Here is a 56813-nt window from a genome sequence, read left to right on the forward strand (position 1 = left end):
GCAGCCAAAACGGACATCCCAAAAAAAGAGAGCGCTGACGCGCTCTCTTTTTATTCCCGCACCCGGATGCAACATCCGGCGCAGTTTCCTGTGGCCAATTCCGCTAGCATTGACGTTAACGTCAACGTCGCATTCCCATGGCCGCCGGCTGTGGATGCTGGCGGACTCTCCAGCCATGTCGACCACCTACACCATCAGCGATCTTGCCAAGGAGTTCGATCTCACGACCCGGGCCATCCGCTTCTATGAAGACATGGGCTTGCTTGAGCCCGAGCGCGCCGGGCCTGGCGGGCGCAATCGCGTCTACAGTGCGCGTGATCGCACACGTCTTCGCCTGACCTTGCGGGCCAAGCGGCTGGGACTTTCTCTGAACGAAGCCAAGGAGATCATCGATCTCTACGACAGCCCCCGCGACACGGGCGTGCAACTGCGCAAATTCCTGGAAGTGCTGGCTGTGCATCGCCGCCAGCTCGAGGACCGCCTGGCCGACCTGCAGGCCAACCTGGCCGAGGTGCGAGAGCAGGAATCCGAGGCCCGCACTCTGTTGAAACACCTGGATGGGAAAAATGCTTCATAATTGACGTTTACGTAAACGTAATTTGTGAGGCTTGCCTTGACCGTGCCCCGCCTGGAACCTGCCAACAGCGACTTTGCCCGCCGTGTGCGAGACAGTTTTGCACGCCAGGGCGCGATGCACACCCTGGGCGCCGAGCTGTCCCTGCTGGAGCCCGGCGCCGTCGATGTCTGCTTGGCCTGGGCCCCCGGGCTGACGCAGCAGCATGGCTTTTTGCATGCCGGCATGGTTTCCACGGCGCTGGACTCCGCCTGCGGCTATGCAGGGCTGACCCTGATGCCGGCCGATGCTGCCGTGCTCACCATCGAATTCAAGATCAATCTGCTGGCCCCCGCCAAGGGCCAGCGCTTTCGCATGGAAGGCCGAGTGATCAAGCCGGGCCGCACGATCATCGTGACCGAGGGGCGCGCCTATGCCATCGACGAAGGCCGCGAAAAACTGATTGCCACCATGGGCTGCACGCTGATGTGCGTGCAGGGCCGCGATCTGGCCGACTGAGCCGGGCGGCGTTCTTTCACCAAATTTCCACAGGAGACACGAGATGAGCCTTTCCAACCTGCCGGGCCTGAACTTCCAACTGGGCGAGGACATCGACGCGCTGCGCGATGCCGTGCGCGAGTTCGCACAGGCCGAGATTGCGCCGCGCGCCGGCGAGATCGACCGCGACGACCAGTTCCCCATGGACCTGTGGCGCAAGTTTGGCGATCTGGGCGTGCTGGGCATCACCGTGTCCGAGCAGTACGGCGGCGCCAACATGGGGTACCTGGCCCACATGGTGGCGATGGAGGAAATCTCGCGTGCCAGTGCCTCGGTGGGCCTGTCCTATGGCGCGCACAGCAATCTTTGCGTGAACCAGATCAACCGCAACGGCAACGAGGCGCAAAAGGCCAAGTACCTGCCCAAGCTGATCAGCGGCGAGCATGTGGGCGCGCTGGCCATGAGCGAGCCCGGCGCCGGCTCGGACGTGATCAGCATGAAGCTCAAGGCCGAGGACAAGGGCGGCTACTTCCTGCTCAACGGCACCAAGATGTGGATCACCAATGGTCCCGATGCCGACACCCTGGTGGTCTACGCCAAGACCGAGCCCGAGCTGAACGCCCGCGGCGTGACCGCCTTCCTGATCGAGAAGGGCATGAAGGGCTTTTCCATTGCCCAGAAGCTGGACAAGCTGGGCATGCGTGGCAGCCATACGGGCGAGCTGGTGTTCGAGAACGTCGAGGTGCCGGCCGAGAACGTGCTGGGCGGGCTGAACAACGGCGCCAAGGTGCTGATGAGCGGCCTGGACTACGAGCGCGCCGTGCTGACCGGCGGGCCGCTGGGCATCATGCAGTCGGTGATGGACAACGTCGTGCCATACATCCATGACCGCAAGCAGTTCGGCCAGAGCATTGGCGAGTTCCAGCTCATCCAGGGCAAGGTGGCGGACATGTACACCGTGCTGCAAGCGGGTCGCTCATTTGCCTATACGGTCGCCAAAAACCTCGATCTGCTGGGAACGGAGCATGTTCGACAGGTCCGCAAGGACTGCGCCAGCGTCATCCTGTGGTGTGCCGAGAAGGCGACATGGATGGCCGGCGAAGGCGTTCAAATCTATGGAGGTAATGGGTATATCAACGAATACCCACTGGGTCGCCTCTGGCGGGATGCGAAACTCTACGAGATCGGCGCCGGCACCAGCGAGATCCGTCGCATGCTGATCGGCCGCGAGCTGTTCGCAGAGACCTGCTGATCCCGCACCCGCCTGCCGCGCCGTTCTTGAGTTTGACCCAACAAAAGGATTGCTTATGAGCACAACCTCCATCGAAGAACTGTTTGTCCATAACCGCGAATGGGCCCAGCAGATGGAGCGTGACCGGCCCGGTTTCTTCACCGGGCTGTTGTCGCAGCAAAAACCCCGCTACATGTGGATCGGCTGTTCCGACAGCCGCGTCCCTGCGAACCAGATCACGGGCCTGGAGCCCGGCGAGGTGTTCGTGCATCGCAACGTGGCCAACGTGGTCGTGCCCAGCGACCTGAACTGCCTGTCCACCATCCAGTACGCGGTGGACCAGCTCAAGGTCGAGCACCTGATGGTCGTGGGCCACTATGGCTGCGGCGGTGTGCTGGCGGCACTGGAGGATGTGCGCGTGGGCCTGGCCGACAACTGGATCCGCCATGTGAAGGATGTGCGCGACAAGCACCAGGCGCTGCTGGCCAGCCTGTCCCCGCAATGGCGCCACGATGCGCTGTGCGAACTCAATGCCATCGAGCAGGTGATCAATGTGGCGCAGAGCACGGTGATGCAGGATGCCTGGGCGCGCGGCCAGAAGGTCACGCTGCACGGCTGGTGCTATGGCCTCAAGGACGGCCTGATCACCAATCTGCAGATGACCGTGCCCGGTGTCGGCGGCATCGCCAACATCCATGCCGAGGCTGTCGAGCTGGTCGCCAGCCGCCAGCGCGACTGAGCGGCCATGGCAGGCGGGACCCCGGGAGACTTCATGCCGATGCCTGCCCAGGACACCCTGCTTGCCCATGACATCGCGCGGGCGATGATGGATGGCTTCAACCGCCATTACCGCCTGTTCCGCGCCGAATCCGCCCGTGCCAAGCACCGCTTCGAAACCGCCGACTGGCTGGGCCAGCAGCGTGCCCAGCGCGAGCGCATCGAGTTCTACGACCTGCGCGTGCGCGAATGCGTGCGCCGGCTGGAAAAGGAATTTGCGGCCGGCGCCCAGCCCATGCCGGTCTGGCAGCAGATCAAGCGCCATTACATCGGGCTCATGGTCAACCACCTGCAGCCCGAGCTGGCCGAGACCTTCTTCAACTCGGTCACCACCAAGATCCTGCACCGCACGCATTTCCACAACGACTTCATCTTCGTGCGGCCCGCCGTCAGCACGGAATACATAGAGAACCAGGAGCCGGCTGAGCGCCCGGCCTACCTGGCCTTCTACCCCACGCGCGAGACGCTGCCGCAGACGCTGCGCGAAGTCGTGGAGCAATTCGCGCTGCAGCGCCCCTTCGAGGACCTGGAGCGCGACATCGCCCGCCTGGCCGAGCGCCTGGAGCCGCAGCTGCAGGCCATGCGCCTGTACGCCAACTTCCAGATCCAGGTGCTGTCCAGCCTGTTTTTCCGCAACAAGGGCGCCTACATCGTCGGCAAGATCATCAACGGCTTTGCCGAGCTGTCCTGGGCCGTGCCCATCCTGCACGGCGACAACGGCCGGCTGGTGCTGCATGCGGCCCTTTTCGGCGAGAAGGACTTCCACGGCCTGTTCAGCTTTGCGCGCGCCTACTTCATGGTCGATACCGACGTGCCCAGCGCCTACGTGCAGTTCCTGCGCAGCCTCATGCCGCGCAAGCCGCGCGCCGAGCTGTACAACGCCCTGGGCCTGGCCAAGCAGGGCAAGACGCTGTTCTACCGCGACTTCCTGCACCACCTGCGCCATTCGCGCGACCAGTTCCGCATCGCGCCCGGTATCAAGGGCATGGTCATGCTGGTGTTCGATCTGCCCAGCTTTCCCTATGTGTTCAAGCTCATCAAGGACCGCTTCGCCGCGCCCAAGGAGATCACGCGCGAACAGGTCAAGGCCAAGTACCGCCTGGTCAAGCAGCACGACCGCGTGGGGCGCATGGCCGACACGCTGGAGTACAGCCTGGTGGCCTTCCCGCGCGAGCGCTTTTCGGATGCGCTGATCGCCGAGATCCTGGAGCATGCGCCCAGCCAGGTCGAGATCAGCGACCGCGACGGCGATGGCCGGCAGGAGGTCATCATCTCCCACCTCTACATAGAGCGGCGCATGGTGCCGCTGAACATGCTGCTGCAGGAGTGCTTCGATGACGGGCTGGACCTGCCGGCACCGCGGCAGCGCCTGGAGAGCGCCGTGATCGAGTACGGCAATGCCATCAAGGATCTGGTCGCGGCCAACATCTTCCCGGGCGACATGCTGTGGAAGAACTTCGGCATCACGCGCGGCGGCAAGGTGGTGTTCTACGACTACGACGAGATCGAATACCTGACCGACTGCCACTTCCGCCAGGTGCCCGCGCCGCGCAACGAGGAGGACGAGCTCAGCGGCGAGGTCTGGTACCCCGTGGGCCCGCGCGATGTGTTCCCGGAAACCTTCGCGCCCTTTCTGCTGGGCAACCCGGCCGTGCGCGAAGTCTTCATGCGCCACCATGCCGACCTGCTCGACCCCGCCTTCTGGCAGGCGCACCAGCAGCGCATCCGCGAAGGCCATGTCCACGATGTCTTCCCCTACGAGCGCAGCCGCTGGCTGGCCTGACCCGTTTTCCCTTTCTTTCACCATCACGACAACCCAGGAGACAAGCATGCAAGACCCCATCGTCATCGTCGGCGCAGCCCGCACCCCCATGGGCGCCTTCCAGGGCGACTTCGCCGACCTCGCGGCCCATGATCTGGGCGGCGCCGCCATCAAGGCGGCCGTGCAGCGCGCGAGCGTGGCGCCCGAGAAAGTGGACGAAGTGCTGTTCGGCAACTGCCTGATGGCTGGCCAGGGCCAGGCGCCCGCCCGCCAGGCCGGCTTCAAGGGCGGCCTGCCGCGCAGCACGGGCGCCGTGACCCTGTCCAAGATGTGCGGCGCTGGCATGGAGGCCACCATCCTGGCGCACGACCAGCTGGTCGCAGGCAGCCGCGATGTCGTGGTCTCCGGCGGCATGGAAAGCATGACCAATGCGCCCTACCTGCTCAAGAAGGGGCGTGGCGGCTACCGCATGGGTCACGACAAGGTCTATGACCACATGATGCTCGACGGCCTGGAGGACGCCTACGAGCCTGGCCGCTCCATGGGCACTTTTGGCGAGGACTGCGCCGCCAAATACCACTTCACGCGCGAGCAGCAGGATGCCTACGCCATCGAAAGCGTCAAGCGCGCCCAGGCGGCCACTGAAAGCGGCGCCTTCGCCGCCGAGATCACGCCCGTCACCGTCTCCACGCGCAAGGGCGACGTCACGGTCAGCATCGACGAAGGCCCGGCCAAGGCCAAGCTGGACAAGATTTCCAGCCTCAAGCCCGCCTTCAAGAAGGACGGCACGATCACGGCCGCATCGAGCTCCAGCATCAACGACGGCGCCGCCGCCCTGGTGCTGATGCGCGAGTCCACGGCCAAGGAACTGGGCTGCAAGCCGCTGGCGCGCATCGTCGCCCATGCCACGCATGCCCAGGAGCCCGAATGGTTCACCACGGCCCCCGTGGGCGCCACGCAGAAGGCCCTCAAGAAGGCTGGCTGGACGGCGGCGGACGTGGACCTGTGGGAAGTCAACGAAGCCTTTGCTGTCGTGCCCATGGCCCTGATGGCCGAGCTGGGCGTGCCGCGCGACAAGGTCAACGTCAACGGCGGCGCCTGTGCGCTGGGCCACCCCATTGGCGCCAGCGGTGCGCGCATCCTGGTCACGCTGCTGCACGCCCTGCAGGCGCGCGGCGGCAAGCGCGGCCTGGCCACGCTGTGCATAGGCGGCGGCGAGGGAACAGCCATGGCGATAGAAATGGTCACCCCCTGAGGCGCTGCGCGCCCTCCCCCTGAAAGGGGGACGACACCCTCGGTGCGGGGCGGCCCTTCCTCGGTGTCTCTGATTTGCATTGCGCCAGTTTTATGGGCAGCGCCACAGACGTCCAGAGAGCTAGACTTGGATCGGCCGATCCGCTATTACTTTGACCTCTCGACCATGATTACCAGCGAAGAACAGTTGCGCAGCCTGTATGCCATGCCGGCCGAAAGGGCCTTGCTCAAGCAGCAGGTGGACCTGGACCGGCACTGCCTGCGCTTCATCGCGCTGTCGCCGCTGTGCATCGTGGCCACGGGGGGCGGGGCGGGCGCGATGATGGATGCCTCGCCGCGCGGCGGCAAGCCGGGCTTCATCAAGGCGCCCGACAACCAGACGCTGCTGATTCCCGATTCGGGCGGCAACAACCGCCTGGACAGCTTCAGCAACCTGATCGCCGATCCGCGCATCGGCCTGCTGTTCATGGTGCCTGGTTTCGACGAGACCCTGCGCGTCAACGGCGTGGCCAAGCTGCGCGACGAGGCCCATTACACGGCGCTGTTCGCCAGCGAAGGCTTCCGGCCCAAGATCGTTCTGGAGATCCAGGTGCACGAGGCCTATCTTCACTGTGCCAAGGCCCTGATGCGCGCCCGGCTCTGGAAGCCAGAGTCCCAGGTGTCGCGCAACGTCATGCCCTCGGTGAACCAGATGGTCCACCAGCAGATCGGCCTGCCTGCGCCCACCGAGACGCAGGAGGCCATGGTCGAGCGCTACGAAAAACAGATCGCGGACGAGCAGGGCCGCTGACCGCATTCCATTTGAAAGGTCGAAAGACATGGCAGTCACTCTGGTGTTGGGCGCCTCGCGCGGGCTTGGTTTTGCCTTGGTGGAGGCCTATGCGGCCCAGGGCCGCAGCGTGGTCGCCACGGTGCGCAACGAGGCCGACCGCGAGCGCGTCGAGGCCACGGGCGCCAAGGTGCTGCTGGTGGATGTGGCCGACCCGGCCAGCGTCAGCGGCCTGGCCTGGCAGCTCGACGGCGAGAAGATCGAGCTGGCGCTGTACGTGGCCGGAGTGTGGGATGCCCACAGCTCGGCCACGCCGCCCACGCGCGAGCAGTTCGACCGCGTCATGCACACCAATGTGCTGGGCGCCATGCAGGTGCTGCCCCAGGTGGCGCCGCTGGTCGAGGCGGCGGGCGGCGTGTTCGGCCTGTTCTCCAGCCAGATGTCGCTGCTGGCCGACGCCGAATCCGACGCCTGGCTCTATCGCGTCAGCAAGGCTGCGCTCAACATGGTCGTGGCCAGCGCCCAGCCGCAATGGCCGGGCGCCACCGTGGTCGCGCTGGACCCGGGCTGGGTGCAGACCGACATGGGTGGCGCGGCTGCCACCTTCACCGTGGAGCAAAGCGTGCAGGGCCTGGTGCGCACGCTGGCTGGCGTCACGCCGGCCGACCGGGGCCGCATGCTGCGGCATGACGGGCAGCGCATCGCCTGGTAGATCCGACGGTAGATCCGGCCAGCGCAACGGACAACGAACAACGAAACAAGAATCAGGAGACAAGACATGCTGCTCAACGCAGACCAGGAAATGATCCGTGACGCGGTGCGCGACTTCGTGCGCACCGAAATCACGCCCCATGCCGCACGCTGGGACAAGGAACACCACTTTCCCAAGAACGTGCACCAGGGCCTGGCGGCGCTGGGCGCCTACGGCATCTGCGTGCCCGAGGAGTACGGCGGCGCCGGCCTTGACTACCTGAGCCTGGCCCTGGTGCTGGAGGAAATCGCAGCCGGCGACGGCGGCACCAGCACGGTGATCAGCGTCACCAACTGCCCCGTCAACGCCATCCTCATGCGCTACGGCAGCGAGGCGCAAAAGCAGCAATGGCTGGCGCCGCTGGCGCGCGGCGAGATGCTGGGCGCCTTCTGCCTGACCGAGCCGCATGTGGGCTCGGACGCCTCGGCGCTGCGCACCACGGCCACGCGCGACGGCAGCGACTACGTGATCAACGGCGTCAAGCAATTCATCACCAGCGGCAAGAACGGCGACGTGGCCATCGTCATCGCCGTCACCGACAAGGCGGCGGGCAAGCGCGGCATGAGCGCCTTCATCGTTCCGACCTCCGCACCCGGCTACCAGGTGCTGCGGCTGGAGGACAAGCTGGGCCAGCACAGTTCGGACACGGCCCAGATCCAGTTCGAGGGCTGCCGCATCCCCGCCGCGAACCTCATCGGCGCCGAGGGCGAGGGCTACAAGATTGCGCTGTCGGCGCTGGAAGGAGGGCGCATCGGCATTGCCGCGCAAAGCGTGGGCATGGCGCGTGCGGCCTTCGATTGCGCGCTGCAGTACTCCAAGGAGCGCGAGAGCTTCGGCCAGCCCATCTTCAACCACCAGGCCGTGGGCTTTCGCCTGGCCGACTGCGCCACGCAGATCGAGGCCGCGCGCCAGCTGATCTGGCATGCGGCCAGCCTGCGCGATGCCGGCCTGCCCTGCCTCAAGGAAGCAGCCATGGCCAAGCTGTTCGCCAGCGAAATGGCCGAGCGCGTGTGCAGCGCCGCCATCCAGACCCTGGGAGGCTATGGCGTGGTCAGCGACTTCCCCGTGGAACGCATCTACCGCGACGTGCGCGTCTGCCAGATCTACGAAGGCACAAGCGACGTGCAGAAAATTCTCATCCAGCGCGCCCTGGCCTGAGGCCAATCCCCCACGCTGCGGGTCGGGCCGGATGGCCCTGACACCCGCAGGGCTTAGCATGGAGCATCGCCGGCACGGCGCCCGAGAGAGGCGGGCAGCCGTTTCCGGCAGGTTTGTGACCACCTTCGCAGGAGATCCCGACATGCCCATCGCTTCCGTCAACGGCCAGAACCTGTACTACGAGGACACGGGCGGGAGAGGCCCGGTCCTGGTGTTTTCGCACGGGCTGCTCATGGACCACACCATGTTCGCCCCCCAGGTCCAGGCACTGCAGGGGCGCTTTCGCTGCATCAGCTGGGACGAGCGCGGCCATGGCCAGACGGCAGACCCCGCGCAGTGCGCACCCTTCGACTACTACGACTCGGCCGACGACCTGGCCGCCCTGCTCGAGCACCTGGGCGTGGAGCGCGCGGTGCTGGTGGGCATGTCGCAGGGCGGCTATCTGTCGCTGCGCTGCGCGCTCATCCACCCCGAGATCGTGCGCGCGCTGGTGCTGATCGACACCCAGGCCATGCTGGAAGACCCCGAGCAGATGCCCCACCACGAAGCGTTGCTGCGCGCCTGGATGGAGCATGGCCTCAGCGACGACATGGCGACCACGGTGGAGCGCACCATCCTGGGCCAGGGCTGGAGCGGCGCGGCCGCCTGGCGTGCCAAATGGAAGAAGGCCACGCCCATCAACCTGGGGCAGAGCTTTCTGGCGCTGGCCCAGCGCGATGACATCAGCCCACGCCTGCCCGACATCCATGTGCCGGCCCTGGTCATCCATGGCACGGACGACACCGCCATCGCGCCCGACCGTGCACGCGCCATGGCCAAGGCCTTGCCCAGGGCGCAGTGGGTGGAGGTGCCGGGTGCCGGCCATGCGGCCAACCTCACGCATCCGCAGCCCGTGAACCTGGCCATCGAGCGCTTCCTGGAGCAGCTCGACTGACAGGGCCTGCCGGGCAGGGGGTCAGACCGGCGGATCGCCCTCGTTCTCGCTGTCGCGGCGGCGCAGGACGACGGTGATGCTGCCGTCGGTCTCCAGCGTGGCGCGTTCCACCTCTCTGAGGTGCAGGCAGCCGCCCGCACGCAGCGCGGCCTCGATATCGTCGCGCGTGATGCGTTCCTCGCGCATCAGGTCCTTGTTCAGGTGTCCGTCCCTGATCAGGGCCTTGGCCTTGCCGTCGATGAGCCGCTCCAGCGCGGGAAAGCGAAAGGTCAGCCAGGACAGCAGCAGATGGCACAGGATCAGCGTGGAGGCCGAGACCATACCGCCGATCAGCGAGTTGTCCCCGGCATTCATGGAGTTCTGCACCGCATTCGACAGGATGAGCAGCAGCACCAGGTCGAACGGCGCGTACTGCCCCGTCTGGCGCCGCCCGGTCAGCCGAAGGAACACCAGCAAAAACAGGTAGACGGCCACGCCGCGCACCACGAACTCCCACCACGGGACCGACATTGAAAACATGGGCTCTCCTTACAGGCCCGAGGGCCCGCGGTCAGTATCATGGCCCGCCTGTCCTCCATCAAGAACCCGGTCGCAGCAAGGCGGCCGTGACTGACATGCATTCCTGCTCCCGCGCCGTCCTCCCCCAAGTTCCGCAAGTTCCGCAGGGCCAGCCGCTATGAGCGCTGCCGCCACCTCCCCGGCCTGTCCCTGCGGTCTTCAGGATGCCAAGGGCCGTCCCCTGGCCTTCGATGCCTGCTGCGGCCGCTACCTGGACCATTTCGACGACTGCCCCGCGCCCGATGCCCAGGCCTTGATGCGCTCGCGCTACAGCGCCTTCGTGCGCGAGGACGCCGCCTATCTGCTGGCCACCTGGCACGCCAGCCAGCGGCCCGCCACGCTGGACTTCGAGCCTTCGGCACGCTGGCTGGGGCTGGCGGTCAAGGACTTCCGAAGCACCGGCGAGGACAGCGCCGAGGTGGAATTCGTCGCGCGCTACCGCGTGGGCGGCCGCGCCGTGCGCCTGCATGAGCGCAGCCGTTTCGTGCGCGAAGCCGGGCGCTGGCTCTACGTGGATGGCGACCAGTTCTGAACACGGCGGCGGCCCTGCGGAGCCGCTGTGGAAACTGCAGCAGCGCCAGCGGCTGCTGCTGTCCATCGCATCGCGGGGCTCGTCCGAGGCGGCGGCCCTCATCATCCCCGGCATCGTGGTCTGGTTGCAGCGGCACGAAACGGGCGCCTTCCAGGTGCCGCTGCTGCTGTGGTGGCTGGGCATGGCGTTCATGGCCTGCGTCTTTGTCGGGTTGCGACGCCAGTTGCGCCGGGACCTGGGTGCCGCCGTGCCCTCGGCCGAGTTGCCAGCGCGGCTGCAGCGCTGGGAGCGCGTGATGGGCCGCATGGCCCTGCTCAACGCCGGTTCCTGGGCGCTGGCGATACCGCTGACCCATGGCAGCGGCCATGAATTCCGGCTTTTCATCTACCTGGTGCTGTGCGGCGTCGTGGCCTCGGCCGCCACCTTCCTGGCGCCGGCGGCTGCCGTGTTCAAGCGCTTCTTCGGCGTGCTGTACGGCGCCATGCTGCTGGCCGTGGTCTGGTACTTCCCGAACAGGGGCCTGTACCTGCTGCCGCTGCTCATGCTGTATGGCGCCACCATCGCGCGCCATGCCTGGGGGGCGCGCCAGCTCATGCTGCAGCAATGGGCGCAGGAGCGTGACCGCCAACTGCTGGCCGAACGCTACCTGGCCGCCAAGGAGCAGGCCGAACAGGCGCTGGAAGCCAAGAGCCGCTTCCTGTCGGCCGCCAGCCATGACCTGCGCCAGCCGCTGCATGCCCTGGGCCTGCTGGTGGAAACCGCCCGCCAGCGCAATGCCGACGGCGCGCTGGCAGGCGTGCTTGACGATGCCCAGGCCTGCGCCCAGTCGCTGGGCACCATGTGCAACGACCTGCTGGACCTGTCGCGGCTGGAGAACGGCACCTGGGAGCTGCGCGCCCAGGTGATGGACCTGCGCATTCTGCTGGGCGATGCCACGCGCCTGTTCGCGGCCGAGGCGCGCCAGCGCGGGCTGGTGCTGCGCTGGCGCGTGGCGCGCGGCATGGACAGCCTGGTGCGTGCCGACGAGGCCCTGCTGCGCCAGATGGTGTTCAACCTGCTGCACAACGCCCTGCGCTACACCCAGCGCGGCGGGGTGCTGCTGGCCGCCCGCGTGCACGGCGGGGGCTGGCGCATCGAGGTCTGGGACACGGGCCTGGGCATTGCGGCCGAAGACCGGCCCCATGTCTTCGCACCGCACTTTCGCGCGCGCTCAGGCCAGGCGGCCCGGCGCGCGGCCCAGCCTGCGGCCGACCACCTGCCCGGCGTGAGCAGCCAGGGCCTGGGCCTGGCCGTCGTGGCCGCAGCCGCGCGGCGCATGGGCGTGGAGCACGGCCTGCTGTCCACGCCAGGGCGGGGGTCCTGCTTCTGGCTGCAACTGCCGTCCAGCCTGAATGTGCAGGCGGCCTTGCCGCAGTCCGAGGGATCGCAGGCGCAGGCACAGGCGCAGGCCCGGCCGCCCCTGCTCCAGGGCCGGTGCTGGGTGGTCGATGACGATGCGCAGGTGGCGCGGGCCCTGGCCGGCCTGCTGCGCGATTGGGGGCTGCAGGTGGATGTGGCTGCCACAGGCCGCGAGGTGGCCGACTGGCTGGCGGCGGGACAGCATCCCGATTTCGTGCTGTGCGACCACCATCTGGCTCGGGGCGAGAACGGCTTTGCGCTGCTGCAGAACGTGCTGGCGCAAGCGCCGCAGGCGGCGGGCGCCCTGCTCAGTGGCGAGCCGTCACCGGCGCTGGAGCAGGAGGCGCAGGAACTGGGCTATCTGCTGCTGCGCAAGCCCGTGGACCCGCTGGCGCTGCTGGCCCTGCTTCAGCGCAGGCTGGCCGTGGCCGGCGCCTGAACCGTATCGGTCGGCGGGACGGAGGGCGGCAGCTCCAGCGCAATGCCCTGCATGCGCGTGATGGCGTCGATGCGGCTGTGCACGCCCAGGCGCTGCAGGGCGCCGGCCACATGCTCCTTGACCGTGTGCGGCGACAGGTGCAGCAACTGCGCAATGCTGGGATTGGGCAGGCCGCGCAGCACCAGGTCCAGCACCTGGGCCTGGCGCGGGGTGAGGCCCAGCTCGGCCGCCGTCATGCGGATGGCATGGGCGCCGCCCGGTGACTGCGGCGCCAGCGGGGCGGCGGGGAACCAGGTCTCGCCGCGCAGCAGGGCCGCCACGGCCTGCTGCAGCACCTGCGGCGGCTGGGACTTGAGCACAAAGCCATGGGCCCCGGCCGCGCGTGCCTTCAGGGCAATCGCGCCATGCGTGTCGCCGCTGGTCATGAGCACGCGGCAGGCGGGCGCCAGCGTGCGGATTTCGCGCACCACGTCCGTGCCCGCGCTGGCACCCAGCCAGAAATCCACGATGGCCAGATGCGGCGATCCCCTGCCGGCCATGCACTGCAGGCCTTCGCCCGCATCGGCCACGGCATGGACTTCGGACAGGCCGAATTGTTTCAGGAACTCGGACACGCCCATGGCGGTCAGCGGGTGGTCGTCGATCACCAGGGCATAGCGCCCCGATTGGAGACAGGAGGAATCGGTCAGGAGGGGATGGCTGTGCATGGTCCGCGCGAAGGCATGTCGAAAGGGCTGGAGCGCCAGGGCGCGCCCGGATACACCTTGCGCACATCGTAACGATTACCCCCCGGCCGGGGGGTGACCGGATGTCGGCCAACTCCCCAAAATCGCCGCCGATGCCCTGAGATTCCGCATGGAACGGGCACGTATTCAACGAGAAGGGGAGATAGTCATGAAGATGGTACAGCTCACGCGCCGCAGTGCGGCATTGATGCTTCTGGGAACCCTGGCCGCCTGTGGCGGCGGCGGTGGTGGTGGATTGGGAGAACCGGGCGGCGGAGATCCCGGCAATGGCGGAAATCCTGGCAACCCCGGCACGCCCGGCAACCCCGGCGGCGGCACAACGACCCCGGTGACCGGCCAGTACCGCATGGAGACGGCTGCCGAAAACTTCGACGCGGCCCTGTCCGCCATGAACACGCTGGGGGCGCAAGGCTATGCCTTCACCTACAGCCTGGCCTCGGGCGGCACGACCTTCCCCGTTCCCATCGGTGACTTCTACGTCACCGACACGGCCCACACCGGCACGCGCCTGGACTACCGCATGGTGGCCGACGTGGCGGGCGTCTCGGCCCTGGTGGCCCAGCTCAATGCGCAGGGTGCGCAGGGCTACCTGTACAAGTCGGGCATGGCGTTCCCCAGCAGCACGCAGGACCTGCGCAACCTCTATGTGCGCAGCAGCAGCGCCGCCGCCACCTACAGCTACGAGACGCGCCCCGCCGTGGGTGCGCTGGACACGTCCGGCTTCACGCAGCAACTGGCCGAGATGAGCGGCCGGGGTTTCCGCTACACGGGCCCGCTGATCTCGGGCGACGAGATGTTCAACCTCTACGTCAAGGACTCCAAGGCGCCGGCCTTCGAGTACGCGGTGTTCGCCCTGGCCGCGCCCTTCGGCATGGCCAACGGCACGGCGCTGAAGCAGCGCCTGGACGAGATGGGTGCCAAGGGCCACCTGCTGCGCGGCGCCCTGGTGCTGCGCGGCAATACCGAAGGCGTGCAGCTGTACGAAAAGAGCGGCGACCAGCAGGGCGCCATCGAGTACCGCCTCGAATCCGTGTCCAACAACGCCAGCCTCGCGCAGCGCCTGGAGCAGTTCAACCGCAACGCTGCCGAAGGCTTTTTCGCCTTCGGCGATGTGGTCACCGACGATGGCCAGTTCCATTCCATCTCGGTGCGCAACGTCAAGCGCATGGTCCATCCGCTTGCCGGTGCCTCCTTCCCCTGAGCAGGGCACAGGCATGCGCGGCCAGCGCATAATCCGGCCATTTTCCGCAGCAAGGGCGCCCCAGGGCGCCCTTGCTCAGTTTGTTTCGAGAATCCATCCATGACTGCTTTCGAGGCCGTGCTCTTCGACTGTGACGGCGTGCTCGTCGACAGTGAATCCATCACCAACCGCGTGCTGTGCACCATGCTCAATGAATCGGGCTGGCCCATCAGCACCGAGGAATGCCTGCGCGAATTCATCGGCAAGACCGTGCGCAGCCAGGCCGCGCTGATCGAGGCGCGCACCGGCAAGCCGCTGACCGACGCATGGATGGCTGCCTTCTACGAGCGCCGCAACGCCGCGCTGCGCGCCCAGCTGGTGGCCATTGACGGTGCGCTGTCCGCCGTCAGCGAATCCCATGCGCTGTGCGCTGGCCGCATCGCCTGCGCCTCGGGCGCGGACCGCGCCAAGGTGGAGATGCAGCTGGCCCAGGTCGGCATGGCCCCGTATTTCGAGGGCCGCGTCTTCAGCGGCCATGAGCTGCCGCGCAGCAAGCCCTTTCCCGATGTGTACCTGGCCGCCGCCGCCGCCCTGGGCGTGGAGCCGGCGCGCTGCCTGGTCATCGAGGACACGGTGACCGGCGTCACCGCCGGCGTGGCCGCAGGCGCCACGGTCTGGGGCTATTTCCCGGCCGACCAGGGCCACGCATCGGCCGAGCAACTGCTCGAGGCCGGCGCCAGCTGCGTATTCGGCGACATGGGCGAGCTGCCTGCCATGCTGCGCGCCATCGGGCAGGCCAGCGCCAGCGCCAGCGCTTGAGCCTGAGCCTGAGCCTGAGCCGGCCCTAGCGCAGCCGCGGCGAAGGCGTCTCGTCCACGGCCTGCGCACGCGCGGCCTGCTGCTCGGCCTGCAGCGCCCGCTGGAAGGCGGGCCGCTGCTGCAGGCGCTGCCAGTAGGCCTGGGTGGCAGGCCCCCATTGCGGCTCCATCTCCAGGTGCGCCGACAGCATCAGCGCATAGCCCACGGCCACGTCGGCAGCGGTGAAGCGGTCTGCCGTGAGCCAGTCGCGCTGTTCCACGGCCTGCTCCACGGCGCGCAGCCGCGCGAGGAACCAGCGCTGGTAGTCCTGGGCCACCTGGGGCTGGCGCCGTTCGGCTGGCTCGAAGTGCGCATAGCGCAGCACCAGGGTCTGCGGGAAGGTCAGCGTGGCATCGCTCATGTGCAGCCAGTTGAGGTAGGCCGCGAAGCCCGCCTCCTGCGGCTGCACGGACAGGCCCGCCCCGGGGTGCAGGGCGGCCAGGTATTCGCAGATGGCGGCTGACTCGGTCAGCCTGGCCTCGCCGTGGCGCAGCAGCGGCACCGTGCCCAGCGGGTTGAGCTCCAGGTAGCTGCGCTGCAGCACGCGCGGCGGGAAGGGCAGCATGTGCAACTGGTAGGGCAGTTGCAGTTCTTCGAGCATCCACAGCGCGCGGAAGGAGCGCGCGCTGACGCAGTGGTGGAGATGGTGCATGCGCAAAGCCTAGGCCAGATGCGCGGACGGCGGCTGTCGCGCAGGATGCAAATCGCGCCAGGATGCGCGCGGCCCTCACTCGGGCCGGGCTCGCGCGCTCTTGCGGAATTCGGAAGGCGAAAGCCCCGTCCACAGCCGGAAGGCGCGGATGAAGCTCTTGTCGTTGAGAAACCCGCAGGACTGGGCGATGCGCTTGATGGGCCGGCTGGTGCGCAGCAGCAGGGCCACGGCCCGCTCGCGCCGCACCTCGTCCTTGAGCGCCTGCAGCGAGGCGCCTTCTTCCTTGAGCTGGCGGTGCAGGCTGCGCTGGGACAGGTGCAGCTGGCGCGCCAGCGTGTCGGCGGTCTGCAGGCATTCGGCGTCGGCCGCCAGCAGCTGGCGCACGCGCTGTACCAGCTGGCGCTCGCGCCGGTAGGGGCGCACCTGCAGCGGCAGGGCGCGCTGCAGCATGCGCTGCAGCGCAGGCTCGTCGCGCGTCAGCGGCATATCCAGAAAACGCGCGTCGAACTGTAGGCAGGCCCGGGCCGCGCCAAACTCCACCTCGCCCGGCGGGAACAGCAGCGCATACACGCCCGCATGTGGCGGGGGATCGAAGGGAAAGCAGGCGCGCCGCAGCGGCAGCGGCTCATCGATGAACCAGCTGGCCAGGCCGTGGATATTGCGCAGCACCGACAGCAGGCAGAACTCGCGCATGGCGCCCAGCGTGGACAGCTCCTCGATGGCCAGCGTGGCCAAGCCGTCTTCCTGCGTCAGCGTGAGGCGGATGTCTTCGGCCAGCAGGCCATGGTGGCGGCACCAGCGCGCCAGCGCCAGGCCCAGCTGCTCGCTGCCCATGCTGGCGCGTGCCAGCATGCCGTAGCTGCCCCAGGGCAGGCGCCGGGAGAACCAGCCCAGGGCCTCGTCGTCGAGTTCGCGCATGGCGGCATCGGACAGTGCCTCCATCTGCAGCGCCGTGATGCACTCGTTGCGCTCTTTGACGGAGTCTGGCGCGATTTGTGCCTTCTCCAGGGCGGACAGGGCGCTGATGCCCCGGCGTTCGTAGGCCAGCATAATGGCCTGCACAAAGGCCATGGGCGTGACTGCAGGGTGTGCGGAGGCCATGGTGGCGGCCGCCTGGGGCAGGGGGGTCTTGACCAGCGAGGGGGTGAACATGCTGGCAATTATTGCAACCTTCGTGGCCTGTTCTGCTCGGGGTTGGCCCTTATGCTGCCACGCAATAGCTGCCGTGACGGGGCAGGCCACTGCATTTGCCCGTCCCAGGCGCCGCCGACGACACAGGAGACAACGCATGCCCGCCCAGAACGCCCCGCTCGCTTCCAGCCATGCCCAAGGCCGCACCGATGTGCCGCTGATCGAGCAGACCATCGGCGACTTCTTTGCCGACATGGCGGCCCGCCAGCCCGATCGCGAGGCCCTGGTCAGCCGCCACCAGGGCCTGCGCTACAGCTATGCCGGCCTGCACACCGAGGCGCGCCGCCTGGCCAGCGCGCTGCTGGGCCTGGGGCTGGACAAGGGCGATCGCGTCGGCATCTGGTCGCACAACAACGCCGAATGGGTGCTGATGCAGCTGGCCACGGCCCAGGTCGGCCTGGTGCTGGTCAACATCAACCCGGCCTACCGCACTTCCGAGGTCGAGTACGCGCTCAACAAGGTCGGCTGCAAGGCGCTGGTGACCATGGCGCACTTCAAGACCAGCGACTACCTGGGCATGCTGCGCGAACTCGCACCCGAGCTGGCCACGGCCGAGTCCGGCCGCCTGCATTGCGCGCGCCTGCCCCAGCTGCGCAGCGTGGTCTGGATCGACGTCGCAGGGCAGGGCGAAGAGCAGTCCGGCATGCTGCGCTTTTCCAGCCTGCTGGCGCGCGGTGATGCGCAGGATGCGCGCATTGACGCCATGGCCGCCACGCTGAAGAACACCGACCCCATCAACATCCAGTTCACCAGCGGCACGACGGGCTTTCCCAAGGGCGCCACGCTGACCCACCGCAACATCCTGAACAACGGCTTTTTCATCGGCGAGTGCATGCGGCTGACGCCCGAGGACCGGCTGTGCATTCCCGTGCCGCTGTACCACTGCTTCGGCATGGTGCTGGGCAACCTGGCCTGCTTCACGCATGGCTCGGCCATCGTCTACCCGAATGACGGATTCGATCCGCTGCTGGTGCTGGAGACCGTGCAGGCCGAGCGCTGCACGGGCCTGCACGGCGTGCCCACGATGTTCATCGCCGAGCTGGACCACCCGCGCTTCAAGGAGTTCGACCTGAGCACGCTGCGCACCGGCATCATGGCCGGCTCGCCCTGCCCCATCGAGGTGATGAAGCGCGTGGTCAGCGACATGCACCTGTCCGAGATCACCATCGCCTACGGCATGACCGAGACCAGCCCCGTCAGCTGCCAGAGCGATGCCGACACGCCGCTGGAGCGCCGCGTGTCCACCGTGGGCAAGGTGCAGCCGCACCTGGAGGTGAAGATCGTCGACCCGGCCACGGGCGAGGTGGTGGCGCCCGGCGTCTCGGGCGAGCTGTGCACGCGCGGCTACTCGGTCATGCACGGCTACTGGGGGGACGAGGCCCGCACGCGCGAGGCCATCGACGACGAGGCCTGGATGCACACGGGCGACCTGGCCACCATGGATGAGCAGGGCTACGTGAACATCGTCGGCCGCATCAAGGACATGGTGATCCGCGGCGGCGAGAACATCTACCCGCGCGAGATCGAGGAATTCCTCTACCGCCATCCCCAGGTGCAGGACGTGCAGGTGGTCGGCGTGCCCGACGCGCGCTACGGTGAGGAGCTGTGCGCCTGGATCATCGTCAAGCCCGGCCAGGCGCTGACCGAAGACGGCGTGCGCGACTTCTGCAAGGGCCAGATCGCCCACTACAAGGTGCCGCGCTACATCCGCTTCGTCGAGGCCTTCCCGATGACGGTGACCGGCAAGATCCAGAAATTCAAGATCCGCGACGAGATGATCGCCATGCTGGATCTGCGCCCGGCCAGGACCGCCTGAGGGCTGCTTTCATGCGCTGCCGCCAGCTGTCCACCGCGTGCCGCCTAGGGCGTGCCGCCCTCGGGCGCGGCCACGGCCGAGGCGGCAGCGCGGCGCGCCACGACCAGGCGCTTGCGCAGCGAGATCTCCTGCATGTCCAGCTCGCTGACCAGGCGGCGCAGAGACTCGTCGTTGATGCGGTGGGCCTGGCGCTCGGCGTAGAGCGCGTCGCGCTCCTGGTGGATGCAGCGCAGGCGCAGCTCGATCTCCAGCAGGTAGCGCAGCTTGCGCTGGCGCACGACTTCGGGCGCCTCGCGCTGGATCTCGATGCTGGAGGCCGTGCCGCTGCCGTCGTCCAGCAGCTGGACGCGGTTGCGGTACTCCTGCGTCAGGTGGCCCATGACCTCCTGGTGCATGGCCACCCATTCGGGCGTGTGGCCCTGGATCTCTTCCTCGCTCAGCGTCAGCCCGCCAATGGCGGACTGGCAGGCGGCCACGCGCGCCAGGCGCTCCTCGCGCACCGTGGGCGATTCGCCGGGCTGGGGCATGCGGCGCAGGATCAGCGGCAGCGCGATGCTGCCCAGCACCAGGGTGAACAAGATGGTGCCGGTGGCCAGGAAGACCAGCATCTCGCGGCCCGGAAAGGGCTGGCCGTTGTTCAGCAGCATGGGCACGGACAGCGCGCCGGCCAGCGTCACGGTGCCGCGTATGCCGGCCATGGTGGTGGCCAGGTTCAGCAGGTGCGAGGGGCGCTCTGCCATCTTGCCCTGGAAGTGGGCGCGAGCCAGGCTGCGCTGCACGCCCAGGGTCAGCCAGATCCAGCGCATCAGCAGCAGCGCGCTGGAGATGATCACCACATAGCCCACCAGCACCCACCATTCGCTGCCCGCATCGTGCAGCGTCACGCCGATGATGGAGGGCAGCTGCAGGCCCAGCAGCAGGAAGATGGCGCCGTTGAACGAGGCTTCCACCATGCTCCAGGTGCCCTCGGTCTGCAGCCGCTCGCTGATGTAGCTGCTGCGCTCCAGGTCGGCGAAGTTGGTGGCAATGCCCGCGGCCACGGCCGACAGGATGCCCGACACGCCGATCTTTTCGCCCACGATGTAGGCGGCGAAGGGCAGCAGGATCAGCAGCAGCACCATCTGCGTGGCCGCCACGTCGCCCAGGCGGCGCGTGATGGTGCTGCGCGCATAGGAAAAGCCCCAGCCGATCAGCGTGCCCACGCCCAGGCCGCCCAGGGCCATCCACATGAATTCCTTGGCCACCTCGGTCCAAGAGAACAGGCCGGTCAGCGTGGCGGCAATGGCGAACTTCAGCGCCACCAGGCCCGAGGCATCGTTGAGCAGGGACTCGCCTTCGAGGATGTGCATGGTCTTCTCGGGCATGCCCAGGTTGCGCGTGATGGCCGAGACGGCCACGGCATCGGTGGGCGAGACCACGGCGGCCAGCGCAAAGGCCACGGTCAGCGGCATGCCGGGCACCAGCCAGTGGATCAGCCAGCCCAGCCCCACCACCGTGAACAGCACCAGGCCCAGCGCCAGGCGCAGGATGGGGCGGTACAGCGAGAAGAACTCGCGCTTGGGGATGCGCCAGCCGTCGGCGAACAGCAGCGGCGGGATGAACAGCAGCAGGAACAGCTCGGGATCGAAGGCGATGTGCAGGCCCTTTTGCGGCCAGGCGATCAGCGCTCCCAGGGCGATCTGTATCAGCGGCAGCGGGATGGCGCGCACATAGCGCGCGGCAATGCCGGTCAGTGCCCCCAGCAGCAAAACGAGCAAGACGATTTCAACGGTGTGCATACGGCATTTTCCCCAGCCCGGGCCGCCGTTCTTTGCAGCACATTCGAAAAAACCAAGCGCCCGCATCGGGCAAACACAAGAAGAGGCCACACATGAGCATTCTGGGCACCCAACTCAATCCGCGTTCGGCGGACTTCCTGGCCAATGCCGCCGCCATGCGCGCCGTGGTCGAAGACCTGCAGGCCCAGGTGGCCAAGGTCGCCGAGGGCGGCGGCGAGGCCGCGCGCGCCAAGCACGTGGCGCGCGGCAAGCTGCTGCCGCGCGACCGCGTGGCCATGCTGCTGGACCCGGGCACGCCCTTCCTGGAGATCGCGCCGCTGGCCGCGCTCAACATGTACCGCAACGATGCACCCGGCGCGGGCCTGATCGCCGGCATCGGGCGCGTCAGCGGCGTGGACTGCATGATCGTGTGCAACGACGCCACGGTGAAGGGCGGCACCTACTACCCGATGACGGTGAAGAAGCACCTGCGCGCCCAGGAGATCGCCGCGCAGAACCGGCTGCCCTGCATCTACCTGGTGGACTCGGGTGGCGCCAACCTGCCCAACCAGGACGATGTGTTTCCCGACCGCGAGCACTTCGGCCGCATCTTCTTCAACCAGGCCAACATGAGCGCCGAGGGCATTGCCCAGATCGCCGTGGTCATGGGCTCGTGCACGGCCGGCGGCGCCTATGTGCCGGCCATGAGCGACGAGTCCATCATCGTCAAGAACCAGGGCACCATCTTCCTGGGTGGCCCGCCGCTGGTGAAGGCCGCCACGGGCGAGATGGTCAGCGCCGAGGACCTTGGCGGCGGCGACGTGCACACGCGCCTGTCGGGCGTGGCCGACCACCTGGCCCACAACGACACCCACGCGCTGGCACTGGCGCGCCAGTCCGTGGCCAACCTCAACCATGCCAAGCAGCCTTCGGCTGGCGACCTGCCCCCCGAGGCGCCGCTGTTCGACGGCGGCGAGCTGTACGGCGTGATCCCCGTGGACACGCGCAAGCCCTTCGATGTGCGCGAGATCATCGCCCGCGTGGCGGACGGCAGCCGCTTCGACGAGTTCAAGGCCCGCTTCGGCGCCACTCTGGTCTGCGGCTTTGCGCGCATCGAGGGCATGCAGGTGGGCATCATCGCCAACAACGGCATCCTGTTCAGCGAATCGGCGGTCAAGGGCGCGCACTTCATCGAGCTGTGCTGCCAGCGCAAGATCCCGCTGGTCTTCCTGCAGAACATCACGGGCTTCATGGTGGGCCGCAAGTACGAGAACGAAGGCATTGCCCGCCACGGCGCCAAGCTGGTCACGGCCGTGGCCACGGCGGCCGTGCCGAAGTTCACCATCATCATCGGCGGCTCCTTCGGCGCGGGCAACTACGGCATGTGCGGCCGCGCCTATTCGCCGCGCTTCCTGTGGATGTGGCCCAACGCGCGCATCTCGGTCATGGGCGGCGAGCAGGCGGCCAGCGTGCTGGCCACCGTCAAGCGCGACGGCATCGAGGCCAAGGGCGGCCAGTGGACGGCCGAGGAGGAAGAGGCCTTCAAGGCCCCCATCCGCCAGCAGTACGAGGATCAGGGCCACCCCTATTACGCGACGGCGCGCCTGTGGGACGATGGCGTCATCGACCCCGCCGACACGCGCCGCGTGCTGGCGCTGGGCCTGGCGGCCACGCGCAACGCTCCCATAGAGGACACGCGCTTCGGCGTGTTCCGCATGTGACGGCGGCCCCTCTTTCCTTGCAGCGAGGTACTTCATGAAAACCACCGCACTGACCCTCGAATTCCAGGGCCCCCTGGCCACCATCACGCTGACCCAGCCCGAAGTGCGCAATGCCTTCAGCGACGAGGTCATTGCCGACATCACCCAGGCCTTCCACTCCGTGGGCAAGCGCAGCGACGTGCGCGCCGTGGTGCTGGCCGCCGAGGGGCCGGCCTTTTGCGCAGGCGCCAACCTCAACTGGATGCGACGCATGGCCGACTACTCGCGCGACGAGAACCGCGAGGACGCCGGCCTGCTGGCCGAAATGCTGCGCGTGATCTACGAATGCCCGCAGCCCACCATCGCGCGCGTGCAGGGCGATGTCTATGCGGGCGGCATGGGCCTGGTCGCCGCCTGCGACATGGCCGTGGCCGCCGAGGGCGCGGGCTTTTGCCTGTCCGAGGTGAAGATCGGCCTGATCCCCGCCACCATCAGCCCCTACGTGATCCGCGCCATGGGCGCGCGCGCTGCCCACCGCTACTTCCTGACCGGTGAGCGCTTCGACGCGGCCGAGGCGCTGCGCATCGGCTTCGTGCACCGCGTGGTGGCGGCCGACGAGCTGGACAACGCCGTGGACGGCCTGCTCAAGCACCTGGTCAGCGCCGGTCCCGCCGCCGCCCGCGCCTGCAAGCGCCTGGTGATCGACGTGGCCGAGCGCGAGATCAACGAGCAACTGATCGCCGCCACCGTCGAAGGCATCGCCGACATCCGCGCCAGCGCCGAGGGCAAGGAGGGCGTGCAGGCCTTCCTGCAAAAGCGCAAGCCCGCCTGGCTGGCCTGACACGCGCGGGCTGTCCATTCATCGCGCGACCACCGAGCAACGCCGAGCCAACGCCGAGTCAACACCATGAGCACCCTGACCGACTCCCTCGTCCAGTGGCTGCAGTCCGTGGGCCTGTACCCGGGCCCGGCCGTGCACCACACGGTCAGCGAGGCGGCTGGCGAAGTGGCCGAGCGCGTGGGCCAGGCCACCAGCGGCATGGACATGGCCGGCCTGCTGGCGCTGGCCGCCGCACTGGGCTGGGCCAGCGGCTTTAGGCTCTACGCCGTGGTCTTCGTGACCGGGCTGCTGGGGGCGCTGGGCTGGGTGGCGCTGCCGGGCGGGCTGCATGTGCTGGAGCATCCGGCCCTGCTGTTCGCCAGCGGCGCGCTGCTGTTCGTGGAGTTCTTCGCCGACAAGATCCCCGGCGTGGACTCGGTCTGGGACCTGCTGCAAAGCGTGATCCGCATCCCGGCGGGTGCGGCGCTGGCGGCCGGCGTCTTCGGCGCCGACAGCGCGACCATGGCCACCATGGCGGCCCTGATGGGCGGCTCGCTGGCCCTGTCCAGCCAGGTGGCCAAGAGCACGGCGCGCGCGGCCATCAACACCTCGCCGGAGCCGTTTTCCAACGTGGGCGCGAGCCTGGTGGAGGACGGTGCCTCGGTGGGCGCGATCTGGCTGGCGCTCACGCATCCGCTGGCCTTCGCCGCCGTGCTGCTGGTCGTGGTCATCGCCCTGTGGCTGCTGACCTGGGCGCTGTGGCGCTTTCTCAAGGCCGTGGTGCAGCGCCTGCGCTCGCTGTTGGGCGGGTCTCCCGCGATGAATCAAAAACCATAGCCACCGGTCGCCGAATGACCGGGGCTGCAGAGAAAACACTGGAGATAACGCATGTTCAAGAAGATCCTGATCGCCAACCGCGGTGAAATCGCCTGCCGCGTCGCGGCTTCCGCCCGCCGCATGGGCGTGCGCACCGTGGCCGTGTACTCGGACGCCGATGCCCGCGCCAAGCATGTGCAGGCCTGCGACGAGGCCGTGCACATCGGCGGCAGCGCCCCCAAGGACAGCTATCTGCGCTGGGAACGCATCCTGGAAGCCGCCAAGGCCACGGGCGCCCAGGCCATCCACCCCGGCTACGGCTTTCTCAGCGAGAACGAGGAATTCGCCCAGGCCTGCGCCGATGCCGGCCTGGTCTTCATCGGCCCGCCGCCCTCGGCCATCCGCGCCATGGGCCTGAAGGCGGCCTCCAAGCAGCTCATGGAAAAGGCCGGCGTGCCCCTGGTGCCCGGCTACCACGGGGCCGACCAGGACCCGCAGCTGCTGCAGCGCGAGGCCGACCGCATCGGCTACCCGGTGCTGATCAAGGCCAGCGCTGGCGGCGGTGGCAAGGGCATGCGCCTGGTCGAGCGCAGCGAGGACTTTGCCGCCGCCCTGGCCAGCTGCCAGCGCGAGGCCATCAACAGCTTCGGCGACGACGCCGTGCTGGTCGAGAAATACGTGCTGCGCCCGCGCCACATCGAGATCCAGGTCTTTGGCGACACCCAGGGCAACTGCGTCTACCTGTTCGAGCGCGACTGCTCGGTGCAGCGCCGCCACCAGAAGGTGCTGGAGGAGTCCCCCGCGCCCGGCATGACGCCTGCGCTGCGCCAGAAGATGGGCGAGGCCGCCGTGGCCGCCGCCCAGGCCGTGAACTACGTGGGCGCGGGCACGGTGGAATTCATCGTCGAGCAGCCCGGCGGCTACGACCAGCCCGAGGCCATGAAGTTCTACTTCATGGAAATGAACACCCGCCTGCAGGTCGAGCACCCGGTGACCGAGGCCATCACGGGCGAGGACCTGGTGGACTGGCAGCTGCGCGTGGCCAGCGGCCTGCCCCTGCCCAAACGCCAGGACGAGCTGCGCATCACCGGCCACGCCATCGAGGCGCGCATCTGCGCAGAAAACCCCGACAACGGCTTCCTGCCCGCCACCGGCACCCTGCACGTCTACCGCAAGCCCGACTGCGCCAGCTTCCATGTCGGCGACGTGCGGGTGGACGACGGCGTGCGCGAGGGCGATGCCATCAGCCCCTTCTACGACTCCATGATCGCCAAGCTCATCGTGCATGGCGACACGCGCGAACAGGCGCTGGCGCGGCTCGATGCCGCCCTGGCCGAGACACGCATCGTGGGCCTGGCCACCAATGTGCAGTTCCTGCGCCTGGTCATCGCCAGCGATGCCTTTGCAACCGCCAAGCTGGACACGGCGCTGATCGAGCGCGAGAAGCAGCATCTGTTCCACCAGCAGCGCCTGCCGCAGGCCCAGGCCGTGGCCGCCGCCGTGGCCCAGGTGTTGCAGGCCGAGCGCGCGCAGGAAACCGCCGACCCCTTCAGCCGCCGCGACGGCTGGCGCTCGCACGGCGTGGCCGAGCGGCGCTGGGACTTCCGCCAGGGCGAGGCCGCCGTGCCCGCGCGCCTGCGCTACCTGCATGACGGCGCGCTGCAACTGGCCGTGGGCGAGGGCGAGTCCCTCGCCGAGGGCCTGCTGTCCTGGCAACAGGCCGGGGACGGCGCCTTCGACGTGCAGTTCGCGGGCCAGCGCCTGCGCGCCCAGGTCCATGTGCTGGGCGAGCAATGCCATGTGTTCGCTCCCCAGGGTGCGGCCGTGCTGGGCCTGGCCGATCCGCTGGCCCATGCGGGCGAGGTGCAGTCCGAAGGCGGCCGCCTGACGGCGCCCATGCCGGGCAAGGTGGTCTCCTTTGCCGTCAAGGCCGGCGACAAGGTCAGCAAGGGCCAGCCGCTGGCCGTGATGGAGGCCATGAAGATGGAGCACACCATCGCCGCGCCCGGCGACGGCGTGGTGGCCGAGCTGCTGTACGCGCCCGGCGACCAGGTGACCGAAGGCTCCGAGCTGCTGCGCCTGGAAAGCTGAGCCCGCAGGCAAGACAGTTTTGCGCAAAAGTCGCGCGTGGGCGTCGCCAGGCCGTTAGGCTTGGCCCCCTATGCGAGTGACTTTCTGCTGCGAAGACACCAGGCCCGACGCCTGGCTGCAAGGACTGCGCGCGGCCCTGCCGGGCGCCGAGGTGGACATCTGGTCGCCGGGCGCGCCGCAGGCCGACTACGCCCTGGTCTGGGCGCCACCCCAGCGCTTCATCGACGAGCAGCCGGGCCTCAAGGCCCTGTTCAACATCGGCGCCGGCGTCGATGCGCTGCTGCCGCTGCGCCTGCCGGCCGGGCTGCCCGTCTACCGACTGGAGGACGCCGGCATGGCCGTGCAGATGGCCGAATACGTCAGCCAGGCCGTGATCCGCTTCTTCCGGGGCCTGGACGGCTACGAGGCCGACATGGCCGCCGGCCTGTGGCAGCACCGGCCCAATCCCCGGCGCGTGGACTTCCCCGTGGGCGTCATGGGGCTGGGCCGCATGGGCGAGCGCGTGGCGCGCGCGCTGACGGTGTTCGATTTCCCCGTCAACGGATGGAGCCGTACGCCGCATGCCATCGACGGCGTGCGGGGCTTCTGCGGCCCGCAGGACTTCGACGCCTTTCTGCGCGCCACCCGCATCCTCGTCAACCTGCTGCCGCTGACGCCCGAGACCGACAGCATCATCGACGCGCGCAGCCTCGCCCTGCTGCAGCCGGGCGCCTATGTGATCAACGTGGGACGCGGCGGCCATGTGGCGGACGAGGACCTCATCGCCGCCATCGACGGGGGCCATGTGTCCGGCGCGTTGCTCGACGTGTTCCGCTCCGAGCCGCTGCCCGACGGCCATGTCTTCTGGCGGCATCCGCGCATCACGCTCACGCCCCACACCTCGGCGCGCACCCTGGCGCGCGACAGCGTGGAGCAGATCGTGGGCAAGGTCGCGGCGCTGAGCCGGGGCGAGGCCGTGAGCGGCCGCGTGGACCTGCGGCGCGGCTACTGACGGGAGCGCTCAGTCCAGCGTCACGCCGGTGCTGCGCACCAGCGCGCCCAGGCGCTGGGAGTCGCTCTTGATCAAGGCGCCGAATTCGGCCGCCGTGCCGCCCACGGCCGGCGTGCCGATGGCCTCCCAGCGCGTGCGGAAGGCCGGGTCCTTGAAGATGGCGTTGACCGTGGCATTGAGTTTGTCGATGGCGGCGGGCGGCGTGCCCGCGCGCACGGCAATGCCATGCCAGCCCGTGATCTGGTAGCCGGGCACGCCGGCCTGGGCCATGGTGGGCACATCGGGCAGCACCTTGGTGCGCTCGGCCGAGGTGACGGCCAGCGGGATCAGGCGCCCGCCCTGGATGTGCTGCAGCGAGCTGCCCACGATGTCGAACATCACGCCCACCTGGCCGCCGATCAGGTCGTTGAGTGCCGGTCCCGCACCCCGGTAGGGCACATGGCCCAGCTTGACCTGCTCCATGGAGTTGAACAGCTCGCCCGCCAGGTGCTGGGGCGTGCCGTTGCCGGCCGAGGCAAAGCTCAGTGTCTTGCCCGTTTTGGCCAGGGCCAGCAGCTCGGCCACGGTCTTGACGCCCAGCGAGGGATGGACCTCCAGCACCAGCGGGAAGGCCGACAGCTGCACCACGGGCTCCAGGTCCTTGAGCGGGTTGAAGGGCATGCTCTTGTACAGCGAGGAATTCACGGCCATGGGGCCGCTGGCGGCAAGCAGCAGGGTGTGGCCGTCGGCGGGCGCCTGGCGGGCCACCTCGGCGCTGCCCAGGTTGCCGCCCGCGCCGCTCTTGTTCTCCACGATGACGGTCACGCCCAGGCGCTGCTGCAGCTCGGGCTGCAGCATGCGTGCCATCAGGTCGGTAGGACCACCGGGCGGGTAGGGCACGACGAAGCGGATGGTCTTGCTGGGGAACGCCGGCGACGGGGTCTGGGCCGAGGCCTGGCCCGCCAGGCCCAGGGCCATGAAGGCCAGGGGAAGCGCCGTGAATGCGGTGGCTGCCTTGATTTTGGCGATGGCGTCACGCCGCGTGCCGTGGGTGGGCTGTTGCATGGTTGTGTCTCCTGCCTGTGGTTGGAATGGAAGGCCCGTCTTGTGCGGGCTCATGGGCCTATCGGCTTATGGGCTTATGGGCCTGTAAGGCGCCTGGTGCTCAGCCCGGTGTGAAGCGCTGGCGTATGTCGTCGGCCGTGGCCAGGGGGCGGCCCAGCGCCTGGGCGGACACCACGGCCTGGCGGACCAGGGCGGCGTTGTCGGGCGCGGTGTGGCCGTCCCGCGTCAGCAGGTTGTTCTCGAAGCCCACGCGCGCATGGCCTCCGAAGGCGGCGGCTGCCGCGATGCAGGTGTTTTCCGTGGCGCCGAAGGCGCACACGGCCCAGGGCTCGCCGCCGTCATGCGCCGCAAGAAAGGGCAGCAGGTCCTGCGGCCGCGAGGTCTGGCCCGCGCTGTAGCGGCCCAGCACGAAGAGCAGGAACCAGGGCGCCTCGGGCACCACGCCCTGGGCGCGCAGCGCCTGCCAGCGGCGCAGGTCGGCCACGTCGTAGAGGATGACCTGCACCATGACCTGGTCGCGCACCAGTCCCGTGAAAAAATGCGCCAGTCCCGCATCGCCGATCTCGGGCTGGTCGATCTCGCGCAGGCCGATGGAGACGGCCTCGGGCCGCAGCGCCTGCACCATGGCGATCTGCTCGGGCGCGCGGTAGACGCCGGCGGCCTCGCTGGTGATCTGCACCACCATGTCCGTGCCCACGGCCTCGCGCACCACGCGCCAGGCTTCGCGGTAGCCGTCCACATCCAGGCTGTGGCGCCCCTGGGCGTCGCGGATGTGCATGTGGATCATGGCCGCGCCGGCATCCAGGCAGGCGCGTGCCGTGGCGGCCAGCGCCTGCGGTGTGATCGGCAGGGCTCGGTGGTCGGCCGGCTGCTTGTAGGCGCCGTTGGGGGCCACGGTGACGATCAGCGGGTCGCTCCACTGCGAGGTGGTTGACGTGGGGACCGGCGTGCTCATGGCGTGTCCTGTGCCTGCTCCGGCACCGGCAGCTCGCTGGCCAGCAGGGCCAGGCCCTGGCGCAGCAGCGCGTCGTAGCGGGCACGCTCGGCCAGGCGGCGGTCCTCGGGCCAGTCGAAGAAGCCCTTTCCGGTCTTCATGCCCAGATCGCCGCGCGCCACGCGATCGCGCAGGGCCTGGGCCGGCACATCGGTGTTGGACAGCGTGGGGTACATGGTGGCGGCGGCCGCGCAATGCACTTCGATGCCCGCATGGTCGCGCTGCAGCACGGGACCGGCCGCCAGGAAGCGGAAGCCGAAGCCGAAGCGCACGGCGGCATCCACATCCTCGGGCGAGGCAATGCCCTCGTCGATGAGGGCGAAGGCCTCGCGCGACAGCGCATGCTGCATGCGGTTGGCCAGAAAGCCGGGCTTGTCCTTCTTCACCAGCACCGGCACGCTGCCGCAGCCGCGCATGAAGGCGTGCAGCCACTGGCCCAGGGCCGGGTCGCTGCGCTCGCCCAGCACCACCTCCACCAGCGGCACCAGGTGGGCGGGCATGAAGAAGTGCAGGCCCAGCATGCGCTGCGCCGTGGGCAGGCCGCTGGCGATGGCGCTGATGGGAAAGCCCGAGCTGTTGCTGGCCAGCACGGCGTCGGCCGGCGCACGCGCCTGCAGCTCGGCGAACAGCGCCTGCTTGGCGTCGAGCCGCTCGGTGATGCATTCCACCACCAGGGCGACGCCGTCCCAGGCCACATCCTCCAGCGCCGCGCAGACCGAGACCTGGGGCGCGCACCGGGCAAAGCCGGCCGTGGCCAGCTCGATGGCAATGTGCTGCAGCAGCAGCTCGCGCCGTGCCGCGCCGGGGTCGACCACGGTCACCAGGGCGCCGCCCCGGGCCAGGACCACGGCCACATCGGCACCCATGGTGCCTCCCCCGACGACCACCGTGCGCGCGTTGCGCGGCGAACTGCTGTGCATGCTGTCTCCTGCTGATTTCATGGATTTGAGGCGCAGTCTAGGCAGCCGTCATTGAACGGTAAAGACGCATTTTTCGATAAACTGATCGGCCATGAAGATCAATTGGTCGGCCCGCGAGGTCGATGTCTTTCTGGCGCTGGCCGATTCGCTGAGCTTTCGGCGCACGGCGCTGCAGATGCACCTGTCGCAGTCGGCCGTCTCGGGCACGCTGGCGCGGCTGGAAGAGATGCTGGGCGCGCGCCTGTTCGAGCGCACCACGCGCGCCGTGGAACTGACCCAGGCCGGCGAGGTCTTCGCCGAGCAGGCGCGCATCCTGCGCCACCAGATGGATGAGACCGTGCGCCGCGTGCAGGAGGTGGCCCAGGTGCAGGTGGGCCGGCTGGCGCTGGCGGCCCTGCCTTCGCTGGCCGCGGGCCTGCTGCCCCGCGTGCTGGCGCGCTTCGCGGCCGAGCATCCGGGCGTGCACCTGGAGCTGTTCGACAGCCTGGCCGGGCCGGCCTTCGACATGGTGCGCGCGGGCCGCGTGGACTTTGCGCTCACGGCGGCCAACCCTGCCTATGCCGACCTGGACTACCTGCCCCTGGCCTCCGACCGCTTCGTGCTGCTGCTGGGCCGCGGCCATGCGCTGGCGCGCGGGCGCGGCGATCTGGGCTGGGCCGACGTGGCCCATCTGCCCCACATCTCCATGCCGGCCGGCACCAGCGTGCGGCAGTACGCCGACGAGGCCCTGCTGACCCACGGCATACGCTTTGCGCCCCAGTACGCCGTGGAGCACCTGGCCACCATCGCGGCCATGGTGGCCGCCGATCTGGGCGTGAGCGCGCTGCCCCTGCTGGCCGCGCAGGTGGTGCAGCGCCCGGAGGTGATGGCGCGCCCGCTGGCACGGCCGGTGCTGCGCCGCCCCATCGGCCTGGTGCGCCTGAGCGGCCGCCGCCTGTCGCCGGCTGCCGCGCGCATGGTGGAGATGCTGCGCGAGGAAATGGCGGCCCTGCCGGGCTGAAGGGGGCGCTGGCAGCCGTTGTGCATGGCCCGGCAGGATATGGGGTGGTGCCCGGGCCTGCAAGCCTGGACAATAGGGGCCGTACCCGTCATCCCGGTGAGAACACCCCATGAGCATTCCTTCCCGCGTCAAACTCGTCGATGTAGGCCCCCGCGACGGCCTGCAGAATGAAAAACAGCCCGTGCCCGCCGCCGTCAAGATCGAGCTGGTGCACCGCCTGCAGGAAGCCGGCCTCAAGGAAATCGAGGTCACCAGCTACGTCAGCCCCAAATGGGTGCCGCAGATGGCCGACAACGCCGAAGTCATGGCCGGCATCGTCCGCCGCCCCGGCGTGCGCTACAGCGTGCTCACGCCCAACATGAAGGGCCTGGAGGCCGCGCTGTCGGCGCCGCGCGAACTGTGGCCCGACGAGATCGTGGTCTTCGGCGCAGCCAGCGAGGCCTTCAGCCAGAAGAACATCAACTGCTCCATTGCCGAAAGCATCGAGCGCTTCGCCCCCGTGGCCGAGGCCGCACGCGCCCAGGGCATCTACGTGCGCGGCGCCATGAGCTGCACCGTGGGCTGCCCCTACGAAGGCGAGATCGCCCCCGAGCGCGTGGCCTACCTGGCCGGCCTCATGAAGGGCATCGGCGTGCAGCATGTGGGCGTGGCCGACACCATCGGCGTGGGCACGCCCGTCAAGGTGCGCAAGGCCATCGAGGCCACGCTGCAGCACTTCGCCATCGACGATGTCTCGGGCCACTTCCACGACACCTACGGCCAGGCCGTGTCCAACACGCTGGCCGCGCTGTCGCTGGGCGTGTGGCAGTTCGACACCTCGGTGGCGGGCCTGGGCGGCTGCCCCTACGCCAAGGGCGCCACGGGCAATGTGGCCACGGAGGACGTGGTCTACATGCTGCAAGGCATGGGCATAGAGACCGGCATCGACCTGGACAAGCTGATTGATGCCGGCCAGTTCATCAGCGACCACCTGGGCCGCCCCACGCAATCGCGCGTGGCCAAGGCACTGCTCACCAAGCGCGCCAGCGCAGCTGCATGCGAGGCGGTGTGAGCATGTGCGGATCTGAACTCCACCATCTTCCCGAAGGCGTGCAGCGCGTGGCGGCCTTCCTGCAGCAGGCCGGCCACGGCGACGGACCGCGCATGCTGGACGGCGCCGCGCGCACGGCCCAGGAGGCGGCCGACCAGCTGGGCATCCTCGTGGGCCAGGTGGCCAAGAGCATCATCTTCCGCCGCCGCAGCGACGGCGTGGCCGTGCTGGTCGTGGCCTCGGGCGACCGCCGCGTGGACGAAAAAAAGGTCGCCGCCCTGGTCGGCCCCGTGGGCCGTGCCGATGCCGATTTCGTCAAGGCGCAGACGGGCTTTTCCATCGGCGGCGTCAGCCCCGTGGCCCATGCCAACACGCCCGTGACTCTGGTGGACAGGGAACTGCAGCGTTTCGACACGGTCTGGGCGGCCGCCGGCCATCCGCATGCGGTGTTCGCGGCCACGCCGGCCGCGCTGCAACTGCTGGCCGGTGCGCCCTGGGCCGACGTGGTGCAGGAGGTGGCGGCATGATGGGCCCCAAGGAAATGCTGGCCCAGAAGGCCCGCGCCGCATACGCTCCGCGTGCCGAAGAGGAGCCCGTGCTCTCGCCCTGCATCTCGGTCTGCCGCATGACGCCCGACCGCAGCCATTGCGAAGGGTGCTTTCGCACCATCGACGAGATCCGCGCCTGGTCCAAGTCCGATGCGCCGCAGCGCCTGGCGATCTGGAACGCGCTGCTTGAGCGCGCAGGCATCGCGGCCACCGCACCCTAGATCCCCATCACGACGAACCCGCCATGAAGCAGATCACCTTCCATCTCGACTTCATCTCGCCCTATGCCTGGCTGGCGTTCGCGCAACTGCCGCAGGCGCTGCAGGGCATTAGCCACCACATGCAGTACCGCCCCGTGCTGCTGGGCGCGCTGCTGCAGCGCCACGCCAACCCGGGACCGGCCGGCATCGCGGGCAAGCGCGAATGGACCTACCGCCATGTGAGCTGGCTGGGCCATGCCACGGGCGTGGGGCTGGACATGCCGGCCCGCCATCCGTTCAACCCGCTGCCGCTGCTGCGCCTGGCGCTGGAGTGCAGCGACGACGGCACCATCAACCGCTTTGTGGCGGACGCCGTGCTGCGCCATGTCTGGCTGGGCGGCACCGACGCGCTGGACCCCGCGCGGCTCGATGCACTGCGCGCCACGCTGGCGCCGCAGCTGCGCACGGATGCGGCGGACAACGCCAAGCGCCTGCTGCGCGAGAACACCGAGGCCGCGGCCGCGCAAGGCCTGTTCGGCGTGCCGGCGTGGGAGGTCGACGGCCGCCTCTTCTGGGGCCTGGACAGCCTGCCCATGCTGCGCGCCTACCTGGAAGGCGATGGCTGGTTCGACAGCGGCTGGGACGCGGCTGCAAGCGTGGAGCAAGGCCTGAAGGTTTGAATGGCGGGGCTGAAACAACGGCCCCGCCCCATGCCCAACGCCTTCAACTTCGCCGCCTCTCCCTTCGACTGCCTCACGCCCGACGAACAGGCGCTGGTGCGCGATGGCGTGGACATCGCCTACTTCCCCGAGGGCGCCGTGGTGCTCGACGCCGGCTCGGCGCCCACCCACCTGTTCGTCATCATCAAGGGCCATGTGGTGCAGACCGAGGGCGACGAGGTGCTGGCCAGCTACGGTCCCGACGACAGCTTCGACGGCCGCGCCCTGGTGGCCGGCCGTACGGGCAGCCGCTTCACCGTGGCCGAGGAGCTCATCGCCTACCAGCTTGCGCGCGAAACCGTGGGCGAGCTGATCGCGCGCAACACGGCCTTTGGCGCCCTGCTGTTCTCCGACCTGGGCCACAAGCTGGGCACATTGGCCCAGCGCGCCGACCGGCACGAATTGCAGTCGCTGACGCTGGCGCGCGTGGACCAGGCCTATCTGCGTGCCGCCCATGTGGTGGATGCGGCCACCGACATCGTCTCCGTGGTGCGCCTGTTCCATGCAGAGCGCACAACCTGCGTGCTGGTCTCGGGACTGCCGCAGGGCGGCCTGGGCATCTTCACGGGCACCACGCTGCAGCGCGCCATCCTTGACGGCCGCCCGCTGGAGCGGCTGGCCGTGGGCGAATTCGCCAGCCAGCCCGTGTTCACCGTGCGCGCCGACGACCAGCTGGGCGATGCCCTGGTCGTGCTGCTGCGCGCCCGCGTGCACCGGCTGGCCGTGCTGGATGCACAGGGCCAGGTGCTGGGCATCCTGGAGGCGCTGGACCTGTTCAGCTTTCTGGCCAACCACTCCCACCTCATCACCGTGCAGATCGAGCAGGCCGCCGACCTGCAGGCGCTGGAGCAGGCCGCCGCCCAGATCACGCGCCTGGTGGCCGCCCTGCACCGGGGCGGCACGCGGGTGGCCTTGATGGCGCGGCTGGTGCAGCAGCTCAATGCGCGCCTGTTCGAGCGTGCCTGGCAGATGCTGGCGCCGCCGGACCTGGTGGCCCACAGCTGCCTTTTCGTCATGGGCAGCGAGGGGCGCGGCGAGCAGTTGCTCAAGACCGACCAGGACAACGGCCTGCTGCTGCGCGACGGCTATGCGCCGCCCCAGGACCTCGATGCCATCTGCGCGCGCTTTTCCGCGCAGCTGCAGCGCTTCGGCTACCCCGAATGCCCGGGCGGCATCATGCTCAGCAATCCGCAATGGCGCGGCACGCTGGCCAGCTTCGGCAGGCAGGTGCGCGAATGGCTGATCCTGCCCGGCCCCGAGGGCCTCATGCACCTGGCGATCTTCCTGGACGCCCATGCCGTGGCCGGCGATGCCGCGCTGCTGGCCACGGTGCGGCGCGACCTGATGGCGCTGGCCCTGGACAGCGATGCCCAGGTGGCGCGCTTCGCCTCGGCCGTCGATGCCTTCGCGCACGAGCCGGGCAGCTGGTGGGAGCGGCTGCTGGGCCGCGGCGGCGAGGGTGCGCCCGTGCACCTCAAGAAGGCCGGCATCTTCCCCATCGTGCATGGCGTGCGCAGCCTGGCGCTGTCCCAGCGCATCGCCGCCACCGGCACGGCCGAGCGCATCGCGGCCCTGGTGGACAAGGGCGTGCTCGACGGCGCCCAGGGCCAGGAGCTGCTCCAGGGCCTGCATTTCCTCATGGGCCTGCGCCTGCAGGCGGGACTGGCCGAGATCGACCTGGGCCGCCCCGTCACCGGCCATGTGGACCCGGCTCGCCTGAGCAGCCTGGAGCGCGACCTGCTCAAGGACACGCTGGCCGTGGTGCGGCGCTTCCGCGAACTGCTGCGCCAGCGCCTGCGGCTGGACGCCGTATGAGCGCGGCGCCCTTGCAGCGCTGGGTGGCGGGCCTGCGGCGCAACTGGCAGCGGCGCAGGCTGGCGGACCCCGCCTATGCCTTTCTCTTCGACGCGCCGCCGCCCGGCGAATGGGTGGCGCTGGACTGCGAGACCACGGGCCTGGATGTGCGCTGCGACGAGATCATCTCCATCGGCGCCGTGCGCATCGTGGGCGAGCGCATCCTGTCCAGCGAACGCCTGGAACTGCTGGTGCGCCCCTCGCGCAGCGTGCCCGGCGACAGCGTGCGCATCCACCGCCTGCGCGAGCGGGACCTGGCCCGGGGCCTGGCCATCGAGGACGCGCTGGCGCAGCTGCTGCGCTTCATCGGCAGCCGGCCGCTGGTCGGCTACTACCTGGAATTCGACGTGGCCATGATCGAGCGCGTGCTGCGCCCCTGGCTGGGCACGGGCCTGCCCAATGAGCGCATCGAGGTCTCGGCCCTGTATTACGACCATCGCTTCCGGCAACTGCTGCCCTGGCAGCAGCAGGCGCCCGAGATCGACCTGCGCTTTGCCACGCTGATGGCCGACCTGGGCCTGCCGCAGCGCGAGGCCCACGACGCGCTCAACGACGCCGTGATGGCGGCGCTGGCCTTCATCAAGCTGCGCAGGCTGGCCGGCGCGACGTAGGGCGCCCGGAAAGGCGTTCGCTCAAGCGGCGGAGACCGCAGGGTTCAGGCTGTACAGGCCGGTGATGCTGGCCTTTCCCAGCACCTGGCCGGCTTGCAGCGCCGCGCGCACATTGGCGCCGGTCAGCTCGCCGGAGACCGCCAGCGTGGGCGTGGCCAGCGCATAGACGGTGAAGACGTAGTGGTGGACGATGCTGTCGTTCCACGGAGGGCAGGGGCCGTCGTAGCCGAAGTAGTCGCCCTTCATCTGCTCGTCGCCCGCGAACCAGCCCGTGTAGTCGTTGATGCCGTGGCGCAGGCCGCCGGGGGCTGCCGGGCCGCTCTTGCCGCGCGGCGTGACGCCGTCGGACTGGGCGCCTGCCGCGATCTCGGTGGTGGCGGCCGGAATGTCCAGCAGCAGCCAGTGGAAGAAGTCCACGCGCGGCAGGCTGGCCGGCACTTCGCGGCCTTCCTGATTCACATCGTCGCCGCGGCTGGGCACGTCGGGGTCATGGCAGACCACGACGAAGGACTGCGTGCCCGCAGGCGCGTCACTCCAGGCCAGGTGCGGGTTGCGGTTGGACGACAGCGCCACGTGCGAGGCCGCATCGGGCACCGCGAACGCGAATTCGCCGGGAATCGCCTGGCCGTCCTGGAAGCTTTGGCTGATGAGTTGCATGTCGGATCTGTCCTGTGCGTTGAAGAGGGAAGCGGTGCTGCACAGGCGAAGCTGCGCAGACCCCGCAAGTCTAGAGGCCTGGACGGCGCCGGCCATCGCAGATCCGATCAGGCGCCTTCTCCAGCCGATCAATCTGAGGGCGGCTGATGCCGCGCCAACGAAAAAGCCGGGCGCTGGGCCCGGCTTTGCATGGTGGGTGCCTGAGTGCCTGAGGGGCTCGGTGGCTCAGTGGCCCGAAGCTCCCGAGGCGCCAAGGCCTGTTTCCGAGCGCACCTGCTGCGCGGGGAAGATGGCGCGTTCCTTGGCGGCCTGGGCGCTCTTGTCGAGCACCGAGAACAGCCACACGCCCACGAAGCCGATGGTCATGGAGAACAGCGCGGGTGAGGCGTAGGGGAACCAGGCCGAGCCTGCGGGGTTGCCCAGCGTGGCCTCCCACACCGGGGGCGAGACCACGGTCAGGCCCACGGAGGAGATCAGCCCCATGAAGCCGCCGATCACCGCGCCCTTGGTGGTGCAGTCCTTCCACAGCACCGACAGCAGCAGCGGGGGGAAGTTGGCCGAGGCCGCGACCGCGAAGGCCAGCGACACCATGAAGGCGATGTTCTGCTTCTCGAACACGATGCCCAGCAGCACGGCGATGGCGCCCAGCGTCAGCGTGGTGATGCGCGAGACGCGCAGCTCGGCGGCGCTGTCGGCCTTGCCCTTCTTGATCACGGTGGCGTACAGGTCATGCGACACGGCAGAGGCGCCCGACAGCGTCAGGCCCGCGACCACGGCCAGGATGGTGGCGAAGGCCACGGCCGAGATGAAGCCGTAGAACACGTCGCCGCCCACGCTCTTGGCCACCAGCACGGCCGCCATGTTGGCCGTGCCCGCGCCGCCGTGGATCACGCCCTTGACCGTATCGGCCATCTCGGGGTTGGTCAGCACCAGGGTGATGGCGCCGAAGCCGATGATGAAGATCAGCACGTAGAAGTAGCCGATCCAGGTCGTGGCCCAGAACACGCTCTTGCGCGCTTCCTTGGCGTCTGGCACGGTGAAGAAGCGCATCAGGATGTGGGGCAGGCCCAGCGTGCCGAACATCAGCGCCATGCCGAAGCTGATGGCCGAGATCGGGTCCTTGATGAAGCCGCCCGGGCCCATGATGGCCAGGCCCGCCTTGGCCGCGGCCGAGGGGTCGGCGCCGTTGTTGGCAGCGATCTCGGAGCGCACGCGCACGCCTTCGGCGAACAGCGCCTCGGGGCTGAAGCCGTACTTGGCCAGCACCATGAAGCCCATGAAGGTCACGCCGGCCAGCAGCATGCAGGCCTTGATGATCTGCACCCAGGTCGTGGCCGTCATGCCGCCGAACAGCACGTAGATCATCATCAGGCCGCCCACCAGCACCACGGCGATCCAGTAGTCCAGGCCGAACAGCAGCTTGATCAGCTGGCCCGCGCCCACCATCTGCGCGATCAGGTAGAAGGCCACCACCACCAGCGTGCCGCTGGCCGCGAAGGCGCGGAACGGTGTCTGGGAGAAGCGGTAGCCTGCCACGTCGGCGAAGGTGAACTTGCCCAGGTTGCGCAGGCGCTCGGCCAGCAGGAAGGTCAGGATGGGCCAGCCCACCAGGAAGCCGATGGAGTAGATCAGGCCGTCATAGCCGCTGGCCATGACCGAGGCCGAGATGCCCAGGAAGGAGGCGGCCGACATGTAGTCGCCCGCAATCGCCAGGCCGTTCTGAAAGCCCGTGATGCCGCCACCGGCCGTATAGAAGTCGGCGGCCGACTTGGTGCGGCCCGCGGCCCACTTGGTGATCCACAGCGTGGCCACGACGAAGGCCGTGAAGAGAATGATGGCAGTCCAGTTGGTGGCCTGCTTGGCGGCCACGCCGACATCTCCGCCGGCGGCCAGCACGGGCCCCGTCAGGGCCAGCGCCACGGCGGGCGCCAGCAGCATGCGTTGTGCGGAATTCTTCATTTCGTGGCGTCCTTCAGGATGTCCTGGGTGAGCTTGTCGTACTCGCCATTGGCGCGGCGCACGTATAGGCCGGTGATGATCACCGAGAAGACGATCACGCCCATGGCGATCGGGATGCCCAGCGAGGTCACGCCCGCGCCAATGGGCTGGGCCAGAAATGATTTGTCGAAGGCAATCAGCGCGATATAGCCGTAATAAACGACCAGCATCAGCAGCGTCAGAAAAAGGCCCAGGCGATTGCGTCTGGATCGCAACTCCTGGTATTTGGGATGGCGCTGTATTTTGTCTACCACCGGATCGGTCATGGTTTGTCTCCTGAAGTTGGAATCGCGGCGGCAGCCCCATGGATCTGCAGCCTTGCGGCGCATTCTGGAAAGCGCTTCTGACCGAGTGCTTACGCAGTGCAGCATGGTTTGGCAGGGTTTTTACGGTGCTTTTCACATGGAAAAAGACGGCATCAGGGTTGCTGCTGAGTTAGTAAGAAATCGTTCAGTTCGCCGTCAATTTCTGTAAGAGGTGAGTCAGATTCGCGTCAGCAGGCAGGCGGATAGTGAATTGGCGGGCCAATGTCAAACCCGCTGCAAATTCAATAAATCAAGGAGACAGACATGGCTATCAACGCATCGCAAGGCGCGGGGGTCAAGGCGACCCCGCGGCCCATGACTCCGGAAGAACGCAAGGTGATCTTTGCCTCGTCGCTAGGCACGGTTTTCGAGTGGTACGACTTCTATCTCTACGGATCGCTGGCGGCCATCATCGCCAAGCAATTCTTCAGCGGGCTCGATGCGGGATCGGCCTTCATCTTCGCGCTGCTGGCCTTCGCGGCCGGCTTCATCGTGCGGCCCTTCGGCGCACTGGTGTTCGGGCGGCTGGGCGACATGATCGGGCGCAAGTACACCTTCCTCGTGACCATCCTGATCATGGGCCTGTCGACCTTCATCGTCGGCATCCTGCCCACCTACGCCAGCATCGGCGTGGCGGCGCCGGTGATCCTCATCGGCCTGCGCATGCTGCAGGGCCTGGCCCTGGGCGGCGAGTACGGCGGTGCGGCCACCTACGTGGCCGAGCATGCGCCGCACGGCAAGCGCGGCGCCTACACCTCGTGGATCCAGACCACGGCAACGCTGGGCCTGTTCCTGTCGCTGCTGGTGATCCTGGGCGTGCGCACCTCCATCGGCGAGCAGGCCTTTGCGGACTGGGGCTGGCGCATTCCCTTCCTGCTGTCCATCGTGCTGCTGGGCATCTCGGTGTGGATCCGCATGACGCTGTCCGAGTCGCCGGCCTTCCAGAAGATGAAGGCCGAGGGCAAGGTCTCCAAGTCCCCGCTGACCGAGTCCTTCGGCCAATGGCGCAACCTCAAGATCGTGATCCTGGCGCTGATCGGCCTGACCGCCGGCCAGGCTGTCGTCTGGTACACGGGCCAGTTCTATGCGCTGTTCTTCCTGACGCAGCAGCTCAAGGTCGATGCGGTGACGGCCAATCTGCTGATCGCGGCGGCGCTGATCATCGGCACGCCGTTCTTCGTGATCTTCGGTTCGCTGTCCGACAAGATAGGCCGCAAGCCCATCATCATGCTGGGCTGCGTGCTGGCCGTGGTGACCTACTTCCCCGTGTTCAAGGCGCTGACCGAAGCGGCCAACCCCGACCTGGCTGCGGCACAGGCCAAGAGCAAGGTGGTGATCGTCGCCGATCCCAAGGAATGCTCGTTCCAGTTCAATCCCACGGGCACCTCCAAGTTCACCAGCTCCTGCGACGTGGCCAAGCAGTTGCTGGCCGCCGGCTCGGTCAGCTATGACTCCGAGGACGCAGCACCCGGCAAGACGGCCTTCATCCGCATCGGCAGCACCGAGATCCCCTCGTTCTCCATCAAGGGCCTGAGCCCCGAGGAAGCCAAGGCCAAGGACGCCGAGTTCAAGAAGACCGTGGCCAGGGTGCTGGCCGAGGACGGCTATCCCACCAAGGCCGACCCCGCGAAGATGAACAAGGTGATGATGGTCGCCATACTGACCTACCTGGTCATCCTCGTGACCATGGTCTACGGGCCCATCGCCGCCATGCTGGTGGAACTGTTCCCCACGCGCATCCGCTATACCTCCATGAGCCTGCCGTATCACATCGGCAATGGATGGTTCGGCGGCCTGCTGCCCACCATGTCCTTCGCCATCGTGGCCCAGACCGGCAATATGTACAGCGGCCTCTGGTATCCCATCGTCATTGCAGGCGCCACGGCCATCATCGGCACGCTGTTCCTGCGTGAGACCAAGGATGTGGATATCTACGCTAATGATTGATTGAAGGCACCCCCTGAGGCGCTTACGCGCCTTCCCCTCTCTCGCTTCGCGGGAGGGGGACGACACCCTCGGTGCGGGGCGGCGCGGCCGGCCTAGGCCCTTCCTCGGTGTCCCTGAGTTAGGGTGTGCCTGATTTGCGCGCAGTGTTCGATGCATGCACTGTGGTCACAGAGCACAAAATTTTGCTCTGCATTGATGAAAGCCCATGGCGGTTTGCCGTGGGCTTTTTCTTTGGGTGCTTCTAATGGTTTTCCATGTCATGCCTGTGGCAGCAAAGCATCAGATGGCGCATTTTCAGAGGCGGGCATACATTTTTTGACATGCCCGCACCTAGAATCCGCAGCAGCCGCAAATGGCACTGATCTAGAGCCGGAGTCGGCCCTGAGATTTCAAGAATACCCACTCAACAATCCCAAGGAGATGCCGAGATGATCAAGATGAACCGCGTTGCCCTGGCCGTGCTGGCCGTGCTGGGTTCCACCACCGTGATGGCGCAAAGCAGCGTCACGATCTATGGCCGTATCAACACCACGATCGAGCGCCAGAAGATCGGTGACGAAAGCGTCAGCAAGATGGAGAACAACTCCTCGCGTTGGGGCATGCGCGGTGTCGAAGATCTGGGCGGCGGCCTGAAGGCCGGCTTCGTGCTGGAAAGCGGTTTCGCTTCCGACACCGGCATGGGCTCCTCCTCCACCGGCGCGCTGACCTTCGGCCGCCAGAGCGAAGTGAACCTGTCGGGCAACTTCGGTATGCTGCGCCTGGGCAACTTCTTCCCCGGCTCGTACTTCGCCACGGCCGACTACGTGAGCATGCACAACCATGACACGGGTTCGTCCTCCGACGCGCTGTACTTCGATCCCGTCTGGTTCGCCAGCGGCCTGGGCACCGCCAACAAGATCTCCTACACCACGCCCAACTTCGGCGGCCTGACGGTGGAAGGCTCGGTCTCCATGCACGAGAAGGCCACCGCCCTGGCCAAGAAGAAGAACGGCTACGACCTGGCCGCCAACTACAACGTGGGCCCCCTGGCCCTGGGCGCCGGCTACAGCCAGTTCGACGAAGACAAGCAGCTGGCCTTCCGCGCTGCCTACACTCTCGGCCAGTTCGTGCTGGGCGGCTATTACCAGCGCAACGACGAAGAAATCCGCGGCACGCGCAACAACTTCCGTCTGTCGGGCATGTACACCCTGGGCGCTTCCGAGTTCCACGTGAACCTGGGCCACGCCAACAAGTGGAGCAACATTGCCGACTCCGGCGCCAACCAGTGGACCCTGGGCTACAACTACAACCTGAGCAAGCGCACCAAGGTCTACGGCTACTACACCAAGGTGGACAACAAGGCCGGCGCCAACTACATGACCGGCGTGAAGGGCGCGGACTTCTCGTCCTTCGCCGTCGGCGTGCGCCACGCATTCTGATCGCCGCGCGGCGTAAGCCGCGAGCAAAGCAGGTCTGTTCCAATCAGCACCTGCCTGCCATCAGGCCTCGTACCGAAAGGTGCGGGGCCTTTTTGTCTGGGCCCGTCTTTTCAAAGCCTGATCAAGGAAAAAACCATGAGGATCATCGCGGCCGGTTGCCTGGCCTTTGTCGTCGTCTCGCTGCTGGCCGTTACCCAGGTGAAGGGTGTGCCGGACGGGCAGGCCATGCCTGCCTCCGTGCAGATGGCCAAGTAAGCCCTCGGCAAGAGGCACGAGCCCCGGACTGGTTCCGGGGTTTTTTTATGGTCGCGCGGATGCGTCGAGGGGGTATCTTTTTGTTTAACCTGTATGAAAATACAGGTATTGAGAAGCGTCTGATGCCTGACGCATGGACTGCCTAGAATGTTTGGCTCCCACTGACCACAGAACACCCATGACGCACGGTCTGATTCGAATTCGCGGCGCACGCCAGCACAATCTCCAGAACCTGGATCTCGACATCCGTACCGGCGAGCTGACCGTGGTCACGGGGCCCAGCGGCTCGGGCAAGTCCAGCCTGGTGTTCGATACCCTGTATGCCGAAGGCCAGCGCCGCTATGTCGAGACCTTCTCGGCCTATGCGCGCCAGTTCCTGGACCGCATGGACAAGCCGGCCGTGGACCGTGTGGAGGGGGTGCCGCCGGCCATCGCCATCGACCAGACCAATCCCGTCCGCAACTCGCGCTCCACCGTGGGCACGATGACCGAGCTCAACGATCACCTGAAGCTGCTGTTCGCGCGCGCAGCCCAGCTGTTCGACCGCGACACCGCCGTGCCCGTGCGCCACGACACGCCCGACAGCGTGCTGGAGGAGCTGGCCGAGCGTTGCCGGCAGGCCGGTGATCCGCGCATCGCCATCACCTTCCCCGTCGAGCTGCCCGCCAACACCACGGCCGCCGAGGTGGAGCAATGGCTGTCGGCCAGCGGCTTCACCAAGGTCCAGGCCGAGCGCGAGGCCGAGAAGGCCGGCGCCGTGGAGCCTTCCGCCGACGCCGACGCCAAGGGCAAGAAGGCCAAGGCGGCGGCGCCGCTCAAGGTCAAGATGCTGGACGTGGTGGCCGACCGCTTCCGCCTGGGCAATGTGGAGCGGGCCCGGGTCTACGAGGCCATCGAGGTGGCACTCAAGCGCGGCAGCGGCCACATGACGGTCTATGTGCTGCCTGAATCCGCCGTGGAAGCCGCAGGTGCCCAGCCCACCGAGCCCCAGCTGTGGAAGTTCTCGCTGGGCCTGCACTGCCCCGAAAGCGGCCTGAGCTACCAGGAGCCGATTCCCTCGCTGTTCTCCTTCAACTCCGCCGTGGGCGCCTGCGAGGCCTGCCGTGGCTTTGGCCGCGTGATCGGCGTGGACTGGGGGCTGGTCATCCCCAACGACAAACTCACCCTGCGCACGGGCGCCATCAAGCCCGTGCAGACACCGGCCTGGAAGGAGATCCAGGACGACCTGATGCGCCACGCCGAGGCCGAAGGCATTCCGCGCGACACGGCCTGGGCCAAGCTCACCGACGCGCAAAAGAGCTGGGTGCTGGACGGCTCGCCCAACTGGAACGGCAAGTGGACCCAGACCTGGTACGGCATCAAGCGCTTCTTCGAATACCTGGAGAGCAAGGCCTACAAGATGCACATCCGGGTGCTGCTGTCCAAGTACCGCAGCTATACCGAATGCCCCACCTGCGGCGGCGCGCGCCTGAAGACCGAAAGCCTGCTGTGGCGCCTGGGCGGCAAGCAGGCCGCCGATGCCGTGCTGCCGCCCGGCGACGAAGGCCGCTACCGCCGCTTCATGCCGAAGGGCGTGGCCTGGAGCCGTGAGCAGCTGGACGCGCTGCCGGGCCTGTGTCTGCACGACCTGATGCAGCTGCCCCTGGTGCGGCTGCGCGACTTCTTCCAGCAGCTGGCGCCGGCTGCCGACGCCCCATTGCATGACGGCGAGGCCCAGGCGCTCAAGATGCTGCACGCCGAAATCATGGCGCGCGTGCAGTACCTGTGCGACGTGGGCATCGGCTACCTCACGCTGGACCGCCAGAGCCGCACGCTGTCGGGCGGCGAGGTGCAGCGCATCAACCTGACCACGGCCCTGGGCACCTCGCTGGTCAACACCCTGTTCGTGCTCGACGAGCCCAGCATCGGCCTGCACCCGCGCGACATGGAACGCATCACCGAGGCCATGCAGCGCCTGCGCGATGCGGGCAACACCCTGGTCGTGGTCGAGCACGACCCGGCCGTGATGTTCGCGGCCGACCGCATGATCGACATGGGCCCCGGCCCCGGCGCGCGCGGCGGCCAGATCGTGTTCGACGGCACGCCCGAGGACCTGCGCCATGCCGACACGCTGACCGGCGCCTACCTGGGCGGCCGCAAGCAGGTGGGCTTCGGCCTCAAGCGCATGGTGACCGAGTCCACGCCGCGCCTCATCCTCGAAGGCGCGCGCGAGCACAACCTGCGCAGCATCGACGTGGACTTTCCGCTGCAGCGCCTGGTCACCATCACCGGCGTCAGCGGCTCGGGCAAGTCCACGCTGATCCAGGACGTGCTGGTGCCCGCGCTGATGCGCCACTTCGGCAAGCCCACGGATGCGGCCGGCGCCTTCGAGCGCCTGCTGGGCGCTGACCACCTGAGCGACGTGATGTTCGTGGACCAGTCGCCCATCGGCAAGACGGCGCGCTCCAACCCGGCCAGCTACGTGGGCGCCTGGGACTCCATCCGCGAGCTGTTCGCCATTGCGCCGCTGTCGCGCCAGCGCGGCTACACGGCCGCCAAGTTCAGCTTCAACAGCGGCGACGGCCGTTGCCCCACCTGCGGTGGCTCGGGCTTCGAGCATGTGGAGATGCAGTTCCTCTCCGACGTCTACCTGCGCTGCCCCGACTGCAACGGCACGCGCTACCGCCCCGAGATCCTGGAAGTCACGATCGAGCGCCACGCGGCCGGCGAGCTGCAGCCGCGCAAGCTCAACGTGGCCGATGTGCTGGAGCTCACCGTGGCCGAGGCGGCCCTGCTGTTTGCCCAGGACCGCGAGGTCATCCGCGCCCTGCAGCCCATCGTCGACGTGGGCCTGGAATACGTGAAGCTGGGCCAGCCCGTGCCCACGCTGTCGGGCGGCGAGGCCCAGCGCCTCAAGCTCGCGGGCTTCCTGGCCGAAGCGGCCAAGTCCCAGGCCAAGTCGAAGCAGGCGCTGGCCAAGAAGGGCACATTGTTCCTGTTCGACGAGCCCACCACGGGCCTGCACTTCGACGACATCGCCAAGCTCATGCGCGCGCTGCGCAAGCTGCTGGAGGCCGGGCACTCGCTGATCGTCATCGAGCACAACCTCGACGTGATCCGCGCCAGCGACTGGCTGATCGACCTCGGCCCCGAAGGCGGCGACGGCGGCGGCGCCATCGTGGCCCAGGGCACGCCCGAGGAAGTGCGCCAGATTCCCGGCTCGCACACGGCCCAGGCGCTGCGCGAGTACGACCTGGCCATGGGCGTGGGCGGCGAGGCGGTGCGCGAGGTCGCCCCCATGCTCTACAAGAGCCAGCGCAAGGCGCATGCCATCTCGGGCGCCGCGGCCAGGAATGCCATCGAGATCGTCAACGCCAAGGAGCACAACCTCAAGCAGCTGTCGGTGGAGATCCCGCGCGGCAAGTTCAACGTGGTGACGGGCGTCTCGGGCTCGGGCAAGTCCACGCTGGCCTTCGACATCCTGTTCAACGAAGGCCAGCGCCGCTACCTGGAGTCGCTCAACGCCTATGCGCGCTCCATCGTCCAGCCTGCGGGCCGGCCCGAGGTGGACGCGGTCTACGGCATTCCGCCCACCGTGGCCATCGAGCAGCGCCTGTCGCGCGGCGGGCGCAAGTCCACCGTGGGCACGACCACCGAGGTCTGGCACTTCCTGCGCCTGCTCTACGTCAAGCTGGGCACGCAGCACTGCATCCACGACGGCGCCGCCGTGCAGCCGCAGACGGCGGAAAGCATCGCGGCCCAATTGCTCACGCAGTTCAGGGGCCAGACCATCGGCCTGCTGGCGCCGCTGGTGGTCAACCGCAAGGGCGTCTACACCGAGCTGGCCGACTGGGCACGGCCGCGCGGCTACACGCATCTGCGCGTGGACGGCGAATTCCTGCCCACCACGGGATTCCCGCGCATCGACCGCTTCAAGGAGCACACCATCGAACTGCCCGTGGCCAGCGTCACCGTCACGGCGGCCAACGAGCGCGAACTGCGCGGCCACCTGGCGCAGGCGCTGGAAACAGGCAAGGGCGTGCTGCATGTGCTGTCCGGCCTGGACAACCTGGCCGATGCCATGGCCGGCGGCCGGAGCACGGCCGGCATCGGCAGCCTGCAGGTATTCTCCACCCAGCGCGCCTGCCCGGTCTGCGCCACCAGCTATGCCGAGCTGGACCCGCGCCTGTTTTCCTACAACAGCAAGCACGGCTGGTGCCCCGACTGCGTGGGCACGGGCGTCAAGCTCACCAAGGACCAGCGCAAGGTCTATGACGACACCCTGCTGGTCGAGGACAACCGGGGCCGGGAGGTCAAGTTCGAAGGCCAGGAAATCGAAGACCTGGCCGAAGTGACCTGCCCCACCTGCCAGGGCACACGCCTGAACGCCACGGCGCGCGCCGTGCGCTTCCATGGCGTGGGCATTGCCGAGATCGCCCAGCTGTCGGTCAACGACGTGCGGCAATGGGTGCAGGCGCTGGCCCTGTCCGGACGCGAGTCCGACATTGCGCGCGACCTCATCCCCGAGATCCAGAGCCGCCTCGAATTCCTGGAGGAAGTGGGCCTGGGCTACCTGACGCTGGACCGTGGCGCGCCCACGCTGTCGGGCGGCGAGGCCCAGCGCATCCGCCTGGCCGCGCAACTGGGCAGCAACCTGCAGGGCGTGTGCTATGTGCTGGACGAACCCACCATCGGCCTGCATGCACGCGACAACCAGATCCTGCTGAACGCCCTGCACAAGCTGGGCGACAAGGGCAACACCCTGGTCGTGGTCGAGCATGACGAAGACACCATCCGCCGCGCCGACCACATCATCGACATCGGCCCCAGCGCCGGCATACGCGGCGGCCGCCTCGTGGCCCAGGGCACGGCGGCCGACATCATGGCGGCCGAGGACTCCATCACGGGCCGCTACCTGCTGCACGCCATGCGCCACCCGTTCCAGCCGCGCCGCTGGGTGGGCGAAGGCCAGCCGCCGCAGGCGGCCGCCGAGCTTGCCGCAGTGGCCGAACCGGTGCCGGAACCCGCGCCTGTCAAGGTATCCAAATCCAAAAAGAAGGCCGCGCCTGTCGTTGTCGAAGCCGAACCCGCGTCCGACGCACTGGGCTGGCTGACCGTGCGCGGCGCCCACTTGCACAACCTGCAGAACGTGGATGCGCGCGTGCCGCTCAAGCGCCTGGTGGCCGTCACGGGCGTCAGCGGTTCGGGCAAGTCCACGCTGGCGCGCGACGTGATGCTGGCCAATGTGGCCGCCTGGGTGGGCCAGCGCGCCACCAAGGCCGGGCGCGATGCCATGGACGCCGGCAAGGCGCCGCCGCTGTCCGGCTGCAAGGGCCTGCAGGGCTTCGAGGGCATTGACCGCGTGCTCGAGGTCGACCAGACCCCCATCGGCAAGACCCCGCGCAGCTGCCCGGCCACCTACATCGGCTTCTGGGACACCATCCGCAAGCTCTATGCCGAAACGCTGGAGGCCAAGGCCCGCGGCTACGCGGCTGGCCGCTTCTCGTTCAACACCGGCGAAGGCCGCTGTCCGGCCTGCGAGGGTCAGGGCATGCGCACCATCGAGATGAGCTTCCTGCCCGACGTGAAGGTGCCCTGCGAGGTCTGCCACGGCGCGCGCTTCAACCCCGAGACCCTGGCCGTCTCCTGGCGCGGCAAGAGCATTGGCGACGTGCTGCAGATGGAGGTGGACGAGGCCGTCGAGTTCTTCGCCAGCATGCCCAGCATCGCCCACCCGCTGCAGCTGCTCAAGGACGTGGGACTGGGCTATCTCACGCTGGGCCAGCCCTCGCCCACGCTGTCGGGCGGCGAGGCCCAGCGCATCAAGCTCGTCACCGAGCTGACCAAGGTGCGCGACGACGTGACCCGGCGCGGCAACAAGGCGCCGCACACGCTCTATGTGCTGGACGAACCCACGGTGGGCCTGCACATGGCCGATGTGGACAAGCTCATCCGCGTGCTGCACCGCCTGGTGGATGCGGGCCACAGCGTGGTCGTCATCGAGCATGACCTGGACGTGATCGCCGAGGCCGACTGGATCATCGACCTCGGCCCCGAAGGCGGAAAGGACGGCGGCCGCATCATTGCGGCCGGCACGCCCGAGGATCTGGTGGCTGCGGGCACGCACACGGGCAAGGCGCTCAAGCCCGTGCTGGCCCGTTGAGCCTCAGGCGCAGGCCACGCCTGCGCTGCGTGCGGAGCCTGCGGACAGGCGGCTGCTCCAGAAGACCAGCACCAGGCCCACGGCCGTCAGCGCGGCGGCGGCCCAGCCCAGGTTGACCAGGCCCAGGCCACCGGCCAGGGCCAGGCCGCCGACCCAGGCACCCAGGGCATTGCCCAGGTTGAAGGCCGCAATGTTCAGGCTGGAGACCAGGTTGGCGCCCTGGGGGCCGGCCTGGTCCAGCACGCGCATCTGCATGGGAGCCACCGTGGCGAAGGCCACGATGCCCAGCACGATCACATAGGCCATGGCCACGGCCTGGTTCCCGAAGGCCCAGCGGCCTGCCGCCAGCACCACCATCAGCGCCGCAATGCTCCACACCAGGGCGCGCATCACGCCCCGGTCTGCCAGCTTGCCGCCCAGCAGATTGCCTGCGGCCAGGCCCGCGCCAAACAGCAGCAGGGTCAGTGCCACCAGGCTGTCGCCCATGCGGGTCACCTGGGTCAGCAGCGGCTCCACATAGGTGTAGAGCGCAAACACGCCTGCAAAGCCGAAGGCCGTGATGCCCAGGCCCAGCCAGACCTGGCCGTTGGCCAGCACGGCAAGCTCCTGCGCCAGCGGCGTGACCTCGGGGCGGCCCTGGTCGCGCGGCACGAAGGCGGCCAGGATGGCAAAGGCCAGCACGCCGATCGCGGCCACGGCCAGGAAAGCGCTGCGCCAGCCGAACATCTGGCCGATCCAGGCTCCGGCAGGCACGCCCAGCAGGGTGGCCAGGGTCAGGCCCGAGAACATCAGCGCAATCGCCGACGCCTTCTTGTCCACTGGCACCAGGCCCGTGGCCACCACGGCGCCCACGCCGAAGAAGGTGCCGTGGGTCAGCGAGGTCAGCACGCGCGCCGACATCAGCCATTCATAGCTGGGCGCGAACGCGGCGGCCAGGTTGCCGGCGATGAAGATCAGCATCAGCGCCAGCAGCAGGCGCTTGCGCGGCCATTGGCGCGTCAGCAGCGTGAGCACGGGCGCGCCCACGGCCACGCCGATGGCGTAGCCCGAAATCAGCGAGCCCGCCGTGGGAATGCTGATGTGAAGATCCTGGCTGACCTGTGTCAGCAGGCCCATGATGATGAATTCCGTGGTGCCGATGCCAAAGGCACCGGCCGCCAGGGCGAGTAGGGAAAGAGGCATGGACGGATTCCTTGTGATCCTTGGTGTGATGTCCATTAATGTCGCACTGCAACATACCTTTGTGTAGATGGAATAATGGAAACGGATCTGTTCCTGTGTGGAATAGATGACCTCTTTCAGGAGACGCCATGCCCGCACTTGCCCCACCCACGGCCACAGATACAGGCAACGCCGATGCCAACCGCTTTGCCGAGCTGGAGATGCTGATCCTGGTGGCCGAGCGCGGCAGCCTCTCGGCCGCTGCGCGCCACCTGGGCATCTCGCCCTCGGCCGTCAGCAAGAGCATGTCGCGGCTGGAGGCGCGCCTGGGCGTGCAGCTGCTCCAGCGCAGCACGCGCCGCCTGCACCTCACGCCCGAAGGCTGCCAGCTGTTCGAGCGCGGCAAGCGCGTGCTGGCCGACCTGGAGGAACTGGAGGCCTGCGTGGCCGTGCGCAGCGAACCGCGCGGCCTGGTGCGCATCAACACCAGCTCATCGACCGGAAAAATGCTGCTCGTCCCGCTGGTGCCGCAATTGCTGCAGCGCCATCCCGGGCTGAGCCTGGAACTGAGCTTTACGGACCAGATCGTGGACCTGGTCGAGGCCGGCACGGACATCGCCGTGCGCTGGGGTCAGCTTCCGCCCTCGGACATGGTGGCGCGGCTGCTGGGCCACACGCGGCAGGTCATCCTGGCCTCACCGGAGTATCTGGCCCGCATGGGCAGGCCCCTGCATCCAGACGAACTGGGCCACCATGTGCGCCTGGGCTGGAGCTACCAGCGCGCCATACCGCACTGGCCATTTCTGGTGGACGGCCAGCGCGTGGCCGTCGATATCGGGGAGGTGGTGCGCGTCAACGACGGCGATGTGATGCGCGAGCTGGCGCTGCACGGCACGGGCCTGGCCCGCCTGTCGCTGTACCACGCCTGGGCCGACGTGCTCGCCGGCCGGCTGGTGCCCGTGCTGGAGGAATTCAACACGGGCGACCTGGAACCCATCCACGCCGTCTACCTGGGCAAGCCCGACCGCCTGCCCCCGCGCACGCGCGCCGTGCTCGACTTCCTGCAGCAGCATGTGGACCTGCGGCATGCGGAGCAACTGCCGGCGCTGCCCTGAGGGGTAGCCGGCAGCGGGGCGTCACTCCTGCTCGGCTGGCAGAGGTGCGGCGTTGAAGGACAGGTTTTCGATGATGTCGTGCAGCACGGTGGGCATTGGGTCCACGGGTGCATCGGCCGCGTAGACGATGCCTGTGCCCACGCCCTTCGGGTCAAGCAGGCGCTTGACAACCATCACCTGTTCGGGGCGGGTGCCATTGGTGCGGGAGCTGCCTTCACCTTCGTTCACGCTGTAGACGAAGTAGTAGGAGCGCAGCAACTGGCCGTAGTTGTTGACCTTGACGCACAGGACGCCGCCCGCCAGATTGCCCCGGATCTGGTGTTCGCAGCCAAACAGCCTATCCGCCGTTTCCATCAGGCCATTGCCGTTTGCGGTGGCAGGCGTTTGCAGCTGCATATTCACGACTTCGGAAGCAACGCCTTCGCTACCGAACGAAGTCAGCGCCCAGAGTCCCCTCAGGCTGGATGCCACGGCGGGATAACCGAAGTTGAAACGCGAAATCGCCACTTCCTGCTCGCCGGGCAGCGTGATGAAACCCGAAACGCCGCTGGTGAAGCGCATGCTGACCTGGCCCATGTTCCGGTCTTCGGAGCCCGACATCGGGCCGCTGCCCAGATAGCGGCCGCCCTTATAGCGGATCAGCGGAGCGGCAAAGCGGTTATTGGTCAGCGCGCCCGAGGTCATGTAGAAGGTGGGCTGGCCGCTGGGCTCGTAGGCATACATCTGCATGACCAGCGTGCCGTTCTGTGCATCGATGGCCAGCCCGCGGCCCGGTTTGCCATTGAGTTCCGACGTCACTACCCAGGTGCCGTTGCTGGGCATGAACGCGTGCGCCAAGCCGCAGCCCAGCAAGGTGGCCGCAGCCAGTATTTTTTTGAACATGGGTCCCTCTCTATTGATGAACGACGAAGTCTTTGAATGATTCCGCCGGAAATGGATTTTCAACTAAATCCACCAGTTTCGGAAGATCTCTTGAGAGATCGCGGGGTATGGATACATTTCTGGAGTACCCGCTCGATGGATCCAGATGGAGGAGTACCTCAAACGGTGCATGTCTTGGAGGATCCAGCGTTGAGCAGCAGCCTGTCAGACGCTTTTCTTGAGATTTTATGCAACGGATTCTCGATGAGTTTGAAGTAGAGCAATGAGCAGGCCACGACTGACACCAGATACACCAGCAGCGATAGCTTTCCGCCCCCTATCCACAGCAGACCCGGAATCTTGGGGAAAAGCAGGCCGTAGAGAATCACCATCAAGGGAATATGCAGCAGGTACAGCGCATAGGAGGCATCGCCCAGCCTGCAGAAGAAGCGGCTCAACTGGCTGCCGGACGAGGGCAGCAATGCGGCCAGCGCCACCAGACCCACGGACGCGCTGCCAAACAGCATCACCCGTTCCGGGTAGTAGAGAAATGCGGCCATGCCAACACCCTGGAGACCGCCGTATTTCTGTGCCCAGATGCTCGCACTCAAAGCAATGGCGGTGAATATGGACCATGCTGCAATAGACTGCCTGGGTTTTCTTTGAATCCACTCGCTCAGCAGAAAGCCAGCAATGAATTCAATGATCAGCGGAGATGTCAGAAAAACATTCAAGAGGAAATTGTTTTCCCTGGGAATTGCCGATCGATAAACCCCCATATTGAATTGCACGGCAACGATCACCACAAATGACGCCAGCAACGCAAGAAACACCGGAACGGCCTGCTTTCGTGTGAAGCAGAGCATGGCACCAATCAGCAGATAGAAATACAGCTCATAGGTCAGTGTCCAGGAGACATTGAGCAGGTAGAACTCCTGGGGCAGCAGCAGAAATGACTTCCAGCGGCTGATTTCTGGTCCGTTGAAAATACCAAGCCAGATGCTGAGAAAAAGCACCAGCAGGAAGGCTGGCCAGTAACCGCTGTAGATTCTCAGGAAGCGTCGGAAGACAAAGCCGGATGCCGTGCTGGCTCCGGGCTGCATGGAGCGCGTGGTCTCGGCCATGATGAAGCCGCTGATGACGAAGAAAATATCGACACCGGCGAAGCCGTAGACGGAAATCTCGGTGATCCAGGCCGGGATGTTCGCGTAGTGGGCCGGATGCACATTGGGCGGAAGCGTATGGTGCAGAACCACGAGAAAGGCGGCAATGAATCGCAGTATTTGTATGTTTTTATAGATCATGCAGCCAAGGTGATGCCTGAAAGTGCATGCCTGACTGACATGCGGTTGCGATATGGGGGTGTGAATCTGCAGAAATCTTCTGCCATGCGGGCGCCATCCTAAACCAAGACGGCTCTGCGGCGAGCCGGTGGCTGCAATCCGCTGGCCAATGCAGAAAGCTGCCTGTTGGGCAGCTTTGCTCTTGGTCTTCTGGGCCACGGTACCGTATGAATCGGCGCAAGAGCGTCTGGCTATCTGGCCAAGGGGTTCATGTTGGCAAAGCTGTCCTGCCTGCTTCCATCCCGCCCGATCGCCCAGGCACACCAGGCCGATACCGCTCCCGCAAACACCACATACAGGCACACCAGCCACGGGCTGCCACCGGCCGTCTTGACCAGCGCCGTCGCAATGATGGGCGTGATGCCGGACGCGAAAATGCCCGAGAACTGGTAGACGAAGGAAATGCCCGTGTAGCGCACCTTGGCGTCGAACAGGTCGCAGAAGAGGGCCGCCTCGGGACCGTAGACCGCCGCGTAGAGAATGCCGAAGGGCACGACGATGGCGATCCATATCAGCAGCACATTGCCTCCGCTGTGGGCCATGAGCCAGAAGGCCGGGAAGGCCGAGACCGCGGTGATCAGCGATCCCCACAGATACACGCGGCTGCGGCCCAGGCGGTCGGACAGGCGGCCGAAAAGCGGAATCGTGAAGCACATCACCACGGCGGCGACCATCACGCCGATCAATGCGTCGGTGCGGCTGATCTGCAGGGTGGAGGTCAGGTAGCTGATCGAGAACACGCCGAAGACGTTGAAGAAAACGCCGTCGATATAGCGTGCGCCCATGCCCTTGAGCACATTGCCGGGGTAGCGCCGCATCATGTCCATGAAGGGAATCGCGGTCTCGGCATTGCGTGCCTTGACGGCCGCGAATTCGGGCGTCTCCTTCACATGCAGGCGGATGTACATGCCCACGGCCACCATCAGGCCCGAGATCAGGAACGCGACGCGCCAGCCCCAGGCCATGAATTGCTCCTCGGTGCACAGCCATGACAGCAGGGCCACCACGCCCGAGGCCATGAACAGGCCGATGGCCAGGCCCACCTGGGGCAGGGAGGCGTAGAAGCCCCGCTTTTCCTTGGGCGCGTATTCGTAGGCCATGAGCACGGCACCGCCCCATTCACCGCCCAGGCCTATGCCCTGGGCCACGCGCAACAGCAGCAGCAGGATGGGGGCGGCCACGCCGATCTGCGCATGCGTGGGCAGCAGGCCGATCAGGAAGGTGGACACGCCCATGATCATCAGCGTGACCACCAGGATGCTCTTGCGCCCCACGCGGTCGCCGAAGTGCCCGAAGATCACCCCGCCCAGCGGCCGTGTGACGAAGCCCACGGCAAAGGTGGTGTAGGCCAGCAGGGTGGAGATCAGCGGATCGTCGCTGGGAAAGTACAGCTTGCTGAACACGATGCCGGCGACCACGCCGTAGAGAAAGAAGTCATACCACTCGATGGTTGCGCCGATGAGCGCGGAGGTCACCACCTTGCGGATGACCCTGGGATCGGTTGCCGTCGTCATGCTGTCTCCTGGTTGTCTGTCGCATTGCCGGGATGCAGGAACGGGCAGTCATGCGACCTTGAGCTGCCCTGTCTCTCCGTGCCTGTCTTCGCGAACCATGTCGGCGGCCTTCTCGGCCATCATCACCACGGGCGCGTTGGTGTTGCCCGAGACCAGGGTGGGCATGACCGAGCAATCGACCACGCGCAGACCGGCCATGCCGTGCACGCGCAGCCGCGCATCGACCACGGCCAGGGCGTCGCTGCCCATGCGGCAGGTGCCGCTGGGGTGGAAGATGGTGGCGCCGTGGTTGCGGCAGAACTCCAGCAGCTCCGCATCGCTGTGTGCATCGGGGCCGGGCTTGACCTCCCGCTTCACGAAGGGGCGCATGGCCGGCGTGTCGGCAATGGCGCGTGCCGCGCGCACGGCCGCCACGTTGGTGCGGCGGTCCAGATCGGTGGCCAGGTAGTTGGGCTGGATGGAAGGCGGCTCGAAGGCATCGCGCGAGCGGATGCGCAACTGCCCGCGTGACTCGGGCCGCAGCTGGCAGACCGACATGGTGAAGCCCGAGTACGGATGGACCTGGCCGCCTGCCATGTCGGCCGACAGCGTGGAGACGTGGAACTGAATGTCGGGCGTGGCCGCCACGGGCCGGCCCTGTGCGTCCCTGAGCGCACGCATGAAGCAGCCGCCCTAGTTGATGCCCACGGCCAGCGCGCCCGAGCGGAACAGCAGCCACTCCAGCCCCAGCTTTGTCCTGCCCACCCAGGAATTGAGCTGGTCATTGGTGGTGATGGGCTGGCTGCATTTGTAGCCCAGGCGGATCTGAAGATGGTCCTGCAGGTTCTCGCCCACGCCCGGCAGATCGTGCACCACGGGAATTCCCAGGGACTGCGACAGCGCGGCCGAGCCTATGCCCGACAGTTGCAGCAGCTGCGGCGACTGGATGGCGCCTGCCGACAGAATCACCTCGGCCCGCGCCTGGGCCTGGCGCTCCTGCCCGCCTTGCCGGTAGCGGATGCCGGTGGCGCGCCGGCCATGCACTACCAGCTGCGTGGCCATGGCGTCGGTTTCAATGCGCAGATTGGGGCGGCGCCGGGCCTCGCCCAGATAGGCCTTGGCCGTGCTGCAGCGCAGGCCCTTGTGGGTGGTGAGCTGGTAGTAGCCAGCGCCCTCCTGGTCGCGGCCGTTGAAGTCCTCGGTGCGGGGCACGCCGACCTGGCCTGCACCGGCAATGAAGGCCTCGATCAGCGGATGCTGTGCGCCGATGTCCGAGACCTTGAGCGGCCCGTCCGCGCCATGGCCCGGGAAGGCGCCGCGCGCATTGCCTTCGGACTTCACAAAGTAGGGCAGCACCTCCTCATACGACCAGCCTGCGTTGCCCAGCGCCGCCCAGTGGTCGTAGTCCTCGCGCTGGCCGCGCACGTAGATCAGGCCGTTGATCGAACTGCTGCCGCCCAGCGTGCGGCCGCGCGGCCAGTAGATGCGCCGGCCGTTCATGTTGGGGTCCGGGTCGGTCTCGAACTTCCAGTTGTAGACGGGGCTCCACATGGTCTTGCCGTAGCCGATGGGCAGGTGGATCCAGGGCGAGCGGTCCGGCGGTCCGGCCTCCAGCAGCAACACCCGCGTGGCCGGGTCCTCGGACAGGCGCGCGGCCAGCACGCAGCCGGCAGAGCCTGCTCCCACGATCACGTAGTCATAGCTGTCGATGGGGTCCGGCATGCGGTGGCTCCTTTTGAGTTTCTTTTGAAGGAACTATTTGTTCCTTTGGATGAAACTTATTCGTTGCCGCCGTGGACTGCAACCCCGCGCAAACCCTTGCCGCCTCCTGGCGATCAGGCATGATCGAAAGCGTTTCCGGCCTTCCACACGACACGACACCGCCCCATGCCGCCATCCCTTGCCAGCGCTGCCCCGGACCCCACCCCTGCACGGCAGGACGAAGCGAACTCGGTCTCCGATCGCT

General features: G+C 67.6%; 47 protein-coding genes and 1 pseudogene (1 of these 48 running past the window's edge). 32 read left to right on the forward strand and 16 right to left on the reverse strand.

Features of this window, described 5'->3' with window-relative positions; genetic code table 11:
* The first annotated feature begins 175 nt into the window (after nt 1–175).
* From ACUTR7_RS19520 to ACUTR7_RS19565, 10 genes are all read left to right on the forward strand, one after another.
* Entirely contained in the window at nt 176–577 is a 402-nt protein-coding gene (locus tag ACUTR7_RS19520) for a MerR family transcriptional regulator (protein WP_013800379.1), read from the forward strand.
* A 36-nt stretch (nt 578–613) separates the two neighbouring features.
* The gene (locus ACUTR7_RS19525; protein ID WP_013800380.1) at nt 614–1072 is read left to right on the forward strand and encodes a PaaI family thioesterase; all 459 of its coding nucleotides are present in this window, start codon (nt 614–616) and stop codon (nt 1070–1072) included.
* Between the two features lie 43 nt (nt 1073–1115).
* Nucleotides 1116–2303 (forward strand): isovaleryl-CoA dehydrogenase, encoded by a 1188-nt coding sequence (locus tag ACUTR7_RS19530; RefSeq protein WP_034397421.1) that lies wholly within the window; start codon nt 1116–1118, stop codon nt 2301–2303.
* Between the two features lie 55 nt (nt 2304–2358).
* On the forward strand, nt 2359–3021 hold the full coding sequence (gene can / locus ACUTR7_RS19535) for a carbonate dehydratase (RefSeq protein ID WP_012207787.1): 663 nt from the start codon (nt 2359–2361) through the stop codon (nt 3019–3021).
* Between the two features lie 33 nt (nt 3022–3054).
* On the forward strand, nt 3055–4842 hold the full coding sequence (aceK, locus tag ACUTR7_RS19540; RefSeq protein WP_445609596.1) for a bifunctional isocitrate dehydrogenase kinase/phosphatase: 1788 nt from the start codon (nt 3055–3057) through the stop codon (nt 4840–4842).
* 46 nt (nt 4843–4888) lie between these two features.
* Nucleotides 4889–6076: an acetyl-CoA C-acyltransferase gene (locus ACUTR7_RS19545; RefSeq protein ID WP_445609597.1), complete on the forward strand. Its 1188-nt coding sequence runs from the start codon at nt 4889–4891 to the stop codon at nt 6074–6076.
* Between the two features lie 165 nt (nt 6077–6241).
* Nucleotides 6242–6865, forward strand: a complete 624-nt coding sequence (locus ACUTR7_RS19550) for a pyridoxamine 5'-phosphate oxidase family protein (RefSeq protein WP_013800384.1) — start codon at nt 6242–6244, stop codon at nt 6863–6865.
* Between the two features lie 28 nt (nt 6866–6893).
* The gene (locus ACUTR7_RS19555; protein WP_197944430.1) at nt 6894–7556 is read left to right on the forward strand and encodes an SDR family oxidoreductase; all 663 of its coding nucleotides are present in this window, start codon (nt 6894–6896) and stop codon (nt 7554–7556) included.
* A 66-nt stretch (nt 7557–7622) separates the two neighbouring features.
* The gene (locus ACUTR7_RS19560; RefSeq protein WP_034397414.1) at nt 7623–8753 is read left to right on the forward strand and encodes an acyl-CoA dehydrogenase family protein; all 1131 of its coding nucleotides are present in this window, start codon (nt 7623–7625) and stop codon (nt 8751–8753) included.
* A gap of 142 nt (nt 8754–8895) precedes the next feature.
* Nucleotides 8896–9687, forward strand: coding sequence for an alpha/beta fold hydrolase (locus tag ACUTR7_RS19565; RefSeq protein WP_099732643.1), 792 nt, complete (start codon nt 8896–8898; stop codon nt 9685–9687).
* Between the two features lie 21 nt (nt 9688–9708).
* On the opposite strand, the gene ACUTR7_RS19570 is transcribed toward ACUTR7_RS19565, so the two are convergent.
* Nucleotides 9709–10206 carry a DUF421 domain-containing protein gene (locus tag ACUTR7_RS19570; RefSeq protein ID WP_063328559.1) on the reverse strand — a complete coding sequence of 166 codons (498 nt, stop codon included), beginning with the start codon at nt 10204–10206 and terminating at the stop codon, nt 9709–9711.
* A gap of 157 nt (nt 10207–10363) precedes the next feature.
* Here ACUTR7_RS19570 and ACUTR7_RS19575 point away from each other — a divergent pair, with 157 nt between their 5' ends.
* The gene (locus tag ACUTR7_RS19575; RefSeq protein WP_065346943.1) at nt 10364–10777 is read left to right on the forward strand and encodes a YchJ family protein; all 414 of its coding nucleotides are present in this window, start codon (nt 10364–10366) and stop codon (nt 10775–10777) included.
* Complete coding sequence (locus tag ACUTR7_RS19580) at nt 10761–12614, forward strand: hybrid sensor histidine kinase/response regulator (RefSeq protein ID WP_445609598.1); 1854 nt, start codon at nt 10761–10763, stop codon at nt 12612–12614. The genes ACUTR7_RS19575 and ACUTR7_RS19580 overlap by 17 nt, the downstream gene beginning before the upstream one ends.
* Here ACUTR7_RS19580 and ACUTR7_RS19585 read toward each other — a convergent pair.
* The gene (locus tag ACUTR7_RS19585) at nt 12584–13321 is read right to left on the reverse strand and encodes a response regulator (RefSeq protein WP_012207777.1); all 738 of its coding nucleotides are present in this window, start codon (nt 13319–13321) and stop codon (nt 12584–12586) included. The genes ACUTR7_RS19580 and ACUTR7_RS19585 overlap by 31 nt on opposite strands.
* A 187-nt stretch (nt 13322–13508) precedes the next feature.
* Between ACUTR7_RS19585 and ACUTR7_RS19590 the strand changes: the two genes are divergently transcribed.
* Both ACUTR7_RS19590 and ACUTR7_RS19595 read left to right on the forward strand, forming a co-directional pair.
* Nucleotides 13509–14561, forward strand: a complete 1053-nt coding sequence (locus ACUTR7_RS19590) for a hypothetical protein (protein ID WP_012207776.1) — start codon at nt 13509–13511, stop codon at nt 14559–14561.
* 99 nt (nt 14562–14660) lie between these two features.
* A complete protein-coding gene (locus ACUTR7_RS19595) occupies nt 14661–15359 on the forward strand; it encodes an HAD family hydrolase (protein ID WP_445609599.1) in 699 nt (232 codons plus the stop codon).
* 25 nt (nt 15360–15384) lie between these two features.
* On the opposite strand, the gene ACUTR7_RS19600 is transcribed toward ACUTR7_RS19595, so the two are convergent.
* Nucleotides 15385–16050, reverse strand: a complete 666-nt coding sequence (locus ACUTR7_RS19600) for a glutathione S-transferase family protein (protein WP_445609600.1) — start codon at nt 16048–16050, stop codon at nt 15385–15387.
* A gap of 75 nt (nt 16051–16125) precedes the next feature.
* On the reverse strand, nt 16126–17202 hold the full coding sequence (locus ACUTR7_RS19605; RefSeq protein WP_445609601.1) for an AraC family transcriptional regulator: 1077 nt from the start codon (nt 17200–17202) through the stop codon (nt 16126–16128).
* 136 nt (nt 17203–17338) lie between these two features.
* Between ACUTR7_RS19605 and ACUTR7_RS19610 the strand changes: the two genes are divergently transcribed.
* Nucleotides 17339–19057, forward strand: coding sequence for an AMP-binding protein (locus tag ACUTR7_RS19610; protein ID WP_445609602.1), 1719 nt, complete (start codon nt 17339–17341; stop codon nt 19055–19057).
* 44 nt (nt 19058–19101) lie between these two features.
* On the opposite strand, the gene ACUTR7_RS19615 is transcribed toward ACUTR7_RS19610, so the two are convergent.
* Nucleotides 19102–20835 carry a Na+/H+ antiporter gene (locus ACUTR7_RS19615; protein WP_445609603.1) on the reverse strand — a complete coding sequence of 578 codons (1734 nt, stop codon included), beginning with the start codon at nt 20833–20835 and terminating at the stop codon, nt 19102–19104.
* Nucleotides 20836–20927: 92 nt separating this feature from the next.
* Here ACUTR7_RS19615 and ACUTR7_RS19620 point away from each other — a divergent pair, with 92 nt between their 5' ends.
* From ACUTR7_RS19620 to ACUTR7_RS19640, 5 genes are all read left to right on the forward strand, one after another.
* Entirely contained in the window at nt 20928–22535 is a 1608-nt protein-coding gene (locus tag ACUTR7_RS19620; RefSeq protein ID WP_445609604.1) for a carboxyl transferase domain-containing protein, read from the forward strand.
* A 34-nt stretch (nt 22536–22569) separates the two neighbouring features.
* Nucleotides 22570–23355, forward strand: coding sequence for an enoyl-CoA hydratase/isomerase family protein (locus tag ACUTR7_RS19625; RefSeq protein ID WP_012207769.1), 786 nt, complete (start codon nt 22570–22572; stop codon nt 23353–23355).
* 66 nt (nt 23356–23421) lie between these two features.
* Nucleotides 23422–24171, forward strand: a complete 750-nt coding sequence (locus ACUTR7_RS19630) for a DUF4126 domain-containing protein (RefSeq protein WP_043820273.1) — start codon at nt 23422–23424, stop codon at nt 24169–24171.
* Between the two features lie 51 nt (nt 24172–24222).
* Nucleotides 24223–26241 carry an acetyl/propionyl/methylcrotonyl-CoA carboxylase subunit alpha gene (locus ACUTR7_RS19635; protein ID WP_099751274.1) on the forward strand — a complete coding sequence of 673 codons (2019 nt, stop codon included), beginning with the start codon at nt 24223–24225 and terminating at the stop codon, nt 26239–26241.
* Nucleotides 26242–26311: 70 nt separating this feature from the next.
* Entirely contained in the window at nt 26312–27232 is a 921-nt protein-coding gene (locus tag ACUTR7_RS19640; protein ID WP_445609605.1) for a 2-hydroxyacid dehydrogenase, read from the forward strand.
* A 9-nt stretch (nt 27233–27241) separates the two neighbouring features.
* On the opposite strand, the gene ACUTR7_RS19645 is transcribed toward ACUTR7_RS19640, so the two are convergent.
* The 3 genes from ACUTR7_RS19645 to ACUTR7_RS19655 form a co-directional block, all read right to left on the reverse strand.
* Nucleotides 27242–28276, reverse strand: a complete 1035-nt coding sequence (locus ACUTR7_RS19645) for a Bug family tripartite tricarboxylate transporter substrate binding protein (protein WP_043820267.1) — start codon at nt 28274–28276, stop codon at nt 27242–27244.
* A gap of 100 nt (nt 28277–28376) precedes the next feature.
* Nucleotides 28377–29231 (reverse strand): 3-keto-5-aminohexanoate cleavage protein, encoded by an 855-nt coding sequence (locus ACUTR7_RS19650; RefSeq protein ID WP_445609606.1) that lies wholly within the window; start codon nt 29229–29231, stop codon nt 28377–28379.
* Entirely contained in the window at nt 29228–30190 is a 963-nt protein-coding gene (locus ACUTR7_RS19655) for a 3-hydroxyacyl-CoA dehydrogenase family protein (RefSeq protein ID WP_445609607.1), read from the reverse strand. Before ACUTR7_RS19655 ends, ACUTR7_RS19650 begins: the two co-directional genes overlap by 4 nt.
* Nucleotides 30191–30281: 91 nt before the next feature.
* Between ACUTR7_RS19655 and ACUTR7_RS19660 the strand changes: the two genes are divergently transcribed.
* The 7 genes from ACUTR7_RS19660 to ACUTR7_RS19690 all read left to right on the forward strand — a co-directional run bounded on the left by ACUTR7_RS19660 (nt 30282) and on the right by ACUTR7_RS19690 (nt 36152).
* Entirely contained in the window at nt 30282–31190 is a 909-nt protein-coding gene (locus ACUTR7_RS19660; RefSeq protein WP_197944420.1) for a LysR family transcriptional regulator, read from the forward strand.
* 109 nt (nt 31191–31299) lie between these two features.
* Nucleotides 31300–32241, forward strand: coding sequence for a hydroxymethylglutaryl-CoA lyase (locus ACUTR7_RS19665; protein WP_043820259.1), 942 nt, complete (start codon nt 31300–31302; stop codon nt 32239–32241).
* 2 nt (nt 32242–32243) lie between these two features.
* Nucleotides 32244–32747, forward strand: a complete 504-nt coding sequence (locus tag ACUTR7_RS19670; protein WP_013800403.1) for a YbaK/EbsC family protein — start codon at nt 32244–32246, stop codon at nt 32745–32747.
* Nucleotides 32747–32989, forward strand: a complete 243-nt coding sequence (locus tag ACUTR7_RS19675) for a DUF1289 domain-containing protein (RefSeq protein ID WP_049801477.1) — start codon at nt 32747–32749, stop codon at nt 32987–32989. Before ACUTR7_RS19670 ends, ACUTR7_RS19675 begins: the two co-directional genes overlap by 1 nt.
* A 23-nt stretch (nt 32990–33012) precedes the next feature.
* On the forward strand, nt 33013–33648 hold the full coding sequence (locus ACUTR7_RS19680; RefSeq protein ID WP_445609608.1) for a DsbA family protein: 636 nt from the start codon (nt 33013–33015) through the stop codon (nt 33646–33648).
* The gene (locus ACUTR7_RS19685) at nt 33649–35502 is read left to right on the forward strand and encodes a DUF294 nucleotidyltransferase-like domain-containing protein (RefSeq protein WP_445609609.1); all 1854 of its coding nucleotides are present in this window, start codon (nt 33649–33651) and stop codon (nt 35500–35502) included.
* Nucleotides 35499–36152: a 3'-5' exonuclease gene (locus tag ACUTR7_RS19690; protein WP_013800406.1), complete on the forward strand. Its 654-nt coding sequence runs from the start codon at nt 35499–35501 to the stop codon at nt 36150–36152. The genes ACUTR7_RS19685 and ACUTR7_RS19690 overlap by 4 nt, the downstream gene beginning before the upstream one ends.
* 21 nt (nt 36153–36173) lie before the next feature.
* On the opposite strand, the gene ACUTR7_RS19695 is transcribed toward ACUTR7_RS19690, so the two are convergent.
* From ACUTR7_RS19695 to ACUTR7_RS19705, 3 genes are all read right to left on the reverse strand, one after another.
* Nucleotides 36174–36809 carry a YbhB/YbcL family Raf kinase inhibitor-like protein gene (locus ACUTR7_RS19695; RefSeq protein WP_445609610.1) on the reverse strand — a complete coding sequence of 212 codons (636 nt, stop codon included), beginning with the start codon at nt 36807–36809 and terminating at the stop codon, nt 36174–36176.
* A gap of 225 nt (nt 36810–37034) precedes the next feature.
* Entirely contained in the window at nt 37035–38768 is a 1734-nt protein-coding gene (locus ACUTR7_RS19700; RefSeq protein ID WP_012207754.1) for a cation acetate symporter, read from the reverse strand.
* Nucleotides 38765–39073, reverse strand: coding sequence for a DUF485 domain-containing protein (locus ACUTR7_RS19705; RefSeq protein ID WP_013800408.1), 309 nt, complete (start codon nt 39071–39073; stop codon nt 38765–38767). The genes ACUTR7_RS19700 and ACUTR7_RS19705 overlap by 4 nt, the downstream gene beginning before the upstream one ends.
* A gap of 303 nt (nt 39074–39376) precedes the next feature.
* Here ACUTR7_RS19705 and ACUTR7_RS19710 point away from each other — a divergent pair, with 303 nt between their 5' ends.
* The 3 genes from ACUTR7_RS19710 (at nt 39377) to uvrA (ending at nt 48874) form a co-directional block, all read left to right on the forward strand.
* On the forward strand, nt 39377–41059 hold the full coding sequence (locus ACUTR7_RS19710; RefSeq protein WP_445609611.1) for an MFS transporter: 1683 nt from the start codon (nt 39377–39379) through the stop codon (nt 41057–41059).
* Between the two features lie 428 nt (nt 41060–41487).
* Nucleotides 41488–42477, forward strand: coding sequence for a porin (locus ACUTR7_RS19715; RefSeq protein WP_016450048.1), 990 nt, complete (start codon nt 41488–41490; stop codon nt 42475–42477).
* A 433-nt stretch (nt 42478–42910) separates the two neighbouring features.
* Nucleotides 42911–48874, forward strand: coding sequence for an excinuclease ABC subunit UvrA (gene uvrA, locus ACUTR7_RS19720; RefSeq protein WP_445609612.1), 5964 nt, complete (start codon nt 42911–42913; stop codon nt 48872–48874).
* Nucleotides 48875–48877: 3 nt separating this feature from the next.
* Here the strand turns inward: uvrA and ACUTR7_RS19725 are convergent, their stop codons facing one another.
* Nucleotides 48878–50056 carry an MFS transporter gene (locus ACUTR7_RS19725; RefSeq protein WP_043820249.1) on the reverse strand — a complete coding sequence of 393 codons (1179 nt, stop codon included), beginning with the start codon at nt 50054–50056 and terminating at the stop codon, nt 48878–48880.
* 128 nt (nt 50057–50184) lie between these two features.
* Here ACUTR7_RS19725 and ACUTR7_RS19730 point away from each other — a divergent pair, with 128 nt between their 5' ends.
* Nucleotides 50185–51150 (forward strand): LysR family transcriptional regulator, encoded by a 966-nt coding sequence (locus ACUTR7_RS19730; protein WP_192368232.1) that lies wholly within the window; start codon nt 50185–50187, stop codon nt 51148–51150.
* Nucleotides 51151–51171: 21 nt separating this feature from the next.
* Here the strand turns inward: ACUTR7_RS19730 and ACUTR7_RS19735 are convergent, their stop codons facing one another.
* The 4 genes and pseudogenes from ACUTR7_RS19735 to ACUTR7_RS19750 all read right to left on the reverse strand — a co-directional run bounded on the left by ACUTR7_RS19735 (nt 51172) and on the right by ACUTR7_RS19750 (nt 56569).
* Entirely contained in the window at nt 51172–52032 is an 861-nt protein-coding gene (locus tag ACUTR7_RS19735; protein ID WP_445609751.1) for a hypothetical protein, read from the reverse strand.
* Between the two features lie 158 nt (nt 52033–52190).
* Complete coding sequence (locus ACUTR7_RS19740; protein ID WP_445609613.1) at nt 52191–53513, reverse strand: acyltransferase family protein; 1323 nt, start codon at nt 53511–53513, stop codon at nt 52191–52193.
* Between the two features lie 32 nt (nt 53514–53545).
* Nucleotides 53546–54868, reverse strand: a complete 1323-nt coding sequence (locus tag ACUTR7_RS19745; protein WP_445609614.1) for an MFS transporter — start codon at nt 54866–54868, stop codon at nt 53546–53548.
* A gap of 48 nt (nt 54869–54916) precedes the next feature.
* A pseudogene (locus ACUTR7_RS19750) lies at nt 54917–56569 on the reverse strand (GMC family oxidoreductase).
* A 165-nt stretch (nt 56570–56734) separates the two neighbouring features.
* Between ACUTR7_RS19750 and ACUTR7_RS19755 the strand changes: the two are divergent.
* Nucleotides 56735–56813 carry the beginning of an IclR family transcriptional regulator gene (locus ACUTR7_RS19755; protein ID WP_012207743.1) on the forward strand. Its footprint extends 722 nt past the window's final position, so only the first 79 of its 801 coding nucleotides appear in the window; the start codon lies at nt 56735–56737; its stop codon lies off the right edge, out of view.

It is taken from the genome of Delftia sp. NA_296.1 (assembly GCF_052692095.1).

Coding starts and splice junctions, on each gene's coding strand:
- ACUTR7_RS19605 (WP_445609601.1), bottom strand. CDS start 17,202: ATGTTCACCCCCTCGCTGGTCAAGACCCCCCTGCCCCAGGCGGCCGCC.
- ACUTR7_RS19550 (WP_013800384.1), top strand. CDS start 6,242: ATGATTACCAGCGAAGAACAGTTGCGCAGCCTGTATGCCATGCCGGCC.
- can (WP_012207787.1), top strand. CDS start 2,359: ATGAGCACAACCTCCATCGAAGAACTGTTTGTCCATAACCGCGAATGG.
- ACUTR7_RS19545 (WP_445609597.1), top strand. CDS start 4,889: ATGCAAGACCCCATCGTCATCGTCGGCGCAGCCCGCACCCCCATGGGC.
- ACUTR7_RS19610 (WP_445609602.1), top strand. CDS start 17,339: ATGCCCGCCCAGAACGCCCCGCTCGCTTCCAGCCATGCCCAAGGCCGC.
- ACUTR7_RS19575 (WP_065346943.1), top strand. CDS start 10,364: ATGAGCGCTGCCGCCACCTCCCCGGCCTGTCCCTGCGGTCTTCAGGAT.
- ACUTR7_RS19555 (WP_197944430.1), top strand. CDS start 6,894: ATGGCAGTCACTCTGGTGTTGGGCGCCTCGCGCGGGCTTGGTTTTGCC.
- aceK (WP_445609596.1), top strand. CDS start 3,055: ATGCCGATGCCTGCCCAGGACACCCTGCTTGCCCATGACATCGCGCGG.
- ACUTR7_RS19680 (WP_445609608.1), top strand. CDS start 33,013: ATGAAGCAGATCACCTTCCATCTCGACTTCATCTCGCCCTATGCCTGG.
- ACUTR7_RS19530 (WP_034397421.1), top strand. CDS start 1,116: ATGAGCCTTTCCAACCTGCCGGGCCTGAACTTCCAACTGGGCGAGGAC.
- ACUTR7_RS19620 (WP_445609604.1), top strand. CDS start 20,928: ATGAGCATTCTGGGCACCCAACTCAATCCGCGTTCGGCGGACTTCCTG.
- ACUTR7_RS19725 (WP_043820249.1), bottom strand. CDS start 50,056: ATGCCTCTTTCCCTACTCGCCCTGGCGGCCGGTGCCTTTGGCATCGGC.
- ACUTR7_RS19655 (WP_445609607.1), bottom strand. CDS start 30,190: ATGCACAGCAGTTCGCCGCGCAACGCGCGCACGGTGGTCGTCGGGGGA.
- ACUTR7_RS19635 (WP_099751274.1), top strand. CDS start 24,223: ATGTTCAAGAAGATCCTGATCGCCAACCGCGGTGAAATCGCCTGCCGC.
- ACUTR7_RS19650 (WP_445609606.1), bottom strand. CDS start 29,231: ATGAGCACGCCGGTCCCCACGTCAACCACCTCGCAGTGGAGCGACCCG.
- uvrA (WP_445609612.1), top strand. CDS start 42,911: ATGACGCACGGTCTGATTCGAATTCGCGGCGCACGCCAGCACAATCTC.
- ACUTR7_RS19585 (WP_012207777.1), bottom strand. CDS start 13,321: ATGCACAGCCATCCCCTCCTGACCGATTCCTCCTGTCTCCAATCGGGG.
- ACUTR7_RS19665 (WP_043820259.1), top strand. CDS start 31,300: ATGAGCATTCCTTCCCGCGTCAAACTCGTCGATGTAGGCCCCCGCGAC.
- ACUTR7_RS19660 (WP_197944420.1), top strand. CDS start 30,282: ATGAAGATCAATTGGTCGGCCCGCGAGGTCGATGTCTTTCTGGCGCTG.
- ACUTR7_RS19625 (WP_012207769.1), top strand. CDS start 22,570: ATGAAAACCACCGCACTGACCCTCGAATTCCAGGGCCCCCTGGCCACC.
- ACUTR7_RS19595 (WP_445609599.1), top strand. CDS start 14,661: ATGACTGCTTTCGAGGCCGTGCTCTTCGACTGTGACGGCGTGCTCGTC.
- ACUTR7_RS19710 (WP_445609611.1), top strand. CDS start 39,377: ATGGCTATCAACGCATCGCAAGGCGCGGGGGTCAAGGCGACCCCGCGG.
- ACUTR7_RS19690 (WP_013800406.1), top strand. CDS start 35,499: ATGAGCGCGGCGCCCTTGCAGCGCTGGGTGGCGGGCCTGCGGCGCAAC.
- ACUTR7_RS19580 (WP_445609598.1), top strand. CDS start 10,761: ATGGCGACCAGTTCTGAACACGGCGGCGGCCCTGCGGAGCCGCTGTGG.
- ACUTR7_RS19615 (WP_445609603.1), bottom strand. CDS start 20,835: ATGCACACCGTTGAAATCGTCTTGCTCGTTTTGCTGCTGGGGGCACTG.
- ACUTR7_RS19735 (WP_445609751.1), bottom strand. CDS start 52,032: ATGTTCAAAAAAATACTGGCTGCGGCCACCTTGCTGGGCTGCGGCTTG.
- ACUTR7_RS19630 (WP_043820273.1), top strand. CDS start 23,422: ATGAGCACCCTGACCGACTCCCTCGTCCAGTGGCTGCAGTCCGTGGGC.
- ACUTR7_RS19745 (WP_445609614.1), bottom strand. CDS start 54,868: ATGACGACGGCAACCGATCCCAGGGTCATCCGCAAGGTGGTGACCTCC.
- ACUTR7_RS19675 (WP_049801477.1), top strand. CDS start 32,747: ATGGGCCCCAAGGAAATGCTGGCCCAGAAGGCCCGCGCCGCATACGCT.
- ACUTR7_RS19695 (WP_445609610.1), bottom strand. CDS start 36,809: ATGCAACTCATCAGCCAAAGCTTCCAGGACGGCCAGGCGATTCCCGGC.
- ACUTR7_RS19730 (WP_192368232.1), top strand. CDS start 50,185: ATGCCCGCACTTGCCCCACCCACGGCCACAGATACAGGCAACGCCGAT.
- ACUTR7_RS19715 (WP_016450048.1), top strand. CDS start 41,488: ATGATCAAGATGAACCGCGTTGCCCTGGCCGTGCTGGCCGTGCTGGGT.
- ACUTR7_RS19565 (WP_099732643.1), top strand. CDS start 8,896: ATGCCCATCGCTTCCGTCAACGGCCAGAACCTGTACTACGAGGACACG.
- ACUTR7_RS19685 (WP_445609609.1), top strand. CDS start 33,649: ATGGCGGGGCTGAAACAACGGCCCCGCCCCATGCCCAACGCCTTCAAC.
- ACUTR7_RS19590 (WP_012207776.1), top strand. CDS start 13,509: ATGAAGATGGTACAGCTCACGCGCCGCAGTGCGGCATTGATGCTTCTG.
- ACUTR7_RS19670 (WP_013800403.1), top strand. CDS start 32,244: ATGTGCGGATCTGAACTCCACCATCTTCCCGAAGGCGTGCAGCGCGTG.
- ACUTR7_RS19520 (WP_013800379.1), top strand. CDS start 176: ATGTCGACCACCTACACCATCAGCGATCTTGCCAAGGAGTTCGATCTC.
- ACUTR7_RS19560 (WP_034397414.1), top strand. CDS start 7,623: ATGCTGCTCAACGCAGACCAGGAAATGATCCGTGACGCGGTGCGCGAC.
- ACUTR7_RS19640 (WP_445609605.1), top strand. CDS start 26,312: ATGCGAGTGACTTTCTGCTGCGAAGACACCAGGCCCGACGCCTGGCTG.
- ACUTR7_RS19645 (WP_043820267.1), bottom strand. CDS start 28,276: ATGCAACAGCCCACCCACGGCACGCGGCGTGACGCCATCGCCAAAATC.
- ACUTR7_RS19705 (WP_013800408.1), bottom strand. CDS start 39,073: ATGACCGATCCGGTGGTAGACAAAATACAGCGCCATCCCAAATACCAG.
- ACUTR7_RS19570 (WP_063328559.1), bottom strand. CDS start 10,206: ATGTTTTCAATGTCGGTCCCGTGGTGGGAGTTCGTGGTGCGCGGCGTG.
- ACUTR7_RS19700 (WP_012207754.1), bottom strand. CDS start 38,768: ATGAAGAATTCCGCACAACGCATGCTGCTGGCGCCCGCCGTGGCGCTG.
- ACUTR7_RS19600 (WP_445609600.1), bottom strand. CDS start 16,050: ATGCACCATCTCCACCACTGCGTCAGCGCGCGCTCCTTCCGCGCGCTG.